Here is a 57,671-nt window from a genome sequence, read left to right on the forward strand (position 1 = left end):
ATCACGTCCTTCAAAAACTTTGTTTCGTTTTGAATTTTAGTAATACGGGAACCTTGAATACCTTTTTGTGTATTGTTTTTAGATTCTTGAATTTGAGACATGTTTATTTTTGTGTTTTCATAATTGCGTCGTGCCTGCAGGAATTCAAGTTCTTTATTCTCATATTCAACTTTGCTAATGACACCTTTATCATATAAGATTCTTGACCGCTCAAAGTCTTTTTTCCGCACTTCAATTTCTCGTTTTTCAAGATCTCTCTGCACTTCTAGTACACGGACTCTGCTATTTAATTCTGATAGGGTTTGTTTGCCTGATAGGCTCTCGATAGCGTAAGGTCGCAGATTTTTATTGAGAACATAATCAGAATATGATTTTTCGAATAAGGCGTAGTCCTGCTCTAACTCACCCAAGGATAGATATTCGGTTTTTATGATGGGAAACTTAAAGTTATCATAGTCAGCATGCAATGTATCTATAATACTTTTAAGCTTTAAAACATGAGCAAAATTAGCAGTATTTTCTATAACTGCTAATATCTGTCCGTGGGTAACCTGCTGCTGATCTTCGATCAAAAATTTCACTATTCTTCCGTTACTTTTGGCTTCAATCTTTTCGACAGGTATCTCTGTTGTAACCATGATTTTAGAGGTAATAATATCAGGATATGACACGATACAACTTGCACCTATCACAAGCAGGATGACAAAAAAGATAACGGTAATTCCCCAACGGGTCATCCAACTGGGTGGATTACTCAATATTTCTTCTACTTCTTCTGAACGCAATTCCAGATGTTCTAAAGATTTTTTTTCTTGATCAGTCATACGTTTTATATTTTATTTATCGACAAGTGTTACTGCCTCGGCTTCTAAGTGTTTAATTAGTGCACCATTCTTCTTTTTTGATTTTAATCGCTCCAATTCGAGTTGGTTTTTAACTAGCTCGTAATAGGAACCTTCAAGTGCAATCAAATCATCATGTGTTCCTTTTTCTACAATTTTTCCTTTATCCATCACCACAATTTGATCTGCATTTTTAACAGTGCTTAATCGGTGGGCGATAACGACTGCTGTTCTTCCTTTAAAAAAGGTATCCAGATTCTGCATGATTGTTTTTTCATTATTAGCATCTAATGCACTGGTTGCTTCATCAAAAAAGATGAAATCAGGATTTTTGTACACAGCTCTGGCAATTAATAATCGCTGTTTTTCTCCGCCGCTGATACCTACGCCTTCGTTACCAATTTCGGTGTTATAACTTAACGGTAAGGCTTCAATATACGATCGAATATTTGCGATCTCTACAGCTTTTGAGAGCTTGTCCTTATCTATAGTACTCTCTCCCAATGCAATGTTATTGGCTATCGTATCATTAAAAATATAACCATCCTGCATTACCACTCCGCAGCTATGTCTCCATGCTTTTTGAGAGATAACTTCAAAATTTTGTTCTCCTAATTTTATAACTCCCTTATTAGGTTTGTAGAAACGCATTAAAAGCTTCATAAGGGTGGTTTTACCACTTCCTGAAGCCCCTACAATTGCTGTTGTTTTATTACGCGGAATTAATAAATCTAAATTCTCGATTACGGGGTTTTCTGACCCTATATATTTGAATGTTATATCTTCTATAGAAATACTACCATCATGGGAAATATCATGAACTTTTGCTTCTTTAATATCCTCTTCGTCTTTTTGATCATGTACTTCTTTCAAACGCTCTAAACTGATTTTTGCATCTTGTGTTTCTTGTATAAATTGTAATAACTGGGATATAGGACTATTTAACTGACCTATAATATATTGAATAGATAACATCATACCTAAGGATATATCACCTTTTAAAACTAAAGAAGCTGATAAAAAAGTGATCAATATATTTTTGAATTGGTTGATCGAAGAAGAGCCAATAGTCTGCATTTGTTCAAGAGTTAGTCCTTGCGTTGCTACTTTGAACAAACGTATTTGTATAAATTCCCATCCCCATCGTTTTTGTTTTTCGGCGTTATGTAATTTGATTTCTTGCATACCTTCGATCAGTTCGATGGTTTTACTTTGCTCATCACTCATTTGAGAAAAACGTTTATAATCGAGTTCCTTTCTCCTTTTCATAAAGAAGAATATCCAACCGATCATTAGCATGCTGCCAGCTGCAAAAATTCCGAATATCTTACTATTGTAATAGATGAGGACAGCACTAAATACAATAATATTAAAAAATGAAAAGAGTGTGTTGAGTGAAGAATTGGTTAGTAATTTTTCTATTCGCTGATGGTCATTTATGCGCTGCATTAAATCTCCTGTCATTCTTGTATCAAAATAGGATATTGGTAAATTCATGAGTTTTATAAAAAAATCAGAAACCAGAGAAATATTGATACGAGTGCTTAGGTGCAGGAGAATCCAACCTCTAATGGCTTCAATACTAATCTGACCTACAAACAACATGATTTGCGCACCTAAAATCAGATATATAAAATTAATATCTTGATTTTGAATACCTATGTCTACGATACTTTGTGTAAGAAAAGGAAAAAGTAATTGTAACAAACTCCCCGCCAAAAGTCCGATAATAAGTTGACCTATTAGTTTTTTATACTTAAAAAGGTATTTTGCCAGAAATGAAAACCCCGAACGCCCATCAACTTTTTCCCAATCAGTATTATAAAATTTGGGTGTAGTGTCCAAGAGTAGCGTAAGTCCTTCCTGTGTTTTTTCATCAGCATTGTTACCTACCCAGGACTCAATGAATTCTTCTTTTGTATACTCAATTAATCCGTACGATGGATCTGAAACGTATACCGTGTCATTTTTAATCTTGTATACTACAACAAAGTGATATTTGTTCCAATGTACAATAGATGGTAAAGGTACGTCATCTCTGAAAGTTTCAAAGTCAGTTTTGACACCGACCGATTTGAATCCTAAATTTTCAGCACCTTCTGCTAGTCCCAAAAAAGAACTTCCAGTTCGGGTTGTCTGGCTTAAGTTTCTAATCGTTTGTAGCGGGATGACTTTACCATAATGCTTGCTGATAATTCGTAAGCAAGTTGGTCCGCAATCCTTTGCGCCCGGTTGTTTGTAAAATGGAAAATTCTTCAAAACTTATATTTTTTAAACTGTTGACAACAACTTTAATGTATTTGTATAAGGCTGTTTAACAGGTTGTTAATTTGTCGTTTGTTGCTAAAATTTCTGTATCACTTAATAGATCTTGAATAAAATAATCCAAATGCTCTATCGCATATATTTTTGGATAGAAATACCCATTTATAAAGAGTCCTGGAGTAAAGTCTATCTGGTTTTGGATACACCAGTTCTTTTGATTAATAAATTTTTTTTCGATTACCTGTTCATCAAATTCACCAGCATACGTAGTGAGCCATTTGGATTCATTTTCATAAGTAAACCAATCATCTAGAGCAGCGGCAAATTTTTTGTTTTCACCATTTAGCTGCATTGCCATCATATTTTGACATATAAGTTTGTCATTATCACTCTCATCCAGTATGTCCACATTCAAGATGGTTTGGAGAGCGATTCGATCATTATATCTAGCTTGTATTTCCTTGATACTTGCGTGTGCTTTTTTGCAATGTTCGCAAAAAGGATTCGTAATGAGAGTAACGATTAATTGCTGATTGTTGTTGGGTTTAGTGATAAGTTGATTAGTATTTAAATCGTGTCTTTTTTGTCCTTTGATTGTATAACGGAACAGTGAATAATTACGTAATAATCGCGTATCTGTAATTTTGTTTTCTTTGAGTGTATGTAATTGTGTTAAGATATTTTTTACACCAAACCAACCACCTATGATGATCATTTGTATGAAAGTGAAGAGTAATAATGATTCTAAATTCATCGAGGTTGAAGGTTCAATAAATAAAACAAGCAGGCAAAGTTGTGTACTAAGAATACCACTGAGAGTCAGGCATATGGGGCACCATTTTTTTTCTACAAATCGTTGATAATAAAGGGAGATCAGAACAAACGGTATACTAGCTCCTAATGCTATCGTTTGATAGAAAAAATACGCTGATTCCTGACCTGCAAGCGTCATTATTGAATATGAAACTATTTGTGAAAGAAAAAAAAGAAAACTTAAATCTGAAAAACTAACATAGTTAAAAAGTTTCCATTTTTTTGAGTTGATAATGGATTCACAATCATATTGACGAGATTGGGAACAAAATTTATCAAGGGGATTAGTCTTCAGCTTAAATAATTCTTCTAATGATAAAATTGATGCTGCAAAACCAAATATCGAAAGCAAGGAAAATAAGCTGTTGGAAACATTGGTTTGTGAAAGAACAAAAGCCAGAGCGCATACCAGCGTTAGCCCACAGAGAGAATTTCTGCGTATGTTGCCAGCACTCTTATTTCTGATTTTTTTATCTTTAGCTTGATTGAGTATTAGAACGATTCCTTTCCAGCGAACTTCAAGAAAATGTAGTGACACTTTTTTGGAATCAATATAAATTTCTTCATCCTTTTTTTCGACAAGATGTAAATCTTGTCTTCCGTGTATGGTTTTTAAAAAGGCTAAGTAGCGTTCTGGAGTTTGATCAATTTCTTGAAAGTTGACATTGTAAACGTCGTAGTGTATATGAAAATAGTCTAAAGTCTCAATTATAGATAGCAAGTTAGGGTATCCCGGATGAGTTATTAATCTAAATTTAAACAGCGCTGTATTTATTGAAATACGCTCCCTTTCGAAATACTTTAAGATAGACTCCACAACAATATTTTTTATTTGCATAGCTATTATTTATTTAACCTATAATCACAAAACACTTTGTTGCTTAAGGTGTTATTAGTTACTATGATTACCTACATCGATTTTGGAAGAAGTCTTAGTATAACAGGAAGAAATCGCTCCAGTCATACCTGTCATATTGAAAGGACAATAGCACTAATCCAGTGCCGCATAACCCATTTAATATAGAAGCTTTATCCATGGTATAGGTTTGCTCTTTGTCTTGTCGGTACCAGGGCAAGTATATTTCTCCCTCTATTTTTAGTTGTGTGTCAAGGTTATTGAGCAATTCTTTTTTCCAAAAATCAATACGTTTCTTAATAATCGGACTGTCTATTTTATTATTAATCTTTTGTAACGTAAAGGCGATTCCACTAAGTCCGTGGCAAAAACCCGTATCTAAGAATGAATAGTCCTCAAAATGATCCAAACCTGAGTTACCAATGCGTCTCGGTATGATCGTTCGTAAAAGTTTGTAAGTTTTTTCTTTTAAATCCTCTCTTTGCAAAACCTTGGTAGCATACAAAAGGGTGTTTGTTACACCCAAGTCTCCATAGCACCAACCCAGGCGACTGTTTAAATTACGCTGATTTATATCGACTGAGTAGTAATCCGGAAAATTGCTTATTCGAGCAATATTATTCTTGAAATTGAAAAGACTTTTTAAAATGCCTTCTATTAAAACATCTAAATACTCATGTTTGAATTTCAGCTCTTTTAGACGTATTAGAAATGCAAGAATTCCGGGTAAACCATGTGCTAACCCTAAATTTATTAATCCTTTAGTTTCTTCATTTTCATCATACCAATAAATGCCCTGTTCCGTTTCTTTTTTGTGTTCATAAAGTGAAGTCAAAAACTGATCAATAAGATCATTAACTTTTTCTGAAGGTTGTGTTTCAGAATTTATATAGTAATGAAGCTTCCCAATACTACCGTGTAAAGGGTCAAAATTATTTGTTTTAAAATCAATTTGTAAAGACTTTAATAAATAATCTTCTAACTCATCGAGCGAAGTTTCGTCTTCAATAATCTTACAACGCTTTAAATATTGAATCGTATAAAATATTCCTTCAAATCCTTCAAGAAATCCTGAGCCCATTTCACGATCTCCAAATACTGTAATGAGTGTATTAAAAAGCTCAAGAGCTTTTTGCTTATATACCTCTTCTTTAGAATAGCGATATAGCGTGGCTTCAAAAATTAAAACTCCCAAATCATCATGTAAGGTTGGAATATTCATCGCCCTTGCTGACTCAAAAAGGATGGATTCTATTTTTTTTATACTAGGTTCAAACATTTTTCGTAAATTAATTTATACTCTATGGAGTAAGGATAGGTTAATAAGTCTTTGTTTACTATACGTAGATTGTAGGATCGTCATAATCTCCATCAAGCGAATCATCATCACAACAAGATTTACCTCTACGAGAACCACTTTTACAACTTTTTAAACAGATTCCAAACAAACCTCCGTTTACACTTGCCATTTCATTTCTGTCCATTTGCGAAATGGTTTCTTTATTAAGCGCTAATCTTTTCATACTATTCTTGGATTAGTAGTTACAATTTATTGGATGAAACAATAGGTGTTTGTTACCTATAGAGGTATTGTCAAAACACCTATTATCATTAGTATATTATTTGTTATGCAATTGTATAATCGTCATACTCGTCGGTCATACAACATGCTTTAAGTTTCCTGGTTCCATTAGGGCAACTTTTTAAACAAATGCTTAAAAAAGCTCCACCGTTAGTTACCATCATTTCATTTTTGTCCATTTGTGAAATGGTTTCTTTATTTAATTTCAATTTTTTCATTTGATAATGTTTGATGACTCAGATAAGTCGGTTTAAATCAGATTTAAAAATAACCGACAACTCATTAGAGGTGCCGGTTAGATGTTACGATATTATTTAATACTAATATCAACTACAAGAATTACTGGATCACCATTGCAACAATCTTTTCCTTTTCTTGAACCGTTAGCACAACTTTTTAAACAGATGTCTATTCCTCCATTTACACTTGCCATTTCATTTCTATCCATTTGCGAAATGGTTTCTTTGTTTAATTGTAATTTATTCATTACTTTGTTTTTAATTGAGTATGTATATACTCGGTTGTTATAAATTTGTTTTTTCCATTTTGAATGGATTCTACTAATTAGAGCTTTTGCCAGCCAATTTTAAGACGATTGCTGGTGAAAGTTTCTGATAGTTTTAATAGGCACTAATTTCGATCCCGTGTGGTTCTCCATCACAACAAGCTTTTTTCTTTCTTGTTCCGTTAGCACAGCTAACCAGACAAATTTTTAATCCACCGTTTACACTTGCCATTTCGTTTCTGTCCATTTGCGAAATGGTTTCTTTGTTTAATTGTAATTTATTCATTATTAAAAAAATTAAGTTTTGCCTACTCTTTGAAAAGGATTTTCGGCTTACTCCTGACTTATTAATACTATTTCTTTTTTACTTTTCATTTGTGCCGCTTTACTACGGTAATACTGGTATAAATAATTATACAAAACCCACTCATTTAACCGATGATTAGATTTAAATAACCGATTACAGTGCATGTGAATGTAGCTCTTGAGAAGATTTGTGATACTTAATGAAGTATCTGCTTCTTTTCTGTTTGCTATAATTCTAGAAATAATCTTTTGATTATCACTCTTGTATTGTTGGAGTACATTTGTAAATTCTGTATCTACATCTTGTTCCATAACTTTATTGATATCATTTCGATTATTTCTAAATTTCATGGACAACTGCCTATTAATATCAGTGGTAGCTCCCATTTCTTCGTCAAAATCTTTTTTCAGATGTTCACAGAAGTTTCTTTTTTGAATTACATCCATATTCCATCCATCAAAAAAAGTGTCTATTGTTTTCATTCCCCATAACCAACGTTGATTATCGTTATGAACCCTAGAGATTAAGTAGACCATTAACTTACTGTTCGCACAGAAAATAGATTCTGATTCCTCAATAGTTTCATGACCGTAGCGTTCCAGTTCTCTCTTGTACGTGTCTACTACGATTTTGTTAATCGTTTTATTTTTTATATAGGGTTCTATAGCACTGTGTAATAGTTCTATCACATACGTAAGGTTTTTTGGATCGTTAATTTTAAACCTTATACGTACGTGTCGCTCAGGGTCTTTATAATTTATAAAGAACCATTTGTCTATTACTTGAGATTGCAACAATTGATTAGCTACCCTTGTGAGTGTAGAGGTTAGAAACAGATCAGAGATTCTTGACCCCATGTATACTTTGTAATACAACCATTCACTCCCTATAAAAAAATATCGTTGTGTTTTAGACATCATATTTGATACTTACTGTTGTTTGATAAATGAAAAGAATAGCTCATTGCAGAATGCTTTACCATCCCTTTTTACAGATGATTTTTCTTCATCAAAAAGATATTCTATCAGTATGATTTGATTACGTTGCTTTATTATTGACAAAAAGGTTTTTACACTCAATAGATGGTCCAGATCGATTAATAACTCATTGTCTGCATCTTTGAGCATTACTTTTTGAGGGATGTTTTTCTCTTTTCTCCATGCCGCTATATCGTCTCGCTCCAATAAATTTTCAATTTCCTCTCTTTTGAGTGTCCACTGCGCTAAGGACAGAATGATATTATTGTATCGTACTCTCGGTAGAAAATCACGTCCCTGAGCTGCATTTCCCCAATCAAACTCCAAATTTTCTCGTAAATTTTGAGTTTGTATATCGCATAAGAATTGATAAATAGGAAGTGAGTTGTAAGAGAAATTATGCGCAGTTGCCATTTTAGGTTGTATCTCTTTACCGTATTTTTTGGAGGTTAAAATAATTCGATTTTCTTCTAACGATACCAATATATCATCAAGGGTTATTTGTTGATTTTTTGGGAGTGTGCTTTTTGTTAAATACGGGATTTCATAGTCCCTCAAATGATTTCTGTTTATAATATTTCCGATTCTGTTTTCCGGCAGATGTGCAATTTCAGCCAGTATGACGTCGTTGTTCTTGCTTTCTGTAGTCGTTATTTCCTTTAGCAGCTGGTCAATTTTCTTATCAGCCTGAGTAAATCTTCCAAGTAAGTAAGTGGCAGAAGGACCTCCTACATAAGACATATTGATTAGGGGTTGCTCAGTATCATTATTTAAAAGATGTACTATAGCCGTAAAAGACAGAGGCAGATTATCCCAATTCTCTTCAAACCCTTTCAATTCATCCTCAGAGAGTACAATTTCAAAAGCATTTTTATCAAGGTCGATTAGTTTGGTGTTTAAAAACTCGTCAATTCTGGTCCATTTTATTTTTTTATAATGCTGTTTATTGCTGGATTGTGATAAATTTAAATCACTTATGAGTGGTGATACATCATAATCATCCTCTCTTAAAAATCCATAGCCCACGCCGGTTTCTACATCTAGAGCTAATGAAAGCGGAATTTGCTCGTCCTCGAATTTAGTATAAAATCGTTTTTTAAACTCCGTAAGCTTTTCATCTTCTGTATAAGGTACGAGTTTATTGAGTAGTCGAACACCTGTTTGAATATCTTCAGCTACTTTGGAGGATATCGTATTCTTTTTGGAAGAAATTAAAAGATCTGTCTGAAATAAATATTTTTTATTATATGTTATATCAAATGAATCTAAAAGTGTAGTGAGTTTTTGATAATAACTAAAATTAGATTCATAATAATTGCTATCTAGCTGGCTTAGTAGTTCGTTGATTTCTGTAAGCTTGGATTTAATATCTTCAGAAGGGATCAAATTTATCAGCAATGTAAGATAGTTTTCACCAGTTACAGAGGGAGCAATAGAACTTATTAAGATTTGGTTATCTATAAGCTCGTGTACAAATGCTGTTGCGTCTTCTAATGAAATCTCAGGCTCAACCAAGAAATTTGCCAGTGTATCTATTGTTGCACCGTCCTGTGACTGCTTAAGTAATAATTCTATATATGCCGAATTGCTTATAGACATGGTATAATGACGCCGCTGTGTATTGTGATACTTATATTCGATATATCTTAACTTATCCCCGATAGGGTATAAGCTCGTATTTGGATAATATTTGAGCTGTTTTCTTATAGCATGAGATTTTTCCAGTTTCTGAACAAGTGAGCAGATATAGCTCATATCAATACGGGTGAACCTTTTATGATTTTTTGAATGTTCCAATTCAATTTCGGTGCGTTTACTAATATTTCCCAAGGCACATCCACTAAATAATCCAAATGGTGTACAGCGATGCCCCATTCTTAATAAGTACTTTAAAAGGGATTGGATAAGTCGATCTTCATCTTTCATTTTTTTTCCACTAAGAAATTTTTTCATTTCTTGATACAGATCAGGTGAAGCGAGAAAAATCGCCTCTGCTACAATAGAAGTTGAACAAAGTTTCTTTATACGCTCTACTGTCAGATTTTTTACTTCTGAAGAAGAAAGATTGTGTGTTCTTAGAATATATTCGTTAGCAGGTAAATAAGACGCTGTCATGTTTGACATTTTAAGGTATTAATACAGAGATTGCTGATTACATTTTAATTCTCTCTTCATCAGTGAGAATTTGACACGAGATACTTTAGTAATTCAAGATGAAATCGACCATAGCTATCAAAAAATTTACTATTACTATCATATTTTAAATTTGCATTTGACTTGACCAAATATAGATGCAGGAGTAGCTTAAGAACAAGTAAGTTGAGTCTTGATTCCTGAAAACAAGCACGGTTTTCACGGAATTCAGATTTAGTAAAAAATAATTAAATATTTGATAATAAGCTACTTATGTAATTAAATAGATTTTGGGCATATAATTTTTAAAGTACTATATTTATAACCTTATAACTAGCCATTCTTTAAGATCATATTTCTTGAAATCAAATAATCCATATACCTTTTTTGATCAATTTTGTCTTCGTACTCCAACCTTGTCTCTCAATTTTTATCAAAATCTTTTAAGCGAAGAGCGTATTTCTCTTAATCAATTTAAATCGGTGTGGGATGATCCATTGATAAAGGAGGCTATCTTCTTAGCTTCACCTGAGTTGTATAAGGAAGTAGATAAATGGCTTACAAATCCAACTGTTTCAAACAAAAAAAACGAACGACTAGCATCGACATTGTTAAAGTATATCACTAGAATGAGCTCTCGTTGCACACCATTCGGATTATTTGCCGGATGTAGTATAGGACAGTTTAAGAGGAAAACTGAAATTGAACTTGCTAACGTTGATAAACATTTACGAGTTACTCATTATGATATGAATTTTTTGGTAGCTTTTGCCCAAAATTTATCTAAGGAAGAAGCTATAAGAAAGGAAGTATTATGGTACGCTAATTCTAGTATATATAGCGTTGCAAACCAATATAGATATATAGAATATTCTTATAATAACAGGAATAGGAGGGTACATACCATAGAAGCAGTTACACACACACCGTTTCTAGAAAAGATCGTTACCCATGCTATGGCTGGTAAAAAAGTTGAAGATTTAGCTTTACTGCTAGTCAGTGATGAAATAACGTATAAAGATGCAGTAGCATTTATAGAACTACTTATAGATAACCAAATTTTGGTTAGTGAATTGGAACCTTCAGTCACAGGTCAGGATTTTTTAGTACAATTAGAAAAGAGTCTATCTTTATTAGATATCAAGAAAGAAACTTTGGAAGAAATTAAGTCATATCAATCATTTCTTACAACTATTGACGCTAAACTAGGAAACAATATTCAGGAGTATGAGCTATTAACGAAGCGCCTGGATGAATTAAAAAGACCTTTTGAAAATAAATTTTTATTTCAAACTGATCTTTATGTCAACACGCAAGAAAGTCAATTAAATAAGCGTTGGGCGTATAAACTCAAAAGAGCACTTCCTTTTTTGAATAAGATAACAACGGGTGCTGCTAATCCGGCTATCAACCAATTTAAAAAAGCATTTTTAGAAAAATATGAAACTCAGGAAGTTCCTTTGGCCATAGCTTTGGATACCGAGTTGGGAGTGGGATATCTACAATACCAAAATGCTAAAGACTCTACTCCCTTCTTAGATGACTTGAGTGTTCCTTTTAAAAAGAAGAAGGATGACAGTATCTCTTGGACTACTTTTCAAGAACTCCTGCTGCAAATGCTGGACACAGATACTATTGACACCGCTCGAACTGTGATATTAAATGATGACGATGTAAAAAATTTTGAAGAGAATTGGAACGATTTACCAAATACCATGTCAGCATTAACTGAAATAATAAATTTTGGAGAAGGCGAAAAAATGTTTATTGGCACTATTAGTGGCGCCTCAGCTGCAAATTTATTGGGGCGATTTTCGACAGGAAACTCCGCAATTTATAAGTATGTAAAGGAGATAACAAAACTGGAGGAGCAGTATGATGAGCATAAAATTTTGGTGGAAATAGTACATCTACCAGAATCCCGAACCGGTAATATTTTGAGAAGAGCACATATCAGAGAATATGAATTGCCCTATCTGGCAAAGTCCAATCTAGAGAGTAGTAAGCAAATTAGTGTAAGTGATTTAATGATATCCGTGCAAGAAAATCAAATTGTTTTGCGGTCAAAATCTCTGAATAAATATGTGACACCGCGATTGACTAATGCACATAATTATAGTGTCAATGCCTTACCTGTTTATCAATTTTTGTGTGACCTGCAACATCAAAATTTGCGCTCTGGTCTCGGGTTCCATTGGGGGGAAGTTTTAGAAAAGAAGACGTTTTTACCCAGAGTAGTGTACAAAGATTTTATTTTGTCTAAAGCACGATGGAAATTAAATAAAGAAGATTTTGAATCTTTAAAAGCATGCAGTGAGAATGATGACTTTGATAATATCAAGCAATGGAGGACTTTAAGGGGTATTCCCAGGTACGTACAGTTAGTTGAAGGCGATAACACCTTACTTGTTGATTTTGATAACATTAATTCAGTTTTGATGCTGGTAGATCTTACGAAAGGTAAGCGTGTTTTTATTTTAGAAGAATTCCTGTATGCTCAGGACGAAGATCTCATGATTCAGGAAAGCATTGTAAAAAAAGGAGAGGAAGCTTTTGCAAATCAAATAATAATTTCCTTTTTTAACGATGAGAAATTAAGAAAGTGAAGAAAGAGTGTTGTGTTTAAAGAGCCGTAAATTGATTTTAGATTTAAGATGTAAATCATCGTTTAACAATGAGGAGAAAATTTCCAGATAAAGTTAAGATATCAACTATTAAATGAACTTAAAAAGAATCCATATTCTTGGAGATGAATGGCTTTACTACAAAGTATATTGTGGAGTACGCACCTCAGACCTTTTACTTGTTGAAGCAATAAAACCACTTGCTGAGGCACTGCTTAAACAAGATCTAATTGATTCCTGGTTTTTTATCCGATATGAAGATCCACAATATCATTTACGGATTCGATTTCATTTGTCAAAAGGGGATAATCAACATATAGGTGCTGTTATAAATGCTGTTAATATTACATTAAAACCTTATCTTGATCAGTATAGTGTCTCTAAGATTCAAACAGATACCTATATCAGAGAGTTAGAAAGGTATGGCAGTCACAATATTATTACCTCAGAAAATTTATTTTTTTATAATAGCAAATTAATACTCAAAGCGATAGAAATATTTAAGGAAGATGAACTATACTTTTTGTTTACACTGAAAGTAATTGACAGTCTGATGGATGACTTTGATCTTGATTTAGCACAGAAAATAAATTTTGTCAAGTTGAACATGCTCGCATTTAAAAAAGAGTTTGGAGCAGATAAGAAATTAAATAAGCAGATGGATAAAAAATACTCCAATTTGGAGCATAAGATTTATAGGGCTTTAGAACAGAAAGATACTGAGTTTTTGGTATTTGATAAAATTTTAGCACTTCCAGAATATTGCGTTGGCCATCTTATACAAGAAATTATCGCTACTAAATCATCTGGAGAATTAGAAACTTCTATTGATCATTTGCTTGGGAGTTACATACATATGCACGTTAACAGAGCTTTTAGATCTCAACAACGTTTCTATGAGTTAGTATGTTATGACTTTTTATTTAAACACTATAAAGCCAAAAGTTTTAGAAAATCATGAAAAATATTCTTTTTTTCACCCTGTTTTTATTTAGTATAATTCATTGTTATTCACAGAATGAAATAGAGAAAAGTATCCCCATTGACTCTTTACAATCCAAATCATATGAAGCACTGGAGATGTTATTTGTTCAAAATGTGAATGATGTCGAAAAATCTGCTCTATATGCACGTGCGACTTTACAAAAAGCAATATTGGCTAAAGATTCGCTTAGAATCCTTAAAGGTTACACGCTACTGACGTATGTCTTTGATAATGATGAATCCGTAATTTCATTTTCTGACGAAATGATTAACGTGGCAAAAAAACTTAATAAAGACCGATATATTTGTATTGGTTTTTTGAATAAGGCAAACTATTATTTTTATAAAAGAAAATTTCAGGAAGCACTGGATAATTATTTGAAAGCAAAAGAATTTTCCAGTAAGTTTTCAAGATTAAATTTTTTAATAATTCAAAATATTGGAGTTCTAAAAAGTAGAATTGGTGAAGATGATGAAGCTTTAAAAATTTTTAAAAACAACTGGGAGTTTGTTCAAAAGGAGAATTATGTCATAAAGGACAACCCAAATTATATAACAACTTTATTTTGTTTAGCCGATAGCTATCGTAGAGTGGGGAGCCATGATTCTGCCTCGTTCTACAATAAATTAGGGATAAAAGAATCCTTAGAGTCAGATAATAAAACCGAACTGTATCATTTTATACTAAACGAGGGAGTTAATAAATTTGATATGGATAATCTTGAAATAGCTTCAGATAGTATATCCAAGATCATTAATAACTATAAAGAAGATATTGATAACCCAAATTTGATCGTTGCCTATTACTATTATGGTAAGATTTTATCAGAAACAGAAAAAACAGACGAGGCAATAGTATATTTCAAAAAGGTGGACTCATTGTTTAACACCACCCAAGATATCATCCCTGAAGCCAGAGAATCTTATGAGTATTTAATCAATTACTACAAAAAAAAGGAGGATAGTAAAAATCAGCTTCGATACGTTAAAAAACTTCTTAGAGTGGATAGTGTTTTGAATGATAACTATCGTTATATGAGCAAAAAAATAGCTCAAGAATATGACACCCCTAGACTCTTGAAAGAAAAGGAAAATATTATTGCTGATCTCAAAGACGAAAATAAATTTTTTTCTAACGGAATTTTTTTGACATCACTTTTTTTGAGTATAAGTGTCATTGGTCTGATTTATTATTATCTACGCCAAAAGAAAATAAAAAGACGTTTTGATGATCTGATTAAGCAATCAAGCGAAGAAGCTGCAGATGTACTTAAATCCAAGCCAAAATCATTGGATATTTCAGAGACAATAGTGGAGAGTATACTTAATAATTTAAAGGACTTTGAGGATGCTGATCACTACTTAAAACCAAATATTACCGTAGGGTCTTTGGCTAAAAAATTTGGTACTAATTCGAAGTATTTATCCAAAGTAATAAACGATTTTAAAAACAAAAATTTTAGCGTTTACATTAATGATTTGAGAATAAAATATGTAGTAGAAAAATTAAAAGAGGATAGAAAGTTTAGAAAATATACTATAAAAGCGATTTCTTCGGAGATAGGTTTTAATACTACAGAAGCATTTTCTAAAGCTTTTCATAAAAAAACAGGAATCTATCCATCCTATTTTATAAAGAATTTGGATAAAATTTCTAAGTAGCTCAAAATGTTTAGTTTTAATTTAAAAAACTGTAAATCAGATATTTAATATTAATTCTATCCTTTAAAACACCCTGAATTCCTGAAAACAGACAACTTCAAAAGTATTGTGTGCTCATAATTTGAAGTAAATAAATACATTTGAGAAATGTCACTTTAAACATAATCACATGAAGAATTCAAACAAACACTCAAGATTAAGTATTGAAAAATTTCAAATCACAAAATTAGACGCCTTATCCTCTATACGTGGAGGAGATATAAACCATTGTGATGATGTAATAGGTACTCAAACAGATAAAAATGTAGTAAAATCCAGTCTGCCTTGTATTTTTGGTGGTGATAAATAATAAGTTAAGTAAATAAGCATATCATAGTCTCTATTTAATTTTATAAGTAGAGACTATTAATTTTCTTACAATGAATACTAAACAACTCTTACTCTATATACTAGTTTCTATTTTTTTAATAAACTGTAGTCCCGTGCCACAAAAACTACAGCTATTTTCTACGCATATTCCTTTTATCATACCTAAAAAAAGTGAACTCACCGTACACGAAAAAAACAATTGGCAACATAAAGACTATATAGAAGATACAATCCCCGGAGTAAGTACTCAAAAAGCATATAGCTTATTAAAAGGTAAGCAAGCAACTACTGTTGTTATTGCTATACTGGATACTGAGGTTGATATATTTCATCCAGAATTAAAAGATCAATTATGGATAAACAGAGATGAGATAGCAGATAACGGAATTGATGACGATGCTAATGGATATATTGATGATGTTCATGGTTGGAATTTTCTGGGAAACGCCTTAGATGAAAACACTCTATATACTAGTTATGAATATACACGGATACTTAAAAGGTACGCAACACAGTTTGAAAACAAGACAATAAACGAGATTCCCGATCAAGACCATGCTGCCTTTAGAACTTATCAAAAAGCAAAAAAAGTTTACAATACAGAGCTGCAAAAAGTAACCGAAAACACAGGGCAGTATAAAGCCATGTACACTTTATTTAAAAATGCACAAAACATCATTTCAAAGTATATTAATGACGATAAGATTACCATAGAGCGGCTGGATAGTTTAAAAATTGCACAACCAGACCTGGAGGAGCAAATAGTTTTAATTTCAAATGCGATACGCTATGATGTAAAAGAGCAGGATATGCTTGACCAACTCGATTTTCTTTCTGCCAGTACTGCCACCTATCTAAACTTGGAATTTGATGATAGAAAAATCACAGGAGATAACCCTGAAGATATAAAGGATATCAGTTATGGAAATCCAAATATTTCAAAAAATGTGAAATCACTGTATCATGGAACTTTGGTTGCTGGAGTATTATCTGCAAAAATTGATAATAAGGGGGTTGAAGGTTTTTCAAACGCTTTCAAACTAATGCCACTGGCAATATCATCAAACGGTGATGAACATGATAAAGATATCGCTTTAGCTATTAGATATGCCGTAGATAACGGAGCTAAAATTATTAATATGAGCTCAGGAAAAAACTTCTCTATGCATTCAAACTGGGTAAATGATGCTATTGCTTATGCTAATAATCACGAAGTTTTGATTGTAACCTCTGCAGGTAATGACAATAAAAATATTGATTTGAAAGAAAATTATTATTACCCAAATGATCATCAGCTACCGGATACAAATAACTTTATTAAGGTAGGTGCGATTTCGCAACAAGTAGATAGTATACATTTTAAATTTGCTAATAGCAGTTACGGTACAATCAACGTAGATTTATTTGCACCTGGTGAAGATATTTATACCACATCGTCAAGCAGTCAAAAGTATGAGGTTGTGAGTGGCACCTCTTTTGCAACGCCTATAGTATCAGGGGTAGCGGGATTATTGCTTTCTTATTTTCCGGACTTAACAGTTGCCCAGGTTAAAGAAATACTCCTCAGTTCAGGAACATCCTATGCGATCGAGGTATCCATTGCAAGCGATACTACAGAAACGTCAAAAAGGATACCCTTTGCAGAACTCTCTAAATCAGGCCGGGTATTGAATGCATACAACGCAGTACGTATGGCTCAGCAAATTGTTGAGAGATAAACGATAATCAATAATACTTCTTATAAAGATAGAATACTAAACTAATAGCGGAGTGGAGAGGTTGTGTTTTTTGTTCTAGACAAGAGTAAAGGGTCACTAGCCACTGGTTTTTAGCTTAGACTGAAAATACATCCATCTCCAACCCTTCCTTCAAAGGAAGGGAATTGTAAAAGTCTCCCTTTGAAGGGAGATTTAGAGGGATGTATTTAATTTAAGCCAAGAGCGAACAGCCACTATCCACTGGTTTTTAGCTTAGACTGAAAAAACATCCATCCCTTACCCTTCGTTCAAAGGAACAAATATTAAAAGTCTCCCTTTGAAGGGAGATTTAGAGGGATGTATTTAATTTAAGCCAAGAGCGAACAGCCACTAGCCACTGATTTTAAGTTTAGACTGAAAAAACATCCATCCCTAACCCTTCCTTTGAAGGAAGGGAATATTCTAAGTCTCCCTTTGAAGGGAGATTTAGAGGGATGTATTTAGATATAAGTAAATAGCCACTAGCCACTGATTTTAAGTTTAGACTGAAAATACATCCATCCCCAACCCTTCCTTCAAAGGAAGGGAGTGTCAAAGTCTCCCTTTGAAGGGAGATTTAGAGGGATGTATTTAGATAGAAGTAAATAGCCACTAGCTATCACCAACTTATATAGCAAATTACCACAATGCAAAAAAGAATCTCTAAGAGATGAATATCCCGATATAATATCCCAAATAACCCACTAAAGCAAAAATAATATGCGCTATAAGTAATTGAATATAAAATTCGTGAATAGTGGTTGGCGGAGGATCGGGATGTAGCGCAAACATGATTTGCCATCCGATAATTCCCAGAATACCTAAGGCAATGCCAAAAATAAGACTCCATATAAGAGACGGTTCGATAGGAGTATAGAAAAAACCACTATCGTAAAGGAATAGAAAAAAGTAGCCCAGCAAGAAATGTATTACCCAACCAGCTAAATTATTATTTCTTTTTTCTGCAGCCTTGTTGGATGGACGATAGATAAGTAAGGTGAGTAAACGAGGCTCCTTAAATTGTCGCTTTCTTATGTATGAGGCGAAGTAGCTAAAAGCAGTCATACTTAGCGTTGCTATTGGTGCAACTATGAGAAAAGCCAAATAGGTCATTAACATATGTGAGATTGATTATGTGTGATACTATAAAGATATAAAGAATGGATGAATAGCCACGCTTTCAAATAATAAAACAGTTTTCGTAAACCCTTGCTACCACTGCTTGGGAAGTTGCCGCACTTGTCAGGGGCGTTTTCCGAAGGTGGGATTTGTTGCCGCAGGTGTCAGGAGCATTTCCCGATGGTGGGATTTGTTGCCGCACTTGTCAGGAAGGTTTCCCGATGGTGGGATTTGTTGTCGCACTTGTCAGGAGCGTTTCCCGATGGTGGGATTTGTTGTCGCACTTGTCAGGAGCATTTCCCGGTGGTGGGAAAGTTTGCCGCACTTGTCAGGAAGGTTTCCCGGAGGTGGGAAATGTTGCCGCACTTGTCAGGAGCGTTTCCCGGAGGTGGGAAATGTTGCCGCACTTGTCAGGAAGGTTTCCCGATGGTGGGATTTGTTGCCGCACTTGTCAGGAGCGTTTCCCGATGGTGGGATTTGTTGCCGCACTTGTCAGGAAGCTTTCCCGGCAGTGGGATTTGTTGCCGCAGGTGTCAGGAAGGTTTTCCGGAGGTGGGATTTGTTACCCCACTTGTCAGGAAGAGTAAAATAATAAATGTAAAATTTAAAAGTGACGCGTTGTTTCATCCTGTCTCATGTCTCCCTTTTCTTGCCTCCCTCTAAGAGTTAGTGCGGATAAAAAATTCGTCTATGTCAAATAAAATCTGTAGCTTAGTACAACTTAAAACCAATTATCCACCCCACTTCGTAACTTTATGTTACTTTTTATTGATATATAAGAGAAATATAGTTGCTGGTAACTAAATATAATTTTTTGCAAACAGTTAACCAAACTAGATTTAGATGAAAAATCTTTTAATTGTTTTATTTTTAATCGGTGGATTAAATGGCTTTTCACAAAATGACAAATCACATCTTGAAAAAGAAACCAAAGAAACGCTTGACTGGATAAATTCAAAATTTATAGAACACCAATTTGAATCATCAGACACAAAGCAAGTTCAATCATTTAAAGAAGTTAAAGAGATAGATGGGCAAAGCTATTTGATTGGCGAACATATTCAAGATACTGATAAAGGTTGGGGATTTAGTCGATTATTTTTTATTCCAATAGAAAAGATTAATAGTATAACATTTGTTGATAAACCAAGTAATATATGGTTGGTAATAAGAATGAAAGAGAACGAAAAAGCCGTGCTCGAAATACGACATGGCGAAAATTGGACGAAATTAGATAATTTTAACTTTATTTTAGCTAAGTCAATTGACCACGATGATTTAAGACCTAGAATCAAAAAAGCGTTTAATTATTTAATGAAACTTTACGGAAATAATACAGAAGAAAAGTTTTAAAACCGTTTGCTAATAGCCAAGAATTCTTGAGGTCCGTTTGGCCTAGAAAAAAATCTTGTTACTTTAAACGAGTCAATTGGGGCTACTATGGAAATCGCTATGCGAAAGGAACGTTCTATGATAACATTCGTACGACATAAAATATTAAAGATTCAAGACACAGGAAGCAAGAGTCAAGATTTCATGGTTCCTTTCTCCTGATTCGTGGCTCCCTCTCAGAGCTAGTGCCTATAAAAAATTCGTCTATCTCAAATAAAATCTGTAGTTTAGTACAACTTACAACCAAGATACCCACCCCACCCAGTAACCTTGCGTTGCTTCTTATTGATATATCAGAAAAATATAGTTGCCATTGGTGATTATATATAATTGTTGCCACACATTAGAAAACTATGCCTAGAGGATTACCAAAAGCAGTGAAAAAATGTCTTGAAAAATCGAATGATTCTGCTCTATTAGCTGTGGAAACTTATAACAAACCTGCGATAAAATTTAAGTCTGGAGGTTATATAATTCTGATGATAATATCTTGGACTGCACTTTTTCACGCGATATTTTTTAAACAAAAAAAGAAACCATTTTATAAAACAAATAATCGATTTGACAAAAGAGATGGAGATTATTGCTATTGGGAATTGAGTACTTGTTTGTCGAATTATTTTGGAAATGAAACAAGCAATCCAATAAGAAAAAATCTTGAATTTTTTATTCCTTTAAGGAATATGGTTGAACACAAATCAATACCCGAAATAGATTCTGATATTTTCGCAGAATGTCAATCTCTTCTATTGAATTATGATAAAATAATGGAAAAGGAATTCGGAGTAAAATATTGTTTACGAGAATCACTTTCATTTGCATTACAGTTATATCCTTCCTCGAAAAGTCTGAATAATGCAATTGTAGCTAATCCTTCTACCAAACCTATTGTAGATTTCATTAAATCGTATAGAAGTGCAATTTCCACCGAAACATTAAATAGTGGCGAATATTCATTTAAAGCATTTTTAATACAGGTTGCTAATCATCAAACCAAAAACACACTTCCAATTCAATTTGTTGCCTATGACAAACTTGATGAAGGACAAAAAACAAATGTAAATAGAGTTGCTGCATTAGTGAAAAATAGATTTGTCCAAGTTGCAGTTACTAACAAAGATTTATTAAAACCTGGAGTTGTAGTTGATAAAGTGCAAACTGCTTTGGGAGATTTAAAAATAACAAGAAACGGAAAAGAAAAGGATAAGTTTACAATGGATACGCATACAAGGTGTTGGAAAAAATATGAAGTTCGTCCAAATAATCAGGCTGCAAATCCAGAATTGACAAAATCTGAATATTGTGTATATGACCAACCTAATTCAACTTATTTATATACAGAGGATTGGGCAGATTATTTAATTGAAGAAATGGCAAAAGAGGAGGAATACAATAGCTTGTATGAATAAAAACGTGTGATAACACCGTATCCTTTGAAAAGCACTAGCCTACTTACGAAAATCCGCAAGGATTTTTAATCGGTTTTTAGTGGCTAAATTAGGTGTAAACACGCAGCAAAACTTATACAAACATGTTAGACGTAATTACTAAAAATGATGATCCGAAATACTTTATTACTATTAATTTTGATTTTTCTCTATTGCAAAACAGCAATAGTGGAAGCCCAAATTGACATTCCAAAAACTGAGATAATTGTATCGGAATATCCTAAACAAATTGGTTTAGTAAACGATTTTGAAAATATTTTCACAGAAGAAGAAAAAGCTCAACTTACTAGATTCCTGTCTTATTATAAAAAAACTTCATTCCGTGAAATTGCTGTAATAACCATAGATTCAATTCCAATAAATACTGAATTTGATCAATATGTAATTAAAATGTCGAACAATTGGAATGTTGGAGAAAACAATAATGGAAATGGACTTACGCTTGTGCTGAGTAAATCATTGAGAAAAGTAAGAATATCAACAACAGAAAAAACCAAAAACCTTTATTTGTCCGACGAATTTTGTAAAAAAGTAATCGACGAGAATATGATTCCCGAATTTAAAAATGGAAATTACTACGATGGAATTTTACTTGGATTAAATGAATTAATAAGAAAATGGATATAAGTACTGCGTACAAACCCGTATAAAATCCCGCTCTGCATTCTATGCAAAATCAAAAATTTAATGCATAAACAATTCTTTAGAAATTTAGCTGATAAGCAAAATGGAAAATTCTATTTTCATGATCAGGATATCCATATTGGTAATGGTGTGAGGAGTCCAAACGTAATCTACAAAGTTGTGTTCAAATACAAATCGAGTGAATTTACTGTCGTAAATCGAACAGGTACTGCCTATGTAGGTTCGATAAGTTGTAAACTGTCACAAACCTTGCAGCCAATAAAATTTGAATTGAGCACCATCTCACATTTGAAAAATTTATTTTTTAGAAAAAAAAGCAGATTTAAAATTATGTCAGATAATGATAACATACAATATTTCTTAAATAAGAATAGCTCTTTGAAGTTATTAAGTGAGATTGCAGATAAAGAGAATTTCAGCCCTTCAATTATTTGCGAGATAGATGGCGGTTGGGTTATTACAACCAAATATCATTTAGAATTTGACGATTGGACTCAGGTAGTCGAGCCAATTGTTGAATTATATAAAAATCTGATCGATGAATTCGAAAAACGAATAGCTAACATCAGTAGGGAGTCATATCGTGAAATGAATTAATTAAAGGATAGTCCAACTCTGCTCCGGAAAGTCTACTGATTTCGCAGCATAGTGTACATAATTGATGGTCTAAGATACCTGATTAATTAAAGAAAAGACTGGGTATCTATCAAGTAAAAATGCTCAAAGTTGAATAAAATTAATCCAGATATTTGGCTATGTTTGTTATCAATAAAGAAACTTTGTTATAGTTGAATGGAAAGATTTATTATCCCTCTTATAATGTTTGGAATTCCTGGGTTAATTCTTTTCACTGGTGGAATCCAACAATTAGTTAAAAATTTGTTCATCAAAAAAAACGGTATCCAAACAATCGCGAAAATTATAGATTTAAAGATCTATACTGATAGAAACTACGAAAGTGGTCCCACGTCTACAACCTATCCTGTTATAGAGTTTTATGAAAAAAATGGTAGTAAAATAGTCAAAGAATTGACCGAAGGGAATGGAAAATATCAACGAGGACAAAGATTAAGTATAGTTTATATTAAAAGGTATAATGATTATGAGATTATAACCGACTCCAAGCTTTTTTTAATTAAATTCCCTATAGGAATGATAGTTATTGGATTTATTATTTTATCAATAATTTCATTTATCATTATAAATAATATCTAATTAGAATCAATTTAGTATAACCAAACTCACTAAATCGCTGTCATAGTCATTCTTTCTCTTCTCTCTTCTCTCTTCTCTCTTCTCCATATTCTTTAGTTTTTTCAATTCTCCTCTCCAAGTACTCCCACAAACCTTCATTTCTTAGCGAAATCCCTTATAAACAACCCAATCATCACCACCATCAACAGTGCAAAAGGCAGCGAAGTAATAATCAGTAGTTTTTGCATAGCGATTAGTACATTGATATCGGCTTTGGCGTTGCCCAGCAGTAAAATCCCAATAGAAAAAATAGTCAGAATGATACTCCATAACAAACGATGTCGTTTGGAAGGTTCGGGAGTACCTTTATCAGTAAACATACTCAACACAAAAATGGCAGAGTCCAGCGAAGTCACCAAAAAACTTACCAGTAACAGTACTGTGATGGTATTGATAAGTCCTTGGTAGGGATAGCTTTCAAAAAATACAAAGATCGAACTAAACACATTATCAAACTGTCCGTCATAGCTTCCGGCAGCAGCTATTAGGTCAAAAGCAGATTCACCAAATACCGTAAACCAAAAGAAAGTACCCAGCGAGGGGACCAGCAGTACCCCAATGATAAGTTCGCGAAGGGTACGACCACGCGAAATCCGAGCAATAAAAATTCCGGTAAACGGTGCCCACGCTAACCAAAAGGCCCAGTAATAATAGGTCCAGTCAGTCAAAAAAGCTTCTCCGGGATCGTAAGAACCTATAGCAAGACTCAGTGGTATAAAATCGACAAGATAATGATAGAACGCACTTCCAAAACGACTGACAATAGCAAGAATGTCGCTTTGTGCAAATACAAAGATGAGCAGCCCTACGGTGATATAAATATTCCAGGTAGAGATCACTTTAATTCCCCGTTGCATCCCCAATAGTACCGAGGTTGCACCCAGCACTGCAATAAGTAACAGAATAGCAATCGTACCGCCTACATTAAATTCATACCCGAGTAAGTGATTGAGTCCACCCCGGATCTGAGTGGTCCCTAGTCCGATAGCTGCTACCAGTCCAAAAACGGTGGTTAGGATCGCTAGTAAATCTATACTACCCAATACACCACGCTGTACACGTTTAGTGGTAATCATATCGGTCAGTGCCGTAAAAGCAGTACTCGGCAACGCTTTTTTATTCCGTACAAAAAGATAATACCCAATTGCAATGGCAAAAACTGCATAAAATGCCCAGGCGGTGAGTCCCCATTGATAAAATGTATATTCAAGCGCTACAGTAGCATCAGCCGTACCGTTAGCAATCGGGGGATTCAGTTTCATATACACAGGTTCTTGTACCGCTCGTAGTAAAATACCGGCACCCATCCCTGCGCTGTATAACATCGAGATCCATGCCAATCGGGAGAATTCAGGACGTTCATCAGGAGTTCCCAATCGTTTACTTCCCCATCGGGAAATCGCTAAAAGGACTAATAGAAGGACACATCCCAATCCTAACCACAAATAAAATCGACCAAACCAAACCCGTACCGTAATCGAGAATTCCTCAATGATCGTATAGGTTTCTAAGGTAAAAGCATAGAGAAAAAAAGAGAAAAAAAGTAAAAGGGCTAGCGCGGTATATAAAAGTTTATTGTTAGCAAAAGAATAAGACATATGTTGAGGTTAGGTGGTATATTACGTAAGTAAAATAGGTTTTAAGTTGCTTTATTACAATGATGAAGCGTGCTATTGATAAGGCTACTATCATTTTGAAGTTTTAAATATACGTAGTCAAGATAAGCAATTATAAAAATTATTATTTTTTTAATTTTAAATGGTGTTGAGAATCAAATTTTTTATTTACCATTGCAGCAGCATTAAGCTGAACATTATGACAAGTGTTTTTACCTTGGGACTTATGAGAGAGTGGAAGTTACTCTCAGAAAGTGTTTATTGGATAATCAACCCAAACTTAAAGCTTACTTCACTTCTTAGTATCCTATCAAGTCAGCATGAATATTTTTTCATACCGACTACTGCCAAGCGTATCCGCGTTTAATTGGGCAAGACAATTCCTTTTTACAGCATGTAAGATTGCAAGTAGCTCATGATTCATGGCTAAACCACAATATTTTAAGATTATTTTATAACTCAATATATGTTTTCGCTACTTATAATTAGTAGTATTGAAAACAAAACCGCAGTAAACGAATGAATACTAAATACATAGATTTAATAGATCAATCCTTTTATTTTCCACAAGAAGAATTCAACCTTAAAGGCAATACCCTAACGTTTCACGATATCGATTTAATGAAATTAGTCGAGCAATACGGCGGACCGCTTAAGTTCACCTATTTGCCAAAAATTTCAGAAAACATCAATAGAGCCAAACAATGGTTTGCCAATGCTATCGAAAAAAATCAGTATCAAGGTAGTTACAATTACTGTTATTGTACCAAGAGCTCACACTTCAACCATGTATTGAACGAAGTACTTAAAAATGATGTGCATATTGAGACCTCTTCGGCTTTTGATATTGATATCGTTGAAAAACTAAAGGCAAAAGGAAAGATTACCGACGATACCTATGTAATTTGTAACGGTTTTAAACGAGAGCAATATGTGCAAAATATTGCGCGATTGATTAATGAAGGACACAATAACTGTATTCCGATCATCGATAATTATGAAGAATTAGAGTTGTTGTCAGAGTCGATTGACGGCAAGTATCAGATCGGAATCCGTATTGCATCAGAAGAAGAACCTAAGTTCGAATTCTATACCTCACGTTTAGGGATCGGCTACAAGAACATTGTACCTTTTTATAACCGTCAGGTAAAAGATAATGAGCAGGTAGAGTTAAAGATGCTACATTTCTTTATCAATACCGGGATTCGTGATACGGCCTATTACTGGAATGAATTACTGAAATGTTTAAAGGCCTATATTCGATTGAGAAAGGAGTGTCCAACCTTGGATAGTCTTAATATTGGAGGTGGTTTTCCTATCAAAAATTCCTTGGCGTTTGAGTATGATTATCAGTATATGATTGATGAAATTATCAATCAGATTAATATCGCTTGCGCGGAAGCTAAAGTGCCGGTACCTAATATTTTTACCGAGTTCGGAAGCTTTACCGTAGGAGAAAGCGGGGGTGCGATTTATGAAGTGTTGTATCAAAAACAGCAAAACGATCGTGAAAAATGGAATATGATCAATTCGTCTTTTATTACCACGCTACCTGATACTTGGGCAATTAATAAACGTTTTGTGATGTTGGCAGTAAATCGGTGGAATGAAGAGTATGAGCGTGTGCTTCTAGGCGGTCTCACCTGTGATAGTGACGATTATTACAACAGTGAGCAACATATGAATGCGATTTACCTTCCAAAATATAAAAAAGATAAACCGTTGTATATCGGATTCTTTAATACCGGTGCATATCAGGAAACTATCGGAGGTTTTGGTGGTTTACAGCATTGTTTGATTCCGCAACCCAAACATATTTTGATTGATAAGAATGAAGATGGAGAGTTAGTGACGACCCTTTTTAGTGAACAACAAAAAAGTGAAGACCTACTTAAAATTTTAGGATACAACAACTCCTGATTATTCAGTAATAAATAGTAATTTTAAAAAAACTAATACATAAATCTTTAAGAAAGTGAATACTAAAAACTATGCGGGTATACCTGACCAGTATGCAAAACTAGAAAGTTCGAAGGTTGTATTAATTCCAGTTCCTTATGACGGTACCAGTACTTGGCAAAAAGGATCAGACAAAGGACCTGAAGCGTTTTTGGACGCCTCAGAAAACATGGAGCTTTACGATATCGAAACAGACAGCGAAGTGTATAAGCACGGGATTTATCTGGCAGACCCAATTACTGAAAATGCTTCACCGGAAGCTATGGTAGATGCGGTGCACAAGGCAACAAAGAAATACATCACCCGCAACAAATTTGTTACGCTATTCGGGGGTGAACATTCTATCTCAATAGGAACCATTCGAGCCTTTGATGAATGCTTTGATAACCTTACCGTATTACACATTGATGCACATGCAGATTTAAGACCGGAGTATGAAGGATCAACATGTAATCACGCCTGCGCAGTATACGAAGCAAGTCAAAAAACAAACCTTATTCAGGTAGGGATTCGTAGTATGGATGCTTTGGAGAAAACTGTTATGAATGAGGAAAAGACCTATTTTGCTCATGAAATGGCAACCGATGAGTATTGGATGGATAGTGCTGTGGATCAAATGACCGAAAACGTATTTATCACCTTTGATCTGGATGCTTTGGATCCTTCAATTCTTTCTTCCACAGGAACACCGGAACCGGGCGGATTGTTTTGGTATGAAACCTTAGAGTTTTTACGAACAGTTTTTAAAGAGAAAAACGTTGTCGGATTTGATATAGTTGAGTTATGTCCGAACAAGATTGATAAATCATCAGACTTTTTAGCTGCAAAGCTGTATTACAAAATGTTGAGTTATAAGTTTGCAGGTGCAGATGCAGGGATTGAATATGAAGGCGCACAAATAAATGCAAATGACTCAAAAACAAAAAAATTAAACTTACACAACGATGAAGACTAAAGGTGCCATTTCTAATTTTATAGAAAAATATTATTTACACTTTAATGCAGCGGCGATCGTAGATGCAGCCAAGGCGTATGAAGAGCAATTGGCTGGCGGAGCTAAAATGTTAGTGTCTCTGGCAGGAGCAATGAGCACTGCAGAATTAGGTAAAATATTTTCTGAAATGATTCGCCAGGATAAAGTGCAAATTATATCCTGTACCGGTGCCAACCTTGAAGAAGACATCATGAACTTGGTAGCACATTCGCATTATAAGCGTGTTCCTAATTATCGTGATCTTACGCCAAAGGATGAATGGGAATTATTGGAAAAAGGATTGAACCGTGTCACAGATACCTGTATTCCTGAAGAAGAAGCCTTTAGACGTTTACAAGAACATATTTTTAAAATCTGGAAAGATGCTGAAGATAAGGGAGAACGCTATTTTCCGCATGAGTTTATGTACAAAATGTTATTGTCCGGAGTTTTAGAACAATACTATGAGATTGATATTAAAGATTCATGGATGTATGCGGCGGCAGAGAAGAATCTACCAATCGTAGTACCGGGTTGGGAGGATAGTACCATGGGTAATATTTTTGCCTCCTACGTACTCAAAGGTGAACTAAAGGCGAGCACCATGAAGTCCGGGATCGAATATATGACCTTCTTGGCAGACTGGTATACAGACAACTCTAAGAATGGTATTGGATTTTTCCAAATAGGTGGCGGAATCGCAGGAGATTTTCCAATCTGTGTAGTTCCCATGTTGTATCAGGATATGGAGCGACCTGATACGCCTTTCTGGAGCTATTTTTGTCAGATATCCGATTCCACAACAAGTTATGGATCATATTCAGGAGCAGTGCCCAACGAAAAAATCACGTGGGGTAAATTAGACATAGACACCCCAAAATTTATAATTGAAAGTGATGCAACGATAGTAGCCCCCTTACTATTTGCGTATATCCTTGATATGTAAACGAAAAAAAACCAGCGTACACCATGAAGAGAGTAATTGTAGACTTTAAAAAACTTAACCAAAGTATTTTAGAACTATTAGTAGCAAAATTTCCTGACGGCTATGGAGATGAACATGTGATCACCTTCAAGAATCAGCATAATGAGACCATTGAGGCCGTAGAGGTGCATACAGAGGATACCATCTATCTTGTAAAAATCAGTAAACGTTTGGCCGATACTATGGAGGCGTTTGATGATGATAGCGATGATGATATGGGGGCCGATGTTGACAATACGCCAATGGATGATATGGAAGATATGGATGATTAATATTTGCTGTAAATCATAAAAACCATCTCATTCTTAAGACAAAAATGAGATGGTTTAAAAATGGTACCTATTGATTGTGTGTAGTAAATGCTAAAACTTCAGCAGACTTATAAACACAGATCAAGATTAAAATTATATTCCCTTACTTAACAAATAGTAAAGCATTGAATTGCTAATGATGTTTAGAAAGTATTTCTAAAAAAAAAATAATTAACAGAATACACATGAAACAAGTAGTGTATGCCTTGCAGATCGCAGATAATATTGCGATCAAATCGGTAAGAGCATCTTTTTCGGGAAATCTTTTATTTTCTGACCGCGATGAACTCTTTTTTGAGAACGAATCAGAACAATACGTGTATGTTTTCAAATACGGAGTTATTTGCTTTTTTAATACGAGTCAAGATGCTATAGATAGCATTGTTGAGGAGTTATTACCCTTCTGTCGTAATCCATTAGAGAAACATTTGGTAGAAAAGATAGATGTTCATATGGAGTCTTCAGAAACTGTGGTTCACTACGATAATATTACGTTGAAAGAATTCAATAAGGATTTTTTACGACTCATCATGCTCAACACTTCACAATCGGTGGCACTCGATCGTTATGCCGAAATTACCGAAGAGTTGTTGGATGATACCAATGCACATACTATGTATCTGGAGACTAAAGGACGGTTAGATATTAGTGGAAACAAGTTAAAACGTTACATAGGTAAGATTCTAAATATCAAAAACAAAATATCCGAGAATCTCTATATTTTTGATTCCCATGATCTCACCTGGGATGATGAGAAGTTAAACCGTTTTGATGCAGATCTTAAAAAAACCTTCGACCTTAAAGACCGATATCGTGATATCCACGATCGTATTGAGATTATTAAAGAAAACCTTGAGCTGTTTAAAGATATCATGGATCATAGAGAAAGCAGCCGTCTGGAATGGATCATTATCATATTAATTTTAGTAGAAGTGTTTGATCTCTTCATCGCTAAAATTTTATAACCAAACTATCCTTTATTAAGATCTAAGAGAAGCTGTGCTGCGGCAAAAGGAGTAATTTTATGTTGACGTACAGCTTCAATTTGTGATTGTAAAGCTTTTTTTACTGCCGGATGGTTGTAAAAAGATGTTTTTAATTGCTCTTCGATAGTCTGTAACAACCAATAGGTATTCTGTTCAGCACGACGTTGTTCAAAATATTGATTTTGAGTAACAATGTCCAAATATCGCTCAATAAGTACCCAGATCTCTTCGACACCTTCATTATGGAGCGCACTGCACATCAAAACCTCCGGAAGCCAACCACTAGGACTTTGAGGATAAAGGTGTAATGCTTTTTTGAACTGATTACGGGCTTCTCTGGCATGTTTTCGGTTATCACCATCAGCTTTATTGATCACGATAGCATCAGCCATTTCTATAATACCCCGTTTGATACCCTGTAGCTCGTCACCGGCTCCCGCAAGCTTAAGCAATAAGAAAAAATCCACCATGCTATGCACCACGGTTTCGCTTTGACCTACACCCACGGTTTCAATTATAATAATATCATAACCTGCAGCTTCGCAAAGAATTATAGATTCACGCGTTTTTTGCGCTACGCCACCTAATGACTTACCCGAAGGCGAGGGTCTGATAAATGCATCTTTAGATCGTACTAAAGTTTCCATACGCGTTTTGTCACCAAGAATACTTCCGCCGGATATGGTACTACTAGGATCTACCGCCAGCACCGCGACTTTTTTACCTTTTTTGATGAGCGTGTTTCCAAGAGCTTCAATAAAAGTGCTTTTACCTACACCTGGAACTCCGGTGATCCCAATGCGAATAGAAGTATTGGCATGGGGTAAACATTGATTAATGAGTTGTTGTGCTTTTTCTGCATGTTTGGCTTGTGTACTTTCAACCAATGTAATCCCCTGACTAAGTGCTGTAGTGTCGTGCGAAAGAATCTGTTCAACCAATATAGAGATGTTAAGCTCTTTAGGTTGCTGTTGCTTGAATCGCTCTAACGCTTTGTTAGTAGTGTTTTTGGGAGGTGTACTTGCATCTCCCTGTGATGAATGTTGAGAAGTATCTTTAGCCACAAATTACATTTATGACAAATTTATGAATTCATTTTTGGATACAATCCGTTTAAGCAGCTATATTCATTTCATATTATAAAAAATAAAAGTATACAATGAAGACATTATACACAGCAGTGGCAACAACAGAAGGTGGAAGAACCGGACATGTATCAACAGATGATAAGGCTATAGACACTCCATTAAGTGTACCCAAAGGAATGGGTGGAGATGGAGGTAAATATACCAATCCAGAACAATTGTTTGCAGCTGGATATTCTGCATGTTATGGAAGTGCCTTGCAAGTGATAGCCGAAAAGCATAAGGTAGATTTAGGGAACTTTAGTGTTACTGCACACGTAGATTTCGGAAAAACAGAGGAAGGCGATTTTCAACTGGCAGTTGTCTTGGACTCGTATTTACCGGGGTTGGATGTAGAGACCGGAGAGACTTTAGTGAATGAAGCACATGAGATATGTCCTTATTCTCGTGCTACCCGTGACAATATTGATGTTACACTCAATCTTCTTTTAGACGAGTAGAGGATTCAAAATAAACTATCTGAAAAGGCCTTATGTTTTCATAAGGCTTTTTTTATGGAAGTACTTTTATAGGAATTACTACCGACGTATATTCCCATTGTAAGGTAAGTGTAATAAACTCGTTGACAGTATCAAAAAATATAGCAAACTGTTCTACGGCGGAGGGGAGACGATGCGATGGTACCTCGATAACCAAAGCATCATAGTTTGGATCGTGAGCAACGGATCCATCGAATTTAACACCCCAGGCGTACTTCTTGGTGTTAAAAATAATCTTCCATGAGTTTGGTTTAGGTACTGTCCAAATTGAATAGGTTCCTTGTGACAGTTTGGAACCATCAACCAAAATATCTTTGTCAAAGGTAAGAGTCGTGGGCTCGTTCGCACCTGTACGCCAAACCTGATTGAAGGGTACTAAACCGCCAAAAATCCTTCTTCCTTTAGTATAGGGCCGATTATAATTGACCGTAAAAGTGCATTGATTTACAGTATAACTTACGGTTTCTTCGGGACTATGTTGTTTTGTTTGATTTTTAAGGACAAAAAATGTCGTGATCAACATTAGAATAACCACTATAGAACTTATGCCTACAATTTTCAATGATTTTTTCATGATACTATCAAAATTAGGAGGTGAAGAAACTTTTTGTCAGAGTGCGTGATATAATTTATGTACTTTTAGCCCAATGCAAAACCTATATGGCTGAAAAATACTTCAAAAAATTTACTCCGGATATTTCATTTCATAAAGATACTTATATTATTGTGGGATCCGGTATTGGCGGATTGACCACAGCAGTTTTTTTAGCCAAAGCCGGAAAGAAGGTTGTGATTTTAGAACAACATTATACACCGGGCGGGTTCACTCATACCTTTAAACGAAGAGACGGTTTTGTATGGGATGTGGGCGTACATTACGTCGGTAATATGGACGAAAAGTCTAAATTGCGCGGGATATTTAATTATTTGTCTAACAATCGGTTGGAGTGGGACGCTATGGGAGATCCTTACGATGTCGCCTATATCGGAGATAAACGTTATGAATATGTCGCAGGAATAGAAAACTTTAGAAACAAATTCTATAAATATTTTCCTGAAGATAAAGATGCAATAGACACATATCTGAAAAAGCTTAAAAGCTCAACATTGAAAAGCTTTTTATTCTATGTTCAAAAAGCGCTTCCCTCACCCTTACGTACTATAATTGGTCCGGTTTTAAGAAGTTTTCATGCACCAATTGCAAAGAGAACTACGTATGAGGTTTTGCGATCATTTACAGATAATAAGGAGCTAATAGCAGCCTTAACAGCACAATGTGGAAATTACGGTTTACCGCCGAAACAAAGTAGTTTTGCGGCACATGCGATTGTTGTCAATCATTTTATGGAAGGAGGGTATTATCCACGAGGTGGAGCCGATGCGATACCGCAAACAATCCTACAACATCTTGACGAACTTAATGCTGAGGTTTTTATCAAAGCCCGCGTAGATCACATAGTAACTGAAAAGAATAAGGTTTCAGGAATATCAATAAATGGTCGTGTATACGCTTGTAAAAATGTAATTAGTAATGCCGGAGCACATAATACTTTTCAAAAGTTATTGAAAGGGAAGCATGCGGTCAATTTAAAGAGTGGTAATACAAAACTTCATAGATCTACAGCGCATTTCTGCTTATATATCGGACTCAATAAAAGTGATGAAGAGTTAGCATTGCCAAAATATAATGTCTGGTGGCACAAAAGTCACGATTTAGATGAGAATTTAGAGAAACATAGCTTCAAAAAGAACGAGCTACCGTTCGCATATATTTCCTTTCCGTCATCCAAAGATAGCGGCTGGGCTAAGAAGCATCCTAATACATCAACTATACAAATTATCGGTAAAACTGAATTTGAAAATTTTAAAGAGTTTGAGGATACCGAATGGATGCATAGAGGGGATAAGTATGCTACCCTCAAAAAAGACTTTGAAATTGCTGCACTTAAAATTTTACTGCAATTGTACCCGCACCTTGAGGATGCTATAGAATATACCGAGGTTTCATCACCCTTAAGTACAAAAAAATTTAGTGGATATCAGGAAGGCGAGATTTACGGAGTCACCCATGCCCCAGAGCGTTTTACTCAAAGAGAGCTTACCCCTAGAACAAAAATTAAAGGATTATACCTCACTGGTCAGGATATAACCTTAGTTGGAGTTGGTGGCGCAATGTCCAGCGGAATTTTAACAGCAATCACCATAATCAAATGGAATATGTCTCGTCAGTTCAAAGAGATTACAAGCAAGTTCACTAAGAGCTAGCCTTAAAAGGTTTTATATAATTGTATGTACTCTCAAATAATATATTAGGATTTTCTGAATCGCTATTAATCGTGTTTTTCAACATAACCGCTTGTCCTATGGCATCAATCAATTGTGATCTGGTAATAGCAATAAGTTTAATTAGATCAGATGGCAGTACGGCTTTATCAACCATGCGTTCTGCGAGCTCAATAATTTTTTTATCCTGAGCGATGCATTGATTCAAATAATAATCGGCGTCTTTCTTTATAAAAATACTTTTAAGTTCTTGCAAAAAACCTAAGGGATTCATTAATTCCTTTGGAAAAGAGTAGTTGTATCCTAAACGCTCTAAAGAATTTTTCAGCTGGTTGCTAAAACCACTGCGTTTGTTACTCTGTGATTTTAGAAACTTTTTGATAATTACATTTGATACACTTTCGCTAGCCTCTATATAATGTAATGTAGCGACATCACTTTCAGTAATAAGTACATCCAAATAAGAATAATCGTAAATCATAAGCCCTAATATTTACTGCAATATAAAAGCAGAGAAAATGCGACCTTCTTAATCTCAAGTTAAATACATATTTTTTAGTATAAAATTCACAGTAACTTATAAAGTATTGTTAAGGAAATCTGTACGTGTATCACTGGTAGCTAGAGCTTAGTTCGATAACGCTATTCTATTCTTGATTTTCATAGTTTCAATAGCCAATAATGTACGTTCTCTTGTGAGATCTGTATAGACATACTCTGGAGTATACGCCGAGGAAATTAATGAATCAATTTTTTCAATCATCTGTTCTGACTCCAGAACGACTTGAGATAATAGGGTTACCCTCTTTTTTGAACTAGTTAATTTATCTTGCATAGTGTATTTTTTATCTTTTATATATGTACGCAGTTAAGCAACATATGGTTTTAGTTTTTTGTAAAAAAAAGATAGAATTCACCGTAAAGAATGCTATATTATTAATTATTAAGGGGTTGAGAATCATTTTTTTTCTTTATAAATTCTTGGGAATAGAATTTGATAGCTATTTAAAAGAAGTTTAAAAAAATTATTGTGGACCTTTGCAACACAGAGAACTGTTTGTCGTCCTTTTAAAGGAATAAGCGTAACAACCATCTGTAAGGATGACCACTAACCAAAAGTTGAAATAGTCTTGTTAAAAAATAACCTAATAGAGTTATGCCGGGCCAATGATCGAAAGGCTCAAATGAAACTTTACAATAAGTACAGCACCGGTATGTACTACGTTGCGCTGCGGTTTCTTAAAGATCCGTTTGAAGCTGAAGAAGCTATGCAAGAGTCTTTTATCAAAGCATTTGCAAAGTTGCATCAGTTTACCGGGGATGTAACTTTTGGCGCTTGGCTGAAGCGTATCGTGATTAATAAAAGTATTGATATGCTCAAGGCCAAGAAAATGAATATGGTGGCTATTAATGAGCAGGTGATGGCTACGGTAGAAGATCAGAATGACTGGTCCGTAGAAGATTCTGTGACCGTTGATGAAGTAAGAAAAGCTATAGAAGAGTTGCCGGAAAAATATAGATATGCAGTAATGCTTTTTCTTATTGAAGGTTACGACCATAATGAAATAAGTGAAATTTTAGATATTACACCGGTGTCTTCGAGAACATTGGTGCACAGAGGTAAAAAACAACTTCAGGATAAATTAAAACATTTGAGAGATGGCACAGGATATTAGAGAACTACTGAAGCAGGATAGTAAGCTGCCGTTGGAGCCCTTGCGTGCGGGACATGAAAAACGATTTTTGGAACGCCTGGATAATAATCTTCCGAAAAAATCAAAAAGAACGTATTATACATGGATTAATGTTGCGGCAAGTATTGCTATTCTATTATCTGTGTCAATATTCGTCTATCAACCTTTTCAGTCAGACAAAGACACCAATGAAATTGTATCCTTGGATGATCAAATCACCAAGAACGCCACAGTAGTTTTAAGCAAGGAGGCCTCCCCTTTAGCCAAAATATCGCCTGAATATGAGAAAGTTGAAAATTATTTGTTGACGAGTATAAAGTTTGAACTTTCGCAGATTGAAAAAAATGATACCAATAAAGAACTGATAGAAAGTTTTATGATGCGATTAAGCAATCTGGATGCAGAGTACCAACGCCTCAATGATGAACTGGTAACCGTAGGAAATATGCAAAGTGTTGAAGCGATGATTGAAAATTTAACCCTACGCTTGGATCTGCTAAAACGACTTAAAGATAAACTTAAAGAATTGGAGACTATTGATGATGATGGACAATACAACGAGATACATGCTTAAATCTACACTCTTTTTATTTTGCACAGCTAGCATATCCGGATTTAGTCAGGATAAAGTGGTGCGGCTTACAGAAAAGTTTTCTACAAACAAGGAAGTTGTGGTTAATTTGAACGCAAGCTATACTCAGGTGATTTTTGAACCTTGGAATAAGAATACTGTAGAAGTAAGTGCTTATGTGCAAGGGGAACAAATATCAGAGGATGATAAGCAACGATTACTGGATAGCTGGGAAATGACGGCAGTTGGAGACGCTAATGAAATTACAATTAATTCATTGACGTCGGCTTCTTGGTCAAATAGTGTCTCTTCAATTACAAAAAGCGGTAAACTTCCTGTTAAGGAGTTACAACAGCTTAATCCGGCTATTAGTGATATCTTGAAACCGGTGTTACAAAACATTGAGAATAATCCTATGCCGAATGCCTTGGCAACTAATTTGGCCAGCATGAACTTTGATTATTCGAAATATAAACAGAATGAAGAGCGCTATATCAAACAATGGGAAAGTCAAATTCAGGAAAAGTTTGGGGATGATTACAAAAATCAAATGAAATCCTTAGTTCTGCAACTGAAGGAAAACAAAGTCAATGTTCCGCATATTCAAACCCAAATTACAGTTAATGGAAACCCTTCAGAACAGCAATTGCAGTATTGGCAGGAACAATTTGGTAGGCAAATGGCACAATGGGCCTCTCAATTTACCAATGATATTAATAATGTAAGAGTTCAGTCAAGCATTACTGTATATCAAAAATATCCTTCAACTACTAAAAACTCAAACGGAGTTCAGAAAATTGTCAAAATCAAGATTCCAGCACAAGCACGACTAAAGCTCAAGGTTAGACATGGAGCATTAGATTTAGGTGATGGGGCTACCGATGCACGCATACTTTTATCGCATTCTCAGCTTAGTGCACACACCATAGATGGGCAGAACACGTTTATTCAAGCAGCGTACTCTCCAATATTAGTACATCGGTGGGAGCAGGGTAAATTAGCGATTAGTTATGTTAAGAACTGCAGAATACAGAATGCTAATGATCTTTGGGTAAATGCTGATTCCAGTAATATATATATAGAGGAACTAGAAACGCACGGGGCAATCGCCGGGAATTTTGGTGCGATTACTATAGCTTCATTGGGGGATAAATTTTCAACTTTGGATCTGGTTGTGGAGAATAGTGATTTTAAAGTAAAATTACCTGCCGCAGCGTTTAATTTTACATATAACGGAGTGCAAAGCAGAATCTCTATACCCAAAACCTTAGAGACCAACGTTAGGAAAAACTTTGGCAATATCTTTATCAATGGCTTTCAAAATACCCGTGATACTGAAAAGACAATTACTATCAATGCAAAATATAGCGATGTAATTTTTCAATAAGTTTAGTGTAAAATATATAAGAAGATGCTGTAACTATAGAAAGGTTGCAGCATTTTTTAGTTTCGGACTTCAGTATTATTATAAAAAATGTATCTGTATATCTCTTAAAATTTAGATAATCGGTTGTAGTTTACGCAGCATATTATCACTTTGATTTAGTGTAAATGATTTAAGTTTTTAATAAGAAAGCACTGACTTTTAAAAAGATATATGTCAATTTTCACAAAGATTTTACTGTAAGAATATGGGGGAAAAAGCGTGTTTCGTCTGTGGTAATGTGTTTTTAATCCATTTTTTAACATTTTAAAATATTATAAAATACTGATTAATAGTAAATTATCGTTTTAATTCTTAATATTTAGCCAATTTTGTGTAGTTGATCGAAAATCGTAAACAGTTGATCTAAAAACAAATAGATACTTTTCTTTTTTAAAATATTAGAATTACTATTGTAAGGTAATCACGTATCAGACTTACGTATTTTAGGGCTAACATTATGAAAACAACACTACTCTTATTAAGCTTAATTTTATTCACTCAAAATATCGTTGCCAACAGCGATGGAGAAAAAGTTCTTCAAATTGAAAAAGATGGAATGATCATCAATGTGGTCAATTTTGAAGAAGGAGATAAAATAAAATTATTTGAAGTTGAAACAGGAGAACACATCTTGTCCAAAACCAGAGGTCAAATAGATTTAAGCTTTTTACCGGTAGGAAGATACTTAGTAGAAAACAATGAAGGATTATCTGTAGTAGTGGAGCGTACCGATGGTGAGTTAGCGATTGAAGATTATTTAACTAATGACTTTGTTGCAGTTGATAATGCCAATGTAGCTGAGGTAGCAACATTTGAAGATGAATACAGTGCTCTTTTGGCTAATAAAAATATGTTAGAAATTAATCAGGAAGGGGATATCGTGACAGTGCTTGATTTTGAAGATGGTGATAAAATTAAATTATTTGAAGTAAAAAACATAGTTCATATTCTTTCTAAAACTACTCCTAAAATTGATTTAGGCCTTTTACCTGCAGGTAGATATTTGTTGGAAAATAATAGGGGATTGGCGGTAATTATTGAAAAGGTTGATGAAACCGAAGAAGAATATGCAGATGGTAGTTTCTAAAAAATACAGATTAAAGATTACAAAAAAACCGACTTCTTAGTCGGTTTTTTTTGTTTTAAAGGTTTAAAGCGTTTTAACGCTCCAAGTTTTTTGTCATAGTAAAGCCTGCAAACAATCCAATTCCTGCCATTAAGAAAATTGTACCTGGATAGGCAATTTCATCTGCTACTCCTAAAATACTACTTAAAATACCTGCTATAAATATACCGATACCAATACCCATTGATAAAAGGGAGAGGTTTAGTAAAAGTACTTTCCAAATAGGGGTAACTCTGGTAACCTTACTACTATAAAAAATTGAGGCATCGGCACCTTTATCTATCAAAGCCATACGTTCTCTGTTTCTGGCAGAAATAAATAAATAGTAGATGCCAAAAACTAATGCAAAAAATGATAAGGGTATTAAAAGTTCTGAAAATTGCATAATCAAAAGTTTAAAAGTGAATGTTCTTTTTATTTCTAGGACGCTCAAGAGATAGCGTAGGTTACACTTATGGGAATAAAAATTATTTATACTTATGTTGTAACCAGATAAATTTGTTGACGTCTTATTAGTAATGGACCATCAGTCAGATCAATATCATATAGACGCTATTTTAGCAGGCGATATAGATGCTTACGCAATACTTATTGAGAGGTATCAAAATTTGATTTATACATTGGTTTTTAGAATGGTCAGAAATCGTGAAATAGCAGAAGAGATAGCTCAAGATACATTTATCAAAGCATATTCATCATTAGCGGGTTTTGAAGGTAAATCGAAGTTTTCATCCTGGCTATACACCATAGCCTATCGCAAAAGTTTAGATTATCTTAAGGCTAAGAAACGGCAAGCTACACCAGTGGATATAGATAGCGATCTGACAGCTCATATAATAGAAGATGTAAAAAACGCATTTCAGTTATTGGAAGATAAAGAGCGAAAAGAGATTATAAAAAATGCAATTTTGAAACTTTCTGAAATGGAAGCCTCGCTAATAACTTTATATTACTTTAAAGAAAAAGATATAAAAGAAATAAGTAGCATTACCGGAATGAGTCCGTCAAATATAAAAGTTAAGTTACATAGAAGCAGAAAGAAGTTATATACTTTGCTAAAATCTTATCATGTTTCTGAAAACCGTATACCCAATGAAAGAGCCATTTGATGATTTAGAGACGCTCGCCAAAGAAGCGGGATTATCCCAGGTTTCACCAAATTTTTTAATCCAGGTAATGGATAGCGTTAGAAAAGAGGAGGCTTTAAAAACTAATGAAATACAGCCTTATACACCCTTGTTGACGGTTAGGAAATGGATTGCAATTGGGGTGATTACTTTTTTCATACTACTGGTTGCAATAATTACAGAAGTTGGCTCCAATGAAACTACTATCAACTTCATATCAATGTCTAAGATTAAGAATATGATGTTTTCGTTTTCATTGCCGGATTTTGTTCCTTATCAAACGACTGTATATAGTATTTCTTTCCTAATTTTATATTTTATTATTCAAGTACCCGTGCTAAAGCGTAGATTTGATAGAGAATTTACTGCGAATACAAGTTTAAAATAAAAATATGGACACCAATTTTTTTAAAAAATTTATAGAAGATGTTACAGATACATTTACACCAGTCGTCATTGATCCTCAGAATAAAGAGCGTTATTCGCCTATAGATTTATCTCCATCAAACTCAACGCTACTAGAAGTAGATATCACATCACCAGAGGCTTTTGAGAATTACATCAATACTTTTTTAAATTCTAAGGGCAGTACGATGGCGTATGGCGGGTATCTTGAAAAGAGGGATTTATACAAGCGTAGTACATATTTTAACCAAGAAAATCAAGATTTAGAAAGAAATATACATTTGGGCTTAGACATTTGGTGTGCAGCAGGAGCGGAAATAGTAGCACCGCTAAACGGAAGAGTGCACAGTTTTAAAAATAACACAAATTTTGGAGATTACGGCCCTACTATTATTCTAGAACATAGTATAGACGAAATTACATTCTATACGCTCTATGGTCATTTGAGCTTAGATTCTTTAGAGAACATCCATAAAGGACAAATGATAGGAAAAGGAGAAGTATTTGCACGACTAGGGGATTCGTCTGTAAATGGAACCTATGCTCCTCATTTACATTTTCAGATTATAAAAGATTTGGAAGGTAATGAAGGCGATTATCCCGGGGTATCGAACACGCTGCAAGTTCAAAAATTTATAAAGAACTGTCCGGATCCAAATTTGCTTTTAAAAATCACATAAGACCTGCTCTTATTAATTAAAAAAGCGGATGATATTTCATTAATATCATCCGCTTTTTATTATTGTATATTATGTATTAATCCTCTACAATCACCCATTCTCCTTTTTGAAGTAGTGGGATCGCTTGTTTAAACTTCATGGATTTATTCTCTCCACTCATAACATGTTTTATAGTTACCTTATCATTACGTCCAATTTTAGGTTGTTCTCTAACGATAGTTTCTGTAACCTGTTGCTGTTGAGTTTGTCCGGCCGATCGGCCCTGTGAAGCACGCTCATCAAGATTAGGAATCTCTTCTTTACTGGTTTCTAGTCTTTCTTTTCTGCGTACCTGCTTCGCTTCAGAAATATCTTGAGTGTTACCTGTAGGTAATTCACCTTTAAATAAAAATGATATAACATCCTTATTAACTTCCTCAATCATGGCCTTGAATAATTCAAAAGCTTCGAACTTGTATATAAGCAAAGGATCTTTTTGTTCATGCACCGCTAATTGCACACTTTGTTTTAGCTCATCCATTTTACGCAGATGTGTTTTCCATGCGTCATCAATAATGGCTAAAGTGATATTTTTCTCGAAGTCTGTGATTAACTGCTTTCCTTCACTCTCATAAGCTTTTTGAAGGTTTGTCGCTACATTCAAACTTTTTACTCCATCTGTAAAAGGAACAAGAATACGCTCATAATTATTAGATTGGTCCTCATATACCTGCTTGATCACCGGGAAAGCAGCTTCTGCATTACGCATCATCTTATCTTGATAATGTGAATAAGCAGCTTTATAAACTTCGCCGGCAATTTTTTGAGCATCTTTCTTTTCAAATTCAGCTTCAGACACCGGACTACTCATTGAGAAATAACGAATCAATTCAAATTCGAAATTTTTAAAGTCTTGTGCAGCCTTATTTCCTTCGGTAATTACCTCTGCGGTATCGTATATCATATTGGCGATATCCAACTTAAGACGTTCCCCGTAAAGTGCGTGATAACGTCTCTTGTAGACCACTTCACGCTGAGCATTCATCACATCATCATATTCTAACAGACGCTTACGTACCCCAAAATTATTTTCTTCTACTTTTTTCTGTGCGCGTTCGATAGATTTCGAGATCATAGAGTGCTGAATAACTTCACCTTCTTTGAGTCCCATTCTATCCATCATTTTGGCAATACGCTCAGATCCGAATAATCGCATTAAGTTATCCTCTAAGGATACATAAAATTGAGAGCTACCTGGATCTCCCTGACGACCAGCACGACCACGTAACTGTCTGTCAACACGACGAGAATCGTGACGTTCGGTACCGATAATGGCTAGACCGCCAGCTTTTTTAACTTCATCGGTTAATTTTATATCTGTTCCACGACCAGCCATATTTGTTGCAATGGTTACAACACCCGGATTTCCGGCTTCGGCTACAATATCAGCTTCTTTTTTATGCAACTTTGCATTCAGGACATTATGCGGTACTTTTCGTATGGTAAGCATTCGACCTAAAAGTTCTGAAATTTCAACAGAAGTTGTACCAATCAGCACAGGTCTGCCGGCACGAGAAAGTTCAGTAACCTCTTCAATAACGGCATTGTATTTTTCACGCTTTGTTTTGTAAACTAAGTCTTCTTTATCCTTTCTGGCAATCGGACGATTCGTAGGAATCTCAACCACATCTAATTTGTAGATTTCCCATAATTCTCCAGCTTCAGTAACTGCTGTACCTGTCATACCGGATAACTTACGGTACATTCTAAAGTAATTCTGAAGTGTTACCGTAGCAAAGGTTTGTGTGGCATCTTCAATTTTGACATTTTCTTTAGCTTCAATCGCCTGATGTAAACCATCACTATAACGACGTCCATCCATAATACGACCCGTTTGCTCATCAACGATTTTAACTTTGTTATCCATCACCACATACTCCACATCTTTTTCAAAAAGTGAATATGCCTTTAATAATTGACGTAAGGTGTGGATACGTTCACTTTTGATACTATAGTCTCTAAAAAGTTCTTCCTTTTGTTCAGCTTCCTCTTCTTTAGATAAGTTTTTATTTTCAATTTTTGCTATTTCCATTCCGATTTGCGGAAGTACAAAAAAGTCAGGATCATCTGCTCCTGATAAATAATCCACCCCTTTGTCGGTAAGATCAATTTGATTATTTTTTTCTTCGATAACGTAATAGAGGTCTGCATCAATTTTATGCATTTCTCTATTGTTATCCTGCATGTAGAAGTTCTCAGTCTTCTGAAGTAGTAATTTTATACCTTCTTCACTTAAAAACTTAATCAGTGCTTTATTTTTAGGAATACCACGATACACCTGAAGCAGTTTAAATCCACCGTCTTTGGTGTTTCCTTCTTTGATCAGTTTTTTAGCTTCTGCCAATACAGTAGTTAACAACTTTTGTTGTACCGCAACAACATCTGCAATTTTTGGTTTTAAGGCGTCAAATTCATGTACATCACCTTTTGGAATAGGTCCCGAAATAATCAATGGCGTTCGGGCATCATCAATTAAAACCGAATCCACCTCATCAATAATCGCATAATTATGAGGACGTTGTACTAGATCATCTGGTGAGTGTGACATATTATCACGCAGATAATCAAAACCAAATTCATTATTAGTACCATAAGTAATATCAGCGTTGTAGGCTGCACGTCGTTCTGCAGAGTTTGGACGGTGATTGTCTATACAATCAATAGTGAGTCCATGAAACTGAAAAATTGGTGCCATCCATTCACTATCTCGTCTTGCCAAGTAATCATTTACTGTTACCAGGTGAACACCATTACCGGTCAGCGCATTTAAATACACAGGAAGCGTAGCCACTAATGTTTTACCTTCTCCTGTTTGCATCTCTGCAACGTTTCCTTGGTGCATAGCAATACCACCAATCAGCTGAACATCATAATGAATCATGTCCCATGTAACCTCTTTTCCGGCTGCATCCCAACTGGTTTCCCAAACGGCATTATCACCATCAAGATTGACATATGTTTTTTGACCGGACAGTTCTCGATCATACGCTGATGCTGTTACCGTTAGTGTATTTTCTTTAGTAAAGCGTTTAGCTGTTTCTTTAACGACTGCAAAAGCTTGAGGTAATATATCAGCAAGTGTTTGCTCTGTTATTTCATAAGCTTCATCTTTCAGCTTATCAATTTCATTATAGATATCTTCTTTGCGGTCAATATCTTCGATATCGTTGGCTTCCTTAACCAGATTTTCGATTTTAAGATGTACTTCGGATCGCGCATCGTTAATTTGAACTTTGAACGCTTGAGTGCGTGCTCTAAGTTCATCATTTGTAAGTCCTTCAATCTCTTTTTCAGCCTTTTTGATTAATTCAACTTTTGGCTGAATTTCTTTTATGTCCTTTTTGGATTTATCTCCAACAAATACTTTAAGTACAGAATCTAAAATTCCCATAATTATGGTTATATATTTTAAGTGTATCACAGTAAAACATGCGTCATACTGGATTTTATGTTCGGCTCTCTTTTTTAAGGAAAGCAATCAGTTATTTTTTTAGACAACACACAGTTAAGAAGTTATCTAAAAAGAATAGGTTTTATAGGGCGTAATTTACGCAAAAAAAAAGCCTCTTGCGAGACTTTTAGCACTATTTCAAAGTTTTTTAATATTCATCTTCGTTCCAAAGATAATCTTCGTCCGTGGGATAATCTGGCCATATTTCTTCTATAGAATCATAGGAATCTCCTTCATCTTCAATTGATTGTAAATTTTCAACAACCTCTAACGGTGCTCCAGTTCGAATTGCATAATCAATCAATTCATCTTTTGTAGCCGGCCAGGGAGCATCACTTAAATACGATGCTAGTTCTAATGTCCAATACATATTTTTACTGGTTTTAATTTTTGCAAAAATAATTTTTTAGTTTAAAAAGTCAAGTAAAAAATCAATTATTTACACAATAATTTTAAGAACGTATTTTTAAGAGCGAATCTTATCGTTAAATTTTACGGACTTTCTAGTTTTCCTTACTAGGAACCCACTTTATTTCTTCTGCTTTCAAATCAAATGACAATTTTCGTGCCAGCACAAAAAGATAGTCAGAAAGTCTATTGAGATAAGGGAGTGCGTTTTCTTCAAAAGGCTCTAGCTCAAACAAAGCAGTGCTCAATCGCTCTGCTCGGCGACATACGCAACGAGCGATGTGACAAAATGACACTGTTGTATGTCCACCTGGTAAAACAAAATGGGTCATTGGGGGCAGTGCTTCATTCATTTGATCGATTTGTTCTTCCAAAAATGTAATATCCTCAACCGATATTGTTGGAATAGCTAACCTTTTTTTTCCACTCTTAAGGATCGCTTTTTCAGGATCTGTCGCCAAGATAGCGCCAATAGTAAACAACCGATCCTGTATTTTAATAAGATCTGATTTGTACTTCGAATCAATATCTTGATCGCGTATAAGGCCTATGTGTGAATTGAGTTCGTCAACGGTGCCGTAGCTGTCAATTCTTATATGATGTTTAGGAACTCTGGTTCCGCCAAATAAAGCCGTGGTACCTTTGTCACCAGTCTTTGTGTAAATTTTCATGATAGTTTGAGTGTTTTATTGAGTGGGTATACTTTACAGAACAATAGCATTTATTTTAATTTTTTAGCAAAGCAAATACTATTAGTGACTCCTGTGTATTGACCATAGTTGTCAGTAATTGAGTAGCCGGCTTTTTTGTATAGTGCGATTGCTTCGGGTTGTTGTATACCTGTTTCTAAAATGCATTGTGTATACCCTAACGATTTAGACCAATTCTCTAGCTGATTTAATATGATAAGTGCGATTCCTTGACCTCTGGTTTCAGGCAGGACGTACATACGTTTGATTTCCGTTTCCTGTTTATTGTATTCCTTAAAAGCTCCGCACCCTACGGCCTTATCCTCATTATTGTAAGCTACCACACAATGATGAATATTCTCTAGGCCATTAAACTGATTGTAAAAATCATGGTCTTCTCCATCACGAATGGCTAAATCCTTGTCTAGAGCTTGAACTAGTGCTATAAAATTCTTGTCGGTGTTGGGAACCCTGCGTAGTGTGATCACTTTTTCTTTTTTTTGTAATAGTTTTTTCTAAAGTTTCGTTGATCCCTGTGATAGAGTTTGCTTTTATTCTTTTTTGAGTTCCACACTACCAAACCAAATAACAACGCAATGGCTATGATGGCTAATACAAGTTGTGTTTCTTCTGAAAGTGATGAAAACATGGAATTAAAGTTTAAGCTGTAAAAATACTAAAAACAAACTTTTCTTACAGGATTTACCTGTGATATCCTTTAATAATTCGTGCGGACTCAGATTAAAAATATTAAATTTGCAGGGCTATGGAATTTTCTTCAAAACTTTTAGAGAATGCAGTGTATGAGATGTCTCAGCTGCCGGGTATTGGTAAACGAACTGCATTGCGATTAGTGTTACATTTATTGAGACAACCAGAATCACAGACTATAAATTTGGCAGGCGCACTTACTACGCTGCGTAAGGATATTAAATTTTGTGAAAAATGTCACAGCATCAGTGATTTAGAAATATGCCATATTTGTGCGAATCCTAATAGAGTTCAGGATACTATATGTGTAGTAGAGGATATTCGTGACGTGATGGCCATTGAAAGTACCAGTCAATATAGAGGGTTATATCACGTATTAGGCGGAAAAATAAGTCCGTTAGATGGAGTGGGTCCTCATGATCTGGCTATTGCTTCCTTAGTTGAGAGAGCTAAGTCAGGAGAAGTATCCGAACTTATTTTTGCATTAAGCGCTACGATGGAAGGTGATACTACCAATTTTTACATATATAAATTGCTAAAAGAAGTTACTATACGAACTTCAACCATCGCACGTGGTATTGGAGTAAATGATGAACTTGAGTATGCTGATGAAGTGACTCTTGGCAGAAGTATTATAAATAGAATTCCGCTAGAACAAGCTTTAAAAAGTTCTTAAGAATAAAATACTTCAGTATTAGTATATTTGCAAGAGTATATAGGCTTAAGACTATTTTTAATATGATCTGAATACTATTTTTCCGGTTAAAGGAGTTTTGGCGGAGTGCGGAAATCGCATTTTATAGAAATTTTAGTACAGAAAAAATAACTATTAAGCTTATTTTTAACTAAATTCGCAAAAAATATAACCTATAAATACTTTCGATTAAGAATATGGCAAAATTTGAGCTGAAATTACCTAAAATGGGTGAGAGTGTTGCTGAGGCAACAATTACAACTTGGTTAAAAGAAGTAGGGGATACTATCGAGATGGATGATGCGGTGTTGGAGATAGCAACCGACAAAGTGGATAGTGAAGTGCCAAGTGAAGTCGAAGGCGTACTAGTCGAAAAACTGTTTGATATTGATGATGTCGTAAAAGTAGGACAAACAGTAGCCATTATAGAGGTTGAAGGAGAAGGCAGTGCAAGTGATGATACAGATAGTAAAAAATCTGAGGCAGCTCCCGAAACTGCAAAAGCAATCGAATCGCAAGTAGAAGAAAGTACTGCAGCAGTGCATAATGAGGAATCAAATGATTACACTGATAGTGATCAGTTTTACTCTCCGTTAGTAAAAAATATTGCAGCTACTGAAGGTATTTCTTTAGAAGAATTAGAAAGTATTTCAGGTACCGGTAAGGATGGTCGTGTTACAAAGCATGATGTTTTGGGGTACTTAGAAAATAGGAAAGACGGAAAGCAGACTGTTGCTGCTCAAAAAGAGAAAACGACACCTTCGGCTGCTGCTACAGCGCCACAACCGACTAAGGCGAGTTCTGCAAAAGTAGCTCCGGTTGCCTCGGGGGAGGATGAAGTGATTGAGATGACTCGAATGGGTAAACTTATCGCACACCATATGGTTGATTCTGTGCAGACTTCTGCTCACGTACAATCATTTATAGAAGCTGATGTTACCAATATCTGGAATTGGAGAAAGAAGGTTAAGAATGAATTTCAGAAACGAGAAGGAGAAAGTATCACGTTCACGCCTATCTTTATGGAGGCAATCGCTAAAGCACTCAAAGATTTCCCGATGATGAATATATCTGTTTCGGGGGATACGATTATCAAAAAGAAAAATATTAATTTAGGGATGGCAGCTGCACTGCCTGATGGTAATCTGATTGTTCCTGTAATTAAAAATGCAGATCAACTGAATCTAGTTGGTATGACAAAGGCAGTAAACGATTTAGCAAATCGTGCAAGAACTAACAATCTAAAACCTGATGATATACAAGGAGGCACCTATACGGTAACCAATGTGGGGACTTTTGGAAGTGTCATGGGGACTCCAATTATTAATCAACCACAAGTAGGGATTTTAGCTGTGGGTGCGATACGTAAAGTACCAGCTGTTATTGAGACTCCTGAAGGGGATTTTATTGGAATTAGATATAGAATGTTCTTATCTCACTCCTATGATCATCGTGTGGTTAATGGTGCTCTTGGAGGACAATTTGTTTTACGTGTTAAAGAATATTTAGAAGCATTTGATGCAAATAGAGAGTTTTAAGAAACTAAAAATATTAGAGTAAAAAAAAAGCCACGAAAGATACTATTTCGTGGCTTTTCTTTTGATAATAGGATCATGCCCTTATCCTCTAAACAAGAAAAATCGGTTTTTCATATTTTCAATTTCGGCGTTTTTATTGGTCATAATATAGTTTATGGCCTCTTCAGTAAAATGCTCCCCTTTTTCCGTTAAGGATATAATATCATTGTTTATTTGAATCATATTGTTTTGTAGCGCAAGTCTTAGAACTGATTTGGATTGTACTTTTTGCCAGTTAATATGTTCATTTAGGTGTTTTACATGTCTTTCTGTAGCATCATCTTTGTGGTTTTGAAGGTGCAATAAAAATGTGAGCAGCGATACTTCTGTACGTTGCCGTTTTTGACGATAGAGAACAGAAAATAAGCCTTTGTTCTTTGCAAATAAGTAGACCAATAAAAATAAAAGGCCCAAAGTTGTCGTCATAGCTCCAGAAATAGAGATGTCCAGCCAATGAGCTATCCAGTATCCCACAAGTGCACATACAACACCAAACGTTGCTGCCAGTAACAACATTTTTTTTAAATCATTGGTCAAAAGATAGGCGGTTGCTGCCGGAGCAATCATTAATGCAATTACCAAAATTGCGCCCACGGCATCAAAAGCACCAACGGTAGTGATGGAGGCTACGGTCATTAAACCGTAATGTAGTACTACAGGAGATAAACCAAGCGCAGCAGCTAAACCAGCATCAAAGGTGCTTAATTTTAATTCTTTAAAAAAGGTGATCAATAGGGTGATGGTGACCAAGAGTATTACGCCGATTACCCAAAGAGATTTAGGTCCTAAATCAAGGTCATTATAAATAAAACGGTCAAACGGGGCAAATGCTAATTCTCCCAGAAGAACAGCATCAATATCGAGGTGGACATCATTTGCGTTTTTGGCAATCATAATAACACCTATACTAAATAAAGCAGGAAAAACGAGTCCTATCGCAGTATCTTCTTTAACCAATCCCGTTTTTTGAATAAACTCTACCAAAACTACCGTTAGTACTCCGGTAAGAGCTGCTAAAAAAATGAGTAATGGAGAAGATAGATCCTGAGTAATAAAAAAGCCCACTACAATACCAGGTAGGATAGAGTGACTTATGGCATCAGTAATCAAAGCCATTTTACGCAATACCAGGAACGTCCCCGGGAGGGCGCATGCGATAGCGACTAGGATAGCAATGAGTTGTATTTCTATTTGTGCGGTGCTCATTGATTCTGATTCGTTAATTGATCATACAGATTGGAAGCAGTGTTGAATCCGGCTTCTGTCATAGACCACGTATTTCGTTTTAATTGTATATAATCCTTATCGGCAAGCTCTTTTAGAGATCGTTTGGAAAAGCCTTGGAAATTGTTCAAGATTTTGATAGCATGGGGGTGGGAAATATTTTTGTGAGTTTTAGCAATGTTATACATAAAAGACAAAGTCTTATGTAACTCTAAGTCATTTCTGTTTTTTCTAAATCGAATTTCACGAAACAGTAAACCGCGTTTGGGAGAAAAAATAAAAGAAAATAGAACAAAGGTTGCTGCGACTAAAACAATTACTGGTCCGGTAGATAAGTTATTTTGACTGGCGCTAATTGCTGTACCAACAATCCCTGAAAAGGCGCCAATAATTGCTGCCAGTATAACCATAATTCCCAGACTGTTTGTCCATTGTCTTGCCGCTGCTGCCGGAGCAAGGAGCATTGCGCTCATTAACACGACACCTACGGTTTGCAAGCCCAATACGATTGCTATAACAATAAAAGAGGTAATTAGAATATCTAAAAACTGGACATTAAAGCCTAGTGTCTTAGTATAGTCACTGTCAAATAATAAAAGTTTTAACTCTTTCCAGAATAAAAGCAATACAATCAGGCTTATACCTGTTACAACAGTCATCAGCCAAACATCCGCCTCCATTAAGGTAGCAGCTTGACCAAACAGATAATTTGCAAGCCCTGCTTGATGAGCGTTCGGTATTTTTTGTATGTAGGTAAGTAATAGCATCCCAAAGCCAAAAAATAATGACAAAATTAGCCCTAAAGCGGTATCAGATTTTAAATGCGTTTTACGGGTAATACCGCGAATCCAAAACGTACCTACCAATCCGCTGATAAGAGCGCCTAGAAGAAAGATAGAATTACTCTTAGTTTCGATAATTAAAAAAGCAATGGCAATACCGGGTAAAGCGGCATGTGATATTGCATCTCCTAATAAACTTTGCTTGCGTAATACAGCAAAACTTCCTAACATACCACATATGGCACCAAGCACTGCGGTACCCATGGTAATGGTGCGCAAAGTGTAATCTGTAAAAACAAGTTCTATATATTCAAGTAAATCCATGATATAGTTTATTGCTGTATGCTTACTTTGTAATTAATACCATACGTTTTGGTCAGATTGTTATCGTTAAAGATATCTTTTACCGGACCCGTTGCAATCTTCTTTACGTTAAGAAATGTCACCCAGTCAAAATACTCAGGAACTGTTTGCAAGTCATGGTGTACTACCACAACAGTTTTTCCGGCTTTTCTCAATTCTTTAAGGATATTGATGATTGCTTTTTCTGTAGTTGCGTCCACCCCTTGAAAAGGTTCATCCATAAAATAGATGGAGGCATTTTGTACGAGCGCCCTGGCTAAAAAGATTCGTTGCTGCTGTCCTCCTGATAACTGACTGATTTGTCTGGTTTGAAAACCGAGCATTCCAACTTTTTCTAAAGCTTCGAGTGCTGCTTTTTTTTCTTTCAGTCCCGGACGTTTGATCCATCCCAAACTCCCATAGGTGCCCATCATGACAACATCTAAGGCTGTGGTGGGAAAATCCCAGTCAACACTACCTTTTTGAGGGACGTAGGCTACAAGATGTCGTTGTTTTTTATAAGGTTTTCCATATATTTTAACACTGCCGGCAATAGGTTTTATAATATCTAAAATTGACTTTATCAATGTAGATTTACCTGCACCATTGGGACCTACTATTGCCATAAGAACGCCTTCAGGAATTGCTAAGTCAATATCCCAAAGTACCGGTTTGTAATTATAAGCAACGGTTAGATCATCTATTTTAATGGCAATGTTATTCTCTTTCATCGTAAAGCGTCTATTATGGTGTTTACATTATATTCAAACATTCCTATGTAGTTTCCTTCATTTGTTTCGGGGTTACCCAAAGCGTCTGAAAAAAGAGTGCCTCCAATAGTAACTTCACTTCCTTTGGAGCGAACCGCTGCTTGCAATGCTTCAATTGTTCTTTTGGGTACTGAGCTTTCTACAAAAATAGCTTTTACCTTTTTATCAATAATAAATTTAGCAATGTTTTGTACATCTTGCACCCCAGCTTCGGTTGCGGTGGATAATCCTTGTAAACCTACTACTTCAAACTGATATGCTTTTCCAAAATAGCTAAAAGCATCATGAGCGGTAACCAGAATACGCTGTTCAACTGGTAAGGTAGCGATAGTTTTTAGAAGACGTTGCTCAAGTGCTTGGAGTTTTGATAAATACGCGGCAGAATTTGTTTCAAAAATCGCTTCATTTTTAGGATCTATAGCTTTTAATTTTTCGGTAACAAATTTGGTTACTTCGATCCAGTTTTCCACACTAAACCAAATATGCGGATCATAGTTAGATGCAAAGTACTCTGATCCAATAAGCTCTTTTTTGTCAATAGCTTCTCCGATAGCTATGGTTTTATTGTTACGTTGCTGCATTTTTTCAAAAACTTCGACCAATTTTCCTTCGAGGTGTAGTCCATTGTAAAAAATGACATCAGCATCTACTAATTTTGACACATCACCTTCACTTGCTTTATATAAATGTGGATCCACGCCAGATCCCATGAGTCCTTCTAGTTGTATGGCATCTCCTCCGATTTGTTTTACCAGATCCGTAATCATTGAAGTTGTAGTAACAACTCTCAATTTAGCACCGGATGTATTAGTTTTCTCTTTGCAAGAATTTATAAATACCAGGGACAAGGCTAAAAATAAGGTATGCAGTTTCATATGTTTGAAATTAAATTATTTTATTAATTTGGGAGGCGTATGCTTATACCTCCGCTTAGCAAAAGATTTTGACCTTCTGTAAAGGAGGTCCCGACAGTGGCATCTAATTGAATAGCAGGTGAAATGAGGTATGTTAACCCTGCATCCCAAAAATAATTAGCCTTGTTGTTTTCTGGAAGTCCACCATATATCTCGGCATATAACCCTATAGTATCAGTAAGACCGTAACCATAAGCAAGTGTATATTTATAGGTTGCTTCCGGAGAATCATCACCCCAAGAGGCTCCTAGATTATAGGATACACTTGATTTATCGCTTAGTGTATGAGAAAAGAGCATGAATAGATCTACCCCGGTAGTTTCCGGTTTATAATCATTGGAAGCGGTAAAGGGTAAATAAAGATGTGTTAATACTGCCATCTGTGGTTTCCACGAGTCCTCGTCTGCAATCTCAATTTTTGCACCGATGGATAATGGTGAGAATCCACTTAGAACATTGGGTATTTCTCTTTGATTGATTTCCGTTTCCACCTCAGTGAAATCCCAGCCTAAACGTAGTTCCATGTTATCTAAAATACCATAACGTAGTAGGGTAGTGTTGTAAGTAAATGATTTTTCTCTAAAGTTATCATCACCGTTGTTCTCGTACGCTGCTCCGGTTTCTATTTGCAAATGATTTTTAGGAACTGTTAATGCTGATTCTGTTTGATCAGGACGATCTGTAACTAAGTTATCAGCAGACGAGGTGTCTTGAGCGTTCGCTGAAAAATATAATGTAGTTAAAACTATAGATGTGATAAGTATTCTTTTAAATTGCATTAGGTTTATTATTTTTGTTTAATCGAGGCAAAACTAAATAAGTTAGCCTAGACTAACAAATTAAATATGATTAATTTAACAAAAAGCGAAGAGGATTATTTAAAAGCTTTATTTCAGCTACTTACAGAGGGAGGTAAAAGCAAAATAGGTAATAATCAACTGGCAGAGTATCTTAATGTATCTCCGGCATCTACGAATAATATGGTAAAAAAGCTTAAGGCTAAAGATTATATTGTGAGTGAACGTTACGGAAAGCTTGAATTGACAGACCAAGGAATAGAAATAGCGGTAAGGCTTATTCGGAAACATCGATTATGGGAAACTTTTTTGTATAATTATCTTAATTTCAGTTGGGATGAGGTGCATGAAGTGGCAGAACAGCTGGAGCATATAAAGTCGCGTAAATTAGTAGATGAACTGGATCGTTTTATGGAGTATCCCAAGGTGGATCCCCATGGAGAGATGATTCCGGATGCTGATGGGGCGTACAATATCACACCTAAAGTAACGCTGTCATCTTTGAAAGAGGGTGACGTATGTAAGCTTGCTGCCGTCAATGATGCCTCAGTTTCGTTTTTGAGATATGTGTCTCAGATAGGGCTGGCGTTAAGCAGTACTATTGAAATTGTTGAAATTCGTGATTTTGACAAATCTATATGTATTCGTTTTGATGACACCGTTGAAACCGTTACCAAAAAATTTGCTGATAATGTGTTTGTTAAAATCATTTCTTAAATTTATCGGTGTTAAATTATAATATCATTTCAGTTTATACCGAATACCTAGTATATTTGGAACACACAATGTATCTATGGAGCTTAAATTAAAACGTCCAATTTGTTTTTTTGATCTTGAAACGACAGGGATTAATATATCAAAAGATCGTATCGTTGAAATCGCTATTCTCAAGGTTTATCCAAATGGAAATAAAGAGAGCAAAACTTGGTTGGTAAACCCAGAAATGCCCATTCCGCCAGAGACAACTGCGGTTCATGGCATCGATGACGCTAAAGTAGCAAATGAGCCTACTTTTAAGCAATTGGCAGCGCAGGTTAACGATATGATAAAAGGTTGTGATTTAGCTGGTTTTAACTCAAATCGCTTCGATATACCTTTGTTAGCCGAGGAATTATTACGGGTAGGCTTAGATTTTGATATGAAAAATACGGTTGCTGTTGATGTGCAAACGATTTTTCATAAAATGGAAAAAAGGACGTTGGCTGCTGCCTATCAATTTTATTGTCAGCAAGACCTGGAGAATGCGCATTCAGCAGAAGCCGATACCTTAGCTACCTACGAAGTTTTAAAGGCGCAATTAGATCGGTATCCAGAATTAGAGAATGATATAAATTTTCTGTCAGATTTTAGTTCTCGTAAACAATTTGCCGATTTTGCCGGATTTATAGCTTTTAATAAAGAAGGACAAGAAGTTTTTTCTTTCGGAAAACATAAAGGAAAATTAGTAGAACAAGTTATGGAAGATGAACCCGGCTATTTTGGATGGATTCAAAATGCAGATTTCCCTTTGTTTACCAAAAAAGTTCTTACAGCTATACGTTTACGCAAATTGAATAATAGCCTTAATGCTTAATGAATTAGATTAATTGTATGCTATGAAAATACTATGTATAGGTCGTAATTATACAGAACATATAGCCGAATTAGAAAACGAAAAGCCTGAAGAACCAGTTGTTTTTTTAAAACCTGATACGGCAATATTGCTGAAAAAACAACCTTTTTTCATTCCGGATTTTTCTGAAGATGTGCATCATGAAGTGGAAATCTTGATAAAAATTAATAAATTAGGGAAATATATTGATAAAAAATTTGCTCATAAATATTACGACCAAATTGCCTTAGGTATTGATTTTACAGCAAGAGATTTGCAAAAGAAGCTGAAGGAAAAGGGATTGCCATGGGAGAAAGCAAAATCGTTTGATGGAGCTGCGGTCATTGGCAAATGGATGTCAAAAGAACTATTTGAAGATGTAAATAACATTAATTTTAGTTTAGAAAAAAACGGAGAAACCGTACAGCAGGGGAACACACAATTCATGCTCTGGAAAATTGATGAGTTGATTGAATATGTATCAAAATATTTTACTTTAAAGATAGGAGATATTATCTTTACAGGAACACCGGCAGGAGTAGGACGTGTGGCTGCAGATGATGAGTTGGTTGGGTATATAGAAGAAAAAAAGAATTTTTCAATTAGAATTAAATAAATGAGTAAAGGATACAGTCTTAATCATATAAACGAACTGTCAGGAGGAGATCAGGAATTCGCTGCAGTTTTAGTGCAAACTTTTTTAGAAGAGATACCGCCGGATTTGGAAAACATGGTTGAAGCTGTAAAATCCGATAATCCCGGCTTAGCATATCAATATGCACACAAAATGAAGCCTAATTTACAATTATTTGATATTGATTTGTTGTCACAAATCAAACAGGTGGAGGCTTGGGCAAAAACAGATAAAAGTAAAAGTGAAATTTTACCCACAATAGATCATATTGTACTTACGGTCAATGCTGCTATTGAGGATTTGAAGAGTGATTTTCAGTAAATATGCTGGCCGAAATCATTACGATAGGGGACGAGATTCTTATCGGACAAATTGTTGACTCAAATTCTGCTTTTATAGGTAAGGCACTTAATAAGATAGGTGTTGATGTATATCAGATAAGCTCTATTCAAGATGATCGAACGCATATCTTAACAGCACTCAAAGAAGCGCAGGCTCGTGTAGACATTGTTATTATCACAGGAGGGTTAGGGCCTACTAAAGACGATATTACGAAGCACACCTTATGTGAGTTTTTTGATGATGTTTTAGTTGAAAATAGCGATGTACTACTTCATGTTGAGCAGTTATTCGAAAAATACATCAGTACACCCATATCAGATATCAATCGGCAACAAGCGCTGGTACCCAGTAAAGCTCAAGTACTAAAAAATAAATACGGTACAGCCCCCGGAATGTGGATTGAAGAGAAGGATACGGTCTTTATTTCGATGCCGGGTGTTCCTTTTGAAATGAAGGGGTTGATTGAAAATGAAGTAGTGCCGAGGCTCAAATCACGTTTTAAGCGCCCTTTTATTCTTCATAAAACAGTATTGACTCATGGAGTTGGAGAAAGCGCTATTGCGGAAAAAATTGCATCATGGGAGGAAGAGCTCCCATCTTTTGTTAAGTTGGCCTATCTGCCAAGTCTTGGGAGAGTGCGTTTACGTTTATCTGCAAGGGGTAAAGAGCATGCAGTGTTAGAGACAGAAATAGAACGTCGATTAATTTCGTTACATGCGCTTATCGGCGATATTATTGTAGGGTATGAAGATGATAAACCTATAGAAGTTGTAGTAGGATCGTTACTAGCTAAGCAGCACAAAACCTTGGCCCTGGCAGAGAGCTGTACTGGGGGACATATAGCTCAAGCGATTACTGCTCACGCTGGAGTTTCAAGTTTTTTTAAAGGCGGAGTGGTTACATATGCTACGATTTCAAAAACAACCCTATTAGGTATCCCTGAAGATTTTATAGCTACCTATAGTGTTACAAGTTCCGAAGTTGCGGAGGCTATGGCAAAAGCTGCACGGCAAAAATTTAATGCAGATTATGCGATAGCAACCACGGGCAATGCCGGTCCTGAAAAAGGGGATGGAGATGTAGCGGTCGGAACGGTTTTTATAGCCATGGCAACGCCTGAGAAAACGTATTCACAGAAATTTGTATTTGGTAATTTGAGAGAACGAACTATTGGTAAAGCTGTCAGTAAGGCGTTTGAAATGCTGTACAGTGAGCTTAAAGATGCTTAATCTGATGTGATAAGGGAATCTACCCAAAGAATTGCTTGTTGAAAATTGTCAAATACACGCATTGGCTTATTCATAAACGACTTTTCTAGCGCAGCTATACGTTCTTGAGTTAGATTATATACGATTACGCCGTATCCCTTTAAGTTAGGGAATAGCGCTGTAGATTTAAAATGATCTGTGGGTACAAACGAGTAGGAA

Annotated in this window: 58 protein-coding genes (2 of these 58 only partly in view); 31 read left to right on the plus strand and 27 right to left on the minus strand. The window is 35.2% G+C overall.

Annotation, left to right across the window (positions count from 1 at the left end; genetic code table 11):
- From ACJRPK_RS09890 to ACJRPK_RS09935, 10 genes are all read right to left on the minus strand, one after another.
- A protein-coding gene (locus ACJRPK_RS09890) for an HlyD family secretion protein (protein ID WP_407139748.1) crosses the window boundary here: on the minus strand, positions 1-824 show its 5' portion. Its footprint begins 481 nt before the window's first position; 824 of the gene's 1,305 nt are visible here — the first part of the coding sequence; its start codon is at positions 822-824; its stop codon lies off the left edge, out of view.
- Between the two features lie 12 nt (positions 825-836).
- The gene (locus ACJRPK_RS09895) at positions 837-3,101 is read right to left on the minus strand and encodes a peptidase domain-containing ABC transporter (protein ID WP_407139749.1); all 2,265 of its coding nucleotides are present in this window, start codon (positions 3,099-3,101) and stop codon (positions 837-839) included.
- 55 nt (positions 3,102-3,156) lie between these two features.
- Entirely contained in the window at positions 3,157-4,758 is a 1,602-nt protein-coding gene (locus ACJRPK_RS09900; RefSeq protein WP_407139750.1) for a vitamin K epoxide reductase family protein, read from the minus strand.
- Positions 4,759-4,852: 94 nt separating this feature from the next.
- Positions 4,853-6,055 (minus strand): lanthionine synthetase LanC family protein, encoded by a 1,203-nt coding sequence (locus ACJRPK_RS09905; RefSeq protein ID WP_407139751.1) that lies wholly within the window; start codon positions 6,053-6,055, stop codon positions 4,853-4,855.
- 58 nt (positions 6,056-6,113) lie between these two features.
- Entirely contained in the window at positions 6,114-6,299 is a 186-nt protein-coding gene (locus ACJRPK_RS09910; protein ID WP_407139752.1) for a class I lanthipeptide, read from the minus strand.
- 103 nt (positions 6,300-6,402) lie between these two features.
- Positions 6,403-6,576, minus strand: coding sequence for a class I lanthipeptide (locus tag ACJRPK_RS09915; protein WP_407139753.1), 174 nt, complete (start codon positions 6,574-6,576; stop codon positions 6,403-6,405).
- Between the two features lie 92 nt (positions 6,577-6,668).
- A complete protein-coding gene (locus ACJRPK_RS09920) occupies positions 6,669-6,845 on the minus strand; it encodes a class I lanthipeptide (RefSeq protein WP_407139754.1) in 177 nt (58 codons plus the stop codon).
- Positions 6,846-6,978: 133 nt separating this feature from the next.
- The gene (locus ACJRPK_RS09925; RefSeq protein WP_407139755.1) at positions 6,979-7,149 is read right to left on the minus strand and encodes a class I lanthipeptide; all 171 of its coding nucleotides are present in this window, start codon (positions 7,147-7,149) and stop codon (positions 6,979-6,981) included.
- Positions 7,150-7,196: 47 nt separating this feature from the next.
- A complete protein-coding gene (locus tag ACJRPK_RS09930; protein ID WP_407139756.1) occupies positions 7,197-8,090 on the minus strand; it encodes a thiopeptide-type bacteriocin biosynthesis protein in 894 nt (297 codons plus the stop codon).
- A gap of 9 nt (positions 8,091-8,099) precedes the next feature.
- A complete protein-coding gene (locus ACJRPK_RS09935) occupies positions 8,100-10,262 on the minus strand; it encodes a lantibiotic dehydratase family protein (RefSeq protein ID WP_407139757.1) in 2,163 nt (720 codons plus the stop codon).
- A 377-nt stretch (positions 10,263-10,639) separates the two neighbouring features.
- On the opposite strand from ACJRPK_RS09935, the gene ACJRPK_RS09940 reads away from it, so the two are divergent.
- The 5 genes from ACJRPK_RS09940 to ACJRPK_RS09960 all read left to right on the plus strand — a co-directional run bounded on the left by ACJRPK_RS09940 (position 10,640) and on the right by ACJRPK_RS09960 (position 17,637).
- Complete coding sequence (locus ACJRPK_RS09940) at positions 10,640-12,886, plus strand: lantibiotic dehydratase family protein (protein WP_407139758.1); 2,247 nt, start codon at positions 10,640-10,642, stop codon at positions 12,884-12,886.
- A gap of 112 nt (positions 12,887-12,998) precedes the next feature.
- A complete protein-coding gene (locus tag ACJRPK_RS09945; RefSeq protein ID WP_407139759.1) occupies positions 12,999-13,865 on the plus strand; it encodes a thiopeptide-type bacteriocin biosynthesis protein in 867 nt (288 codons plus the stop codon).
- Positions 13,862-15,550 carry a helix-turn-helix domain-containing protein gene (locus tag ACJRPK_RS09950; RefSeq protein ID WP_407139760.1) on the plus strand — a complete coding sequence of 563 codons (1,689 nt, stop codon included), beginning with the start codon at positions 13,862-13,864 and terminating at the stop codon, positions 15,548-15,550. Before ACJRPK_RS09945 ends, ACJRPK_RS09950 begins: the two co-directional genes overlap by 4 nt.
- A 169-nt stretch (positions 15,551-15,719) precedes the next feature.
- On the plus strand, positions 15,720-15,899 hold the full coding sequence (locus ACJRPK_RS09955; protein ID WP_407139761.1) for a hypothetical protein: 180 nt from the start codon (positions 15,720-15,722) through the stop codon (positions 15,897-15,899).
- Between the two features lie 133 nt (positions 15,900-16,032).
- Entirely contained in the window at positions 16,033-17,637 is a 1,605-nt protein-coding gene (locus ACJRPK_RS09960; RefSeq protein WP_407139762.1) for a S8 family serine peptidase, read from the plus strand.
- Positions 17,638-18,318: 681 nt separating this feature from the next.
- Here the strand turns inward: ACJRPK_RS09960 and ACJRPK_RS09965 are convergent.
- The gene (locus ACJRPK_RS09965; RefSeq protein ID WP_407139763.1) at positions 18,319-18,774 is read right to left on the minus strand and encodes a hypothetical protein; all 456 of its coding nucleotides are present in this window, start codon (positions 18,772-18,774) and stop codon (positions 18,319-18,321) included.
- Between the two features lie 843 nt (positions 18,775-19,617).
- Between ACJRPK_RS09965 and ACJRPK_RS09970 the strand changes: the two genes are divergently transcribed.
- From ACJRPK_RS09970 to ACJRPK_RS09990, 5 genes are all read left to right on the plus strand, one after another.
- Entirely contained in the window at positions 19,618-20,127 is a 510-nt protein-coding gene (locus ACJRPK_RS09970; RefSeq protein ID WP_407139764.1) for a hypothetical protein, read from the plus strand.
- A 392-nt stretch (positions 20,128-20,519) separates the two neighbouring features.
- Entirely contained in the window at positions 20,520-21,575 is a 1,056-nt protein-coding gene (locus ACJRPK_RS09975; protein ID WP_407139765.1) for a DUF3644 domain-containing protein, read from the plus strand.
- A 207-nt stretch (positions 21,576-21,782) separates the two neighbouring features.
- Positions 21,783-22,241, plus strand: a complete 459-nt coding sequence (locus ACJRPK_RS09980) for a TPM domain-containing protein (RefSeq protein WP_407139766.1) — start codon at positions 21,783-21,785, stop codon at positions 22,239-22,241.
- A gap of 60 nt (positions 22,242-22,301) precedes the next feature.
- Complete coding sequence (locus ACJRPK_RS09985) at positions 22,302-22,856, plus strand: hypothetical protein (protein ID WP_407139767.1); 555 nt, start codon at positions 22,302-22,304, stop codon at positions 22,854-22,856.
- Positions 22,857-23,051: 195 nt separating this feature from the next.
- Positions 23,052-23,474 (plus strand): hypothetical protein, encoded by a 423-nt coding sequence (locus ACJRPK_RS09990; protein ID WP_407139768.1) that lies wholly within the window; start codon positions 23,052-23,054, stop codon positions 23,472-23,474.
- Positions 23,475-23,608: 134 nt separating this feature from the next.
- On the opposite strand, the gene ACJRPK_RS09995 is transcribed toward ACJRPK_RS09990, so the two are convergent.
- On the minus strand, positions 23,609-25,111 hold the full coding sequence (locus ACJRPK_RS09995; protein WP_407139769.1) for a BCCT family transporter: 1,503 nt from the start codon (positions 25,109-25,111) through the stop codon (positions 23,609-23,611).
- A gap of 537 nt (positions 25,112-25,648) precedes the next feature.
- On the opposite strand from ACJRPK_RS09995, the gene ACJRPK_RS10000 reads away from it, so the two are divergent.
- From ACJRPK_RS10000 to ACJRPK_RS10020, 5 genes are all read left to right on the plus strand, one after another.
- Entirely contained in the window at positions 25,649-27,049 is a 1,401-nt protein-coding gene (locus tag ACJRPK_RS10000; RefSeq protein ID WP_407139770.1) for an arginine decarboxylase, read from the plus strand.
- Positions 27,050-27,104: 55 nt separating this feature from the next.
- Positions 27,105-28,043 carry an agmatinase gene (speB, locus tag ACJRPK_RS10005; RefSeq protein WP_407139771.1) on the plus strand — a complete coding sequence of 313 codons (939 nt, stop codon included), beginning with the start codon at positions 27,105-27,107 and terminating at the stop codon, positions 28,041-28,043.
- On the plus strand, positions 28,033-29,007 hold the full coding sequence (locus tag ACJRPK_RS10010; protein WP_148783582.1) for a deoxyhypusine synthase family protein: 975 nt from the start codon (positions 28,033-28,035) through the stop codon (positions 29,005-29,007). The genes speB and ACJRPK_RS10010 overlap by 11 nt, the downstream gene beginning before the upstream one ends.
- Positions 29,008-29,030: 23 nt before the next feature.
- Positions 29,031-29,318, plus strand: coding sequence for a hypothetical protein (locus ACJRPK_RS10015; protein ID WP_407139772.1), 288 nt, complete (start codon positions 29,031-29,033; stop codon positions 29,316-29,318).
- 224 nt (positions 29,319-29,542) lie between these two features.
- On the plus strand, positions 29,543-30,322 hold the full coding sequence (locus tag ACJRPK_RS10020) for an RMD1 family protein (protein WP_407139773.1): 780 nt from the start codon (positions 29,543-29,545) through the stop codon (positions 30,320-30,322).
- A gap of 5 nt (positions 30,323-30,327) precedes the next feature.
- On the opposite strand, the gene meaB is transcribed toward ACJRPK_RS10020, so the two are convergent.
- A complete protein-coding gene (gene meaB, locus ACJRPK_RS10025; protein ID WP_407139774.1) occupies positions 30,328-31,407 on the minus strand; it encodes a methylmalonyl Co-A mutase-associated GTPase MeaB in 1,080 nt (359 codons plus the stop codon).
- A 95-nt stretch (positions 31,408-31,502) separates the two neighbouring features.
- Here meaB and ACJRPK_RS10030 point away from each other — a divergent pair, with 95 nt between their 5' ends.
- Positions 31,503-31,928 carry an organic hydroperoxide resistance protein gene (locus ACJRPK_RS10030; protein ID WP_148783578.1) on the plus strand — a complete coding sequence of 142 codons (426 nt, stop codon included), beginning with the start codon at positions 31,503-31,505 and terminating at the stop codon, positions 31,926-31,928.
- 52 nt (positions 31,929-31,980) lie between these two features.
- Here the strand turns inward: ACJRPK_RS10030 and ACJRPK_RS10035 are convergent, their stop codons facing one another.
- Positions 31,981-32,541 (minus strand): DUF2911 domain-containing protein, encoded by a 561-nt coding sequence (locus ACJRPK_RS10035; protein WP_407139775.1) that lies wholly within the window; start codon positions 32,539-32,541, stop codon positions 31,981-31,983.
- Between the two features lie 86 nt (positions 32,542-32,627).
- Here ACJRPK_RS10035 and ACJRPK_RS10040 point away from each other — a divergent pair, with 86 nt between their 5' ends.
- Positions 32,628-34,232, plus strand: coding sequence for a phytoene desaturase family protein (locus ACJRPK_RS10040; RefSeq protein WP_407139776.1), 1,605 nt, complete (start codon positions 32,628-32,630; stop codon positions 34,230-34,232).
- Here ACJRPK_RS10040 and ACJRPK_RS10045 read toward each other — a convergent pair.
- Together ACJRPK_RS10045 and ACJRPK_RS10050 are read right to left on the minus strand one after the other, a co-directional pair.
- Positions 34,222-34,731, minus strand: coding sequence for a hypothetical protein (locus ACJRPK_RS10045; RefSeq protein ID WP_407139777.1), 510 nt, complete (start codon positions 34,729-34,731; stop codon positions 34,222-34,224). The genes ACJRPK_RS10040 and ACJRPK_RS10045 overlap by 11 nt on opposite strands.
- Positions 34,732-34,878: 147 nt before the next feature.
- Positions 34,879-35,085, minus strand: coding sequence for a hypothetical protein (locus ACJRPK_RS10050; RefSeq protein WP_407139778.1), 207 nt, complete (start codon positions 35,083-35,085; stop codon positions 34,879-34,881).
- Positions 35,086-35,434: 349 nt separating this feature from the next.
- On the opposite strand from ACJRPK_RS10050, the gene ACJRPK_RS10055 reads away from it, so the two are divergent.
- The 4 genes from ACJRPK_RS10055 to ACJRPK_RS10070 all read left to right on the plus strand — a co-directional run bounded on the left by ACJRPK_RS10055 (position 35,435) and on the right by ACJRPK_RS10070 (position 39,028).
- Positions 35,435-35,926: an RNA polymerase sigma factor gene (locus ACJRPK_RS10055; RefSeq protein ID WP_148783573.1), complete on the plus strand. Its 492-nt coding sequence runs from the start codon at positions 35,435-35,437 to the stop codon at positions 35,924-35,926.
- Positions 35,910-36,518: a hypothetical protein gene (locus ACJRPK_RS10060; RefSeq protein ID WP_407139779.1), complete on the plus strand. Its 609-nt coding sequence runs from the start codon at positions 35,910-35,912 to the stop codon at positions 36,516-36,518. Before ACJRPK_RS10055 ends, ACJRPK_RS10060 begins: the two co-directional genes overlap by 17 nt.
- Complete coding sequence (locus tag ACJRPK_RS10065; RefSeq protein WP_407139780.1) at positions 36,511-37,902, plus strand: hypothetical protein; 1,392 nt, start codon at positions 36,511-36,513, stop codon at positions 37,900-37,902. The genes ACJRPK_RS10060 and ACJRPK_RS10065 overlap by 8 nt, the downstream gene beginning before the upstream one ends.
- A gap of 496 nt (positions 37,903-38,398) precedes the next feature.
- Positions 38,399-39,028: a hypothetical protein gene (locus ACJRPK_RS10070; RefSeq protein ID WP_407139781.1), complete on the plus strand. Its 630-nt coding sequence runs from the start codon at positions 38,399-38,401 to the stop codon at positions 39,026-39,028.
- A 73-nt stretch (positions 39,029-39,101) separates the two neighbouring features.
- Here ACJRPK_RS10070 and ACJRPK_RS10075 read toward each other — a convergent pair whose 3' ends face one another.
- On the minus strand, positions 39,102-39,452 hold the full coding sequence (locus ACJRPK_RS10075) for a DUF6249 domain-containing protein (RefSeq protein WP_407139782.1): 351 nt from the start codon (positions 39,450-39,452) through the stop codon (positions 39,102-39,104).
- Positions 39,453-39,585: 133 nt separating this feature from the next.
- Between ACJRPK_RS10075 and ACJRPK_RS10080 the strand changes: the two genes are divergently transcribed.
- Genes ACJRPK_RS10080 through ACJRPK_RS10090 form a run of 3 tightly spaced genes read left to right on the plus strand, consistent with a single transcriptional unit; the run spans position 39,586 to position 41,279 of the window.
- On the plus strand, positions 39,586-40,176 hold the full coding sequence (locus tag ACJRPK_RS10080; protein WP_407139783.1) for an RNA polymerase sigma factor: 591 nt from the start codon (positions 39,586-39,588) through the stop codon (positions 40,174-40,176).
- On the plus strand, positions 40,160-40,582 hold the full coding sequence (locus ACJRPK_RS10085) for a hypothetical protein (protein WP_407139784.1): 423 nt from the start codon (positions 40,160-40,162) through the stop codon (positions 40,580-40,582). The genes ACJRPK_RS10080 and ACJRPK_RS10085 overlap by 17 nt, the downstream gene beginning before the upstream one ends.
- 4 nt (positions 40,583-40,586) lie before the next feature.
- A complete protein-coding gene (locus ACJRPK_RS10090; RefSeq protein WP_407139785.1) occupies positions 40,587-41,279 on the plus strand; it encodes a peptidoglycan DD-metalloendopeptidase family protein in 693 nt (230 codons plus the stop codon).
- Positions 41,280-41,355: 76 nt separating this feature from the next.
- On the opposite strand, the gene secA is transcribed toward ACJRPK_RS10090, so the two are convergent.
- The 4 genes from secA to ACJRPK_RS10110 form a co-directional block, all read right to left on the minus strand.
- Entirely contained in the window at positions 41,356-44,709 is a 3,354-nt protein-coding gene (secA, locus tag ACJRPK_RS10095) for a preprotein translocase subunit SecA (RefSeq protein ID WP_407139786.1), read from the minus strand.
- Positions 44,710-44,917: 208 nt separating this feature from the next.
- A complete protein-coding gene (locus ACJRPK_RS10100) occupies positions 44,918-45,139 on the minus strand; it encodes a DUF2795 domain-containing protein (RefSeq protein WP_006989959.1) in 222 nt (73 codons plus the stop codon).
- Between the two features lie 133 nt (positions 45,140-45,272).
- Positions 45,273-45,848, minus strand: a complete 576-nt coding sequence (locus ACJRPK_RS10105; RefSeq protein WP_407139787.1) for a cob(I)yrinic acid a,c-diamide adenosyltransferase — start codon at positions 45,846-45,848, stop codon at positions 45,273-45,275.
- 50 nt (positions 45,849-45,898) lie between these two features.
- On the minus strand, positions 45,899-46,354 hold the full coding sequence (locus ACJRPK_RS10110; protein ID WP_407139788.1) for a GNAT family N-acetyltransferase: 456 nt from the start codon (positions 46,352-46,354) through the stop codon (positions 45,899-45,901).
- A 278-nt stretch (positions 46,355-46,632) separates the two neighbouring features.
- Between ACJRPK_RS10110 and recR the strand changes: the two genes are divergently transcribed.
- Together recR and ACJRPK_RS10120 are read left to right on the plus strand one after the other, a co-directional pair.
- Positions 46,633-47,253, plus strand: coding sequence for a recombination mediator RecR (gene recR, locus ACJRPK_RS10115; RefSeq protein ID WP_407139789.1), 621 nt, complete (start codon positions 46,633-46,635; stop codon positions 47,251-47,253).
- Positions 47,254-47,468: 215 nt separating this feature from the next.
- On the plus strand, positions 47,469-48,809 hold the full coding sequence (locus tag ACJRPK_RS10120; protein WP_407139790.1) for a dihydrolipoamide acetyltransferase family protein: 1,341 nt from the start codon (positions 47,469-47,471) through the stop codon (positions 48,807-48,809).
- 81 nt (positions 48,810-48,890) lie between these two features.
- Here the strand turns inward: ACJRPK_RS10120 and ACJRPK_RS10125 are convergent, their stop codons facing one another.
- Genes ACJRPK_RS10125 through ACJRPK_RS10145 form a run of 5 tightly spaced genes read right to left on the minus strand, consistent with a single transcriptional unit; the run spans position 48,891 to position 53,659 of the window.
- Positions 48,891-50,054 carry a metal ABC transporter permease gene (locus tag ACJRPK_RS10125; RefSeq protein WP_407139791.1) on the minus strand — a complete coding sequence of 388 codons (1,164 nt, stop codon included), beginning with the start codon at positions 50,052-50,054 and terminating at the stop codon, positions 48,891-48,893.
- A complete protein-coding gene (locus tag ACJRPK_RS10130; RefSeq protein ID WP_407139792.1) occupies positions 50,051-51,178 on the minus strand; it encodes a metal ABC transporter permease in 1,128 nt (375 codons plus the stop codon). Before ACJRPK_RS10130 ends, ACJRPK_RS10125 begins: the two co-directional genes overlap by 4 nt.
- 8 nt (positions 51,179-51,186) lie before the next feature.
- A complete protein-coding gene (locus ACJRPK_RS10135) occupies positions 51,187-51,927 on the minus strand; it encodes a metal ABC transporter ATP-binding protein (protein WP_407139793.1) in 741 nt (246 codons plus the stop codon).
- Entirely contained in the window at positions 51,924-52,841 is a 918-nt protein-coding gene (locus ACJRPK_RS10140; RefSeq protein ID WP_407139794.1) for a metal ABC transporter solute-binding protein, Zn/Mn family, read from the minus strand. The genes ACJRPK_RS10135 and ACJRPK_RS10140 overlap by 4 nt, the downstream gene beginning before the upstream one ends.
- Positions 52,842-52,864: 23 nt before the next feature.
- Positions 52,865-53,659, minus strand: a complete 795-nt coding sequence (locus tag ACJRPK_RS10145) for a transporter (protein ID WP_407139795.1) — start codon at positions 53,657-53,659, stop codon at positions 52,865-52,867.
- Between the two features lie 66 nt (positions 53,660-53,725).
- On the opposite strand from ACJRPK_RS10145, the gene ACJRPK_RS10150 reads away from it, so the two are divergent.
- The 5 genes from ACJRPK_RS10150 to ACJRPK_RS10170 all read left to right on the plus strand — a co-directional run bounded on the left by ACJRPK_RS10150 (position 53,726) and on the right by ACJRPK_RS10170 (position 57,473).
- Positions 53,726-54,394 (plus strand): metal-dependent transcriptional regulator, encoded by a 669-nt coding sequence (locus tag ACJRPK_RS10150; RefSeq protein ID WP_407139796.1) that lies wholly within the window; start codon positions 53,726-53,728, stop codon positions 54,392-54,394.
- Positions 54,395-54,470: 76 nt separating this feature from the next.
- Complete coding sequence (locus tag ACJRPK_RS10155) at positions 54,471-55,250, plus strand: 3'-5' exonuclease (protein WP_148783555.1); 780 nt, start codon at positions 54,471-54,473, stop codon at positions 55,248-55,250.
- 22 nt (positions 55,251-55,272) lie between these two features.
- A complete protein-coding gene (locus ACJRPK_RS10160) occupies positions 55,273-55,884 on the plus strand; it encodes a fumarylacetoacetate hydrolase family protein (RefSeq protein WP_148783554.1) in 612 nt (203 codons plus the stop codon).
- Entirely contained in the window at positions 55,885-56,223 is a 339-nt protein-coding gene (locus ACJRPK_RS10165) for an Hpt domain-containing protein (protein ID WP_407139797.1), read from the plus strand.
- Between the two features lie 2 nt (positions 56,224-56,225).
- Positions 56,226-57,473 carry a CinA family nicotinamide mononucleotide deamidase-related protein gene (locus ACJRPK_RS10170; RefSeq protein ID WP_407139798.1) on the plus strand — a complete coding sequence of 416 codons (1,248 nt, stop codon included), beginning with the start codon at positions 56,226-56,228 and terminating at the stop codon, positions 57,471-57,473.
- Here the strand turns inward: ACJRPK_RS10170 and ACJRPK_RS10175 are convergent.
- Positions 57,470-57,671 carry the 3' portion of a hypothetical protein gene (locus tag ACJRPK_RS10175; RefSeq protein WP_407139799.1) on the minus strand. 200 nt of this gene lie beyond the right edge of the window, so the window shows 202 of its 402 coding nt (coding positions 201-402); its start codon lies off the right edge, out of view — the gene reads right to left on this strand; the stop codon is at positions 57,470-57,472. The two genes, ACJRPK_RS10170 and ACJRPK_RS10175, sit on opposite strands and share 4 nt — an antisense overlap.

It is taken from the genome of Aquimarina sp. 2-A2 (assembly GCF_045505135.1).
Lineage (GTDB): Bacteria > Bacteroidota > Bacteroidia > Flavobacteriales > Flavobacteriaceae > Aquimarina > Aquimarina intermedia.

Excerpts from the sequence above, each read along its gene's own strand:
- ACJRPK_RS09900 (WP_407139750.1), bottom strand. The coding sequence starts at position 4,758 with ATGCAAATAAAAAATATTGTTGTGGAGTCTATCTTAAAGTATTTCGAA.
- ACJRPK_RS09905 (WP_407139751.1), bottom strand. The coding sequence starts at position 6,055 with ATGTTTGAACCTAGTATAAAAAAAATAGAATCCATCCTTTTTGAGTCA.
- ACJRPK_RS09910 (WP_407139752.1), bottom strand. The coding sequence starts at position 6,299 with ATGAAAAGATTAGCGCTTAATAAAGAAACCATTTCGCAAATGGACAGA.
- ACJRPK_RS09915 (WP_407139753.1), bottom strand. The coding sequence starts at position 6,576 with ATGAAAAAATTGAAATTAAATAAAGAAACCATTTCACAAATGGACAAA.
- ACJRPK_RS09920 (WP_407139754.1), bottom strand. The coding sequence starts at position 6,845 with ATGAATAAATTACAATTAAACAAAGAAACCATTTCGCAAATGGATAGA.
- ACJRPK_RS09925 (WP_407139755.1), bottom strand. The coding sequence starts at position 7,149 with ATGAATAAATTACAATTAAACAAAGAAACCATTTCGCAAATGGACAGA.
- ACJRPK_RS09930 (WP_407139756.1), bottom strand. The coding sequence starts at position 8,090 with ATGATGTCTAAAACACAACGATATTTTTTTATAGGGAGTGAATGGTTG.
- ACJRPK_RS09935 (WP_407139757.1), bottom strand. The coding sequence starts at position 10,262 with ATGACAGCGTCTTATTTACCTGCTAACGAATATATTCTAAGAACACAC.
- ACJRPK_RS09945 (WP_407139759.1), top strand. The coding sequence starts at position 12,999 with ATGAACTTAAAAAGAATCCATATTCTTGGAGATGAATGGCTTTACTAC.
- ACJRPK_RS09950 (WP_407139760.1), top strand. The coding sequence starts at position 13,862 with ATGAAAAATATTCTTTTTTTCACCCTGTTTTTATTTAGTATAATTCAT.
- ACJRPK_RS09955 (WP_407139761.1), top strand. The coding sequence starts at position 15,720 with ATGAAGAATTCAAACAAACACTCAAGATTAAGTATTGAAAAATTTCAA.
- ACJRPK_RS09965 (WP_407139763.1), bottom strand. The coding sequence starts at position 18,774 with ATGTTAATGACCTATTTGGCTTTTCTCATAGTTGCACCAATAGCAACG.
- ACJRPK_RS09970 (WP_407139764.1), top strand. The coding sequence starts at position 19,618 with ATGAAAAATCTTTTAATTGTTTTATTTTTAATCGGTGGATTAAATGGC.
- ACJRPK_RS09975 (WP_407139765.1), top strand. The coding sequence starts at position 20,520 with ATGCCTAGAGGATTACCAAAAGCAGTGAAAAAATGTCTTGAAAAATCG.
- ACJRPK_RS09985 (WP_407139767.1), top strand. The coding sequence starts at position 22,302 with ATGCATAAACAATTCTTTAGAAATTTAGCTGATAAGCAAAATGGAAAA.
- ACJRPK_RS09990 (WP_407139768.1), top strand. The coding sequence starts at position 23,052 with ATGGAAAGATTTATTATCCCTCTTATAATGTTTGGAATTCCTGGGTTA.
- ACJRPK_RS09995 (WP_407139769.1), bottom strand. The coding sequence starts at position 25,111 with ATGTCTTATTCTTTTGCTAACAATAAACTTTTATATACCGCGCTAGCC.
- ACJRPK_RS10000 (WP_407139770.1), top strand. The coding sequence starts at position 25,649 with ATGAATACTAAATACATAGATTTAATAGATCAATCCTTTTATTTTCCA.
- ACJRPK_RS10010 (WP_148783582.1), top strand. The coding sequence starts at position 28,033 with ATGAAGACTAAAGGTGCCATTTCTAATTTTATAGAAAAATATTATTTA.
- ACJRPK_RS10015 (WP_407139772.1), top strand. The coding sequence starts at position 29,031 with ATGAAGAGAGTAATTGTAGACTTTAAAAAACTTAACCAAAGTATTTTA.
- ACJRPK_RS10020 (WP_407139773.1), top strand. The coding sequence starts at position 29,543 with ATGAAACAAGTAGTGTATGCCTTGCAGATCGCAGATAATATTGCGATC.
- ACJRPK_RS10030 (WP_148783578.1), top strand. The coding sequence starts at position 31,503 with ATGAAGACATTATACACAGCAGTGGCAACAACAGAAGGTGGAAGAACC.
- ACJRPK_RS10035 (WP_407139775.1), bottom strand. The coding sequence starts at position 32,541 with ATGAAAAAATCATTGAAAATTGTAGGCATAAGTTCTATAGTGGTTATT.
- ACJRPK_RS10040 (WP_407139776.1), top strand. The coding sequence starts at position 32,628 with ATGGCTGAAAAATACTTCAAAAAATTTACTCCGGATATTTCATTTCAT.
- ACJRPK_RS10045 (WP_407139777.1), bottom strand. The coding sequence starts at position 34,731 with ATGATTTACGATTATTCTTATTTGGATGTACTTATTACTGAAAGTGAT.
- ACJRPK_RS10050 (WP_407139778.1), bottom strand. The coding sequence starts at position 35,085 with ATGCAAGATAAATTAACTAGTTCAAAAAAGAGGGTAACCCTATTATCT.
- ACJRPK_RS10055 (WP_148783573.1), top strand. The coding sequence starts at position 35,435 with ATGAAACTTTACAATAAGTACAGCACCGGTATGTACTACGTTGCGCTG.
- ACJRPK_RS10060 (WP_407139779.1), top strand. The coding sequence starts at position 35,910 with ATGGCACAGGATATTAGAGAACTACTGAAGCAGGATAGTAAGCTGCCG.
- ACJRPK_RS10065 (WP_407139780.1), top strand. The coding sequence starts at position 36,511 with ATGCTTAAATCTACACTCTTTTTATTTTGCACAGCTAGCATATCCGGA.
- ACJRPK_RS10070 (WP_407139781.1), top strand. The coding sequence starts at position 38,399 with ATGAAAACAACACTACTCTTATTAAGCTTAATTTTATTCACTCAAAAT.
- ACJRPK_RS10075 (WP_407139782.1), bottom strand. The coding sequence starts at position 39,452 with ATGCAATTTTCAGAACTTTTAATACCCTTATCATTTTTTGCATTAGTT.
- ACJRPK_RS10080 (WP_407139783.1), top strand. The coding sequence starts at position 39,586 with ATGGACCATCAGTCAGATCAATATCATATAGACGCTATTTTAGCAGGC.
- ACJRPK_RS10085 (WP_407139784.1), top strand. The coding sequence starts at position 40,160 with ATGAAAGAGCCATTTGATGATTTAGAGACGCTCGCCAAAGAAGCGGGA.
- ACJRPK_RS10090 (WP_407139785.1), top strand. The coding sequence starts at position 40,587 with ATGGACACCAATTTTTTTAAAAAATTTATAGAAGATGTTACAGATACA.
- secA (WP_407139786.1), bottom strand. The coding sequence starts at position 44,709 with ATGGGAATTTTAGATTCTGTACTTAAAGTATTTGTTGGAGATAAATCC.
- ACJRPK_RS10100 (WP_006989959.1), bottom strand. The coding sequence starts at position 45,139 with ATGTATTGGACATTAGAACTAGCATCGTATTTAAGTGATGCTCCCTGG.
- ACJRPK_RS10105 (WP_407139787.1), bottom strand. The coding sequence starts at position 45,848 with ATGAAAATTTACACAAAGACTGGTGACAAAGGTACCACGGCTTTATTT.
- recR (WP_407139789.1), top strand. The coding sequence starts at position 46,633 with ATGGAATTTTCTTCAAAACTTTTAGAGAATGCAGTGTATGAGATGTCT.
- ACJRPK_RS10120 (WP_407139790.1), top strand. The coding sequence starts at position 47,469 with ATGGCAAAATTTGAGCTGAAATTACCTAAAATGGGTGAGAGTGTTGCT.
- ACJRPK_RS10125 (WP_407139791.1), bottom strand. The coding sequence starts at position 50,054 with ATGAGCACCGCACAAATAGAAATACAACTCATTGCTATCCTAGTCGCT.
- ACJRPK_RS10130 (WP_407139792.1), bottom strand. The coding sequence starts at position 51,178 with ATGGATTTACTTGAATATATAGAACTTGTTTTTACAGATTACACTTTG.
- ACJRPK_RS10135 (WP_407139793.1), bottom strand. The coding sequence starts at position 51,927 with ATGAAAGAGAATAACATTGCCATTAAAATAGATGATCTAACCGTTGCT.
- ACJRPK_RS10140 (WP_407139794.1), bottom strand. The coding sequence starts at position 52,841 with ATGAAACTGCATACCTTATTTTTAGCCTTGTCCCTGGTATTTATAAAT.
- ACJRPK_RS10145 (WP_407139795.1), bottom strand. The coding sequence starts at position 53,659 with ATGCAATTTAAAAGAATACTTATCACATCTATAGTTTTAACTACATTA.
- ACJRPK_RS10150 (WP_407139796.1), top strand. The coding sequence starts at position 53,726 with ATGATTAATTTAACAAAAAGCGAAGAGGATTATTTAAAAGCTTTATTT.
- ACJRPK_RS10155 (WP_148783555.1), top strand. The coding sequence starts at position 54,471 with ATGGAGCTTAAATTAAAACGTCCAATTTGTTTTTTTGATCTTGAAACG.
- ACJRPK_RS10160 (WP_148783554.1), top strand. The coding sequence starts at position 55,273 with ATGAAAATACTATGTATAGGTCGTAATTATACAGAACATATAGCCGAA.
- ACJRPK_RS10165 (WP_407139797.1), top strand. The coding sequence starts at position 55,885 with ATGAGTAAAGGATACAGTCTTAATCATATAAACGAACTGTCAGGAGGA.
- ACJRPK_RS10170 (WP_407139798.1), top strand. The coding sequence starts at position 56,226 with ATGCTGGCCGAAATCATTACGATAGGGGACGAGATTCTTATCGGACAA.